This window comes from Planococcus halotolerans (assembly GCF_003289955.1).
In the GTDB taxonomy this organism is placed as follows: Bacteria; Bacillota; Bacilli; order Bacillales_A; family Planococcaceae; genus Planococcus; species Planococcus halotolerans.
Genome location: NZ_QLZR01000010.1, coordinates 1 through 57671, shown reverse-complemented (window position 1 = coordinate 57671; position 57671 = coordinate 1). Strand labels below are relative to the sequence as shown.

At 39.1% G+C, this 57671-nt stretch carries 50 protein-coding genes and 1 pseudogene; 29 read left to right on the top strand and 22 right to left on the bottom strand.

Annotated features, from left to right (window positions below; translation table 11 throughout):
* The first annotated feature begins 736 nt into the window (after window positions 1–736).
* The 3 genes from DP120_RS17310 (at window position 737) to DP120_RS18555 (ending at window position 2338) form a co-directional block, all read left to right on the top strand.
* Window positions 737–1546, top strand: a complete 810-nt coding sequence (locus DP120_RS17310; protein WP_112224887.1) for a ParA family protein — start codon at window positions 737–739, stop codon at window positions 1544–1546.
* Complete coding sequence (locus DP120_RS17305) at window positions 1539–2003, top strand: hypothetical protein (protein ID WP_112224886.1); 465 nt, start codon at window positions 1539–1541, stop codon at window positions 2001–2003. The genes DP120_RS17310 and DP120_RS17305 overlap by 8 nt, the downstream gene beginning before the upstream one ends.
* A gap of 158 nt (window positions 2004–2161) precedes the next feature.
* The gene (locus DP120_RS18555; protein WP_165843830.1) at window positions 2162–2338 is read left to right on the top strand and encodes a hypothetical protein; all 177 of its coding nucleotides are present in this window, start codon (window positions 2162–2164) and stop codon (window positions 2336–2338) included.
* A 10-nt stretch (window positions 2339–2348) separates the two neighbouring features.
* Here DP120_RS18555 and DP120_RS17300 read toward each other — a convergent pair whose 3' ends face one another.
* Window positions 2349–2612 carry a hypothetical protein gene (locus DP120_RS17300; protein WP_112224885.1) on the bottom strand — a complete coding sequence of 88 codons (264 nt, stop codon included), beginning with the start codon at window positions 2610–2612 and terminating at the stop codon, window positions 2349–2351.
* Complete coding sequence (locus DP120_RS17295; RefSeq protein ID WP_112224884.1) at window positions 2596–2829, bottom strand: hypothetical protein; 234 nt, start codon at window positions 2827–2829, stop codon at window positions 2596–2598. Before DP120_RS17295 ends, DP120_RS17300 begins: the two co-directional genes overlap by 17 nt.
* 221 nt (window positions 2830–3050) lie before the next feature.
* On the opposite strand from DP120_RS17295, the gene mobQ reads away from it, so the two are divergent.
* The 7 genes from mobQ to DP120_RS17255 all read left to right on the top strand — a co-directional run bounded on the left by mobQ (window position 3051) and on the right by DP120_RS17255 (window position 11143).
* On the top strand, window positions 3051–5111 hold the full coding sequence (gene mobQ / locus DP120_RS17290) for a MobQ family relaxase (RefSeq protein ID WP_112224883.1): 2061 nt from the start codon (window positions 3051–3053) through the stop codon (window positions 5109–5111).
* Between the two features lie 28 nt (window positions 5112–5139).
* A complete protein-coding gene (locus tag DP120_RS17285; protein WP_240612028.1) occupies window positions 5140–7125 on the top strand; it encodes a VirD4-like conjugal transfer protein, CD1115 family in 1986 nt (661 codons plus the stop codon).
* A gap of 20 nt (window positions 7126–7145) precedes the next feature.
* Window positions 7146–7370 (top strand): hypothetical protein, encoded by a 225-nt coding sequence (locus tag DP120_RS17280; protein ID WP_112224882.1) that lies wholly within the window; start codon window positions 7146–7148, stop codon window positions 7368–7370.
* Entirely contained in the window at window positions 7360–8982 is a 1623-nt protein-coding gene (locus tag DP120_RS17275; RefSeq protein ID WP_112224881.1) for an ArdC-like ssDNA-binding domain-containing protein, read from the top strand. Before DP120_RS17280 ends, DP120_RS17275 begins: the two co-directional genes overlap by 11 nt.
* 135 nt (window positions 8983–9117) lie before the next feature.
* Window positions 9118–9453 (top strand): hypothetical protein, encoded by a 336-nt coding sequence (locus DP120_RS17270; protein WP_165843829.1) that lies wholly within the window; start codon window positions 9118–9120, stop codon window positions 9451–9453.
* Window positions 9454–9989: 536 nt separating this feature from the next.
* A complete protein-coding gene (locus tag DP120_RS17260) occupies window positions 9990–10448 on the top strand; it encodes a JAB domain-containing protein (RefSeq protein ID WP_112224878.1) in 459 nt (152 codons plus the stop codon).
* Window positions 10449–10666: 218 nt separating this feature from the next.
* Window positions 10667–11143 (top strand): hypothetical protein, encoded by a 477-nt coding sequence (locus DP120_RS17255; protein WP_112224877.1) that lies wholly within the window; start codon window positions 10667–10669, stop codon window positions 11141–11143.
* A 229-nt stretch (window positions 11144–11372) separates the two neighbouring features.
* Here DP120_RS17255 and DP120_RS17250 read toward each other — a convergent pair whose 3' ends face one another.
* Window positions 11373–11630 carry a YesK family protein gene (locus DP120_RS17250; RefSeq protein ID WP_165843828.1) on the bottom strand — a complete coding sequence of 86 codons (258 nt, stop codon included), beginning with the start codon at window positions 11628–11630 and terminating at the stop codon, window positions 11373–11375.
* Window positions 11631–11961: 331 nt separating this feature from the next.
* Here DP120_RS17250 and DP120_RS17245 point away from each other — a divergent pair, with 331 nt between their 5' ends.
* From DP120_RS17245 to DP120_RS17220, 6 genes are all read left to right on the top strand, one after another.
* On the top strand, window positions 11962–12327 hold the full coding sequence (locus tag DP120_RS17245) for a DUF805 domain-containing protein (RefSeq protein WP_112224875.1): 366 nt from the start codon (window positions 11962–11964) through the stop codon (window positions 12325–12327).
* Between the two features lie 657 nt (window positions 12328–12984).
* Window positions 12985–20838, top strand: a complete 7854-nt coding sequence (locus tag DP120_RS17240; RefSeq protein WP_165843827.1) for a DNRLRE domain-containing protein — start codon at window positions 12985–12987, stop codon at window positions 20836–20838.
* Window positions 20839–20856: 18 nt separating this feature from the next.
* Entirely contained in the window at window positions 20857–21210 is a 354-nt protein-coding gene (locus DP120_RS17235; protein WP_112224873.1) for a transposase, read from the top strand.
* Between the two features lie 446 nt (window positions 21211–21656).
* Window positions 21657–21872 carry a hypothetical protein gene (locus DP120_RS17230; RefSeq protein WP_112224872.1) on the top strand — a complete coding sequence of 72 codons (216 nt, stop codon included), beginning with the start codon at window positions 21657–21659 and terminating at the stop codon, window positions 21870–21872.
* A gap of 175 nt (window positions 21873–22047) precedes the next feature.
* Complete coding sequence (locus DP120_RS17225) at window positions 22048–22428, top strand: hypothetical protein (RefSeq protein ID WP_112224871.1); 381 nt, start codon at window positions 22048–22050, stop codon at window positions 22426–22428.
* Window positions 22422–22706 carry a hypothetical protein gene (locus DP120_RS17220; RefSeq protein WP_112224870.1) on the top strand — a complete coding sequence of 95 codons (285 nt, stop codon included), beginning with the start codon at window positions 22422–22424 and terminating at the stop codon, window positions 22704–22706. Before DP120_RS17225 ends, DP120_RS17220 begins: the two co-directional genes overlap by 7 nt.
* 157 nt (window positions 22707–22863) lie before the next feature.
* Here DP120_RS17220 and DP120_RS17215 read toward each other — a convergent pair whose 3' ends face one another.
* A complete protein-coding gene (locus tag DP120_RS17215) occupies window positions 22864–23580 on the bottom strand; it encodes a DUF4261 domain-containing protein (protein ID WP_112224869.1) in 717 nt (238 codons plus the stop codon).
* 274 nt (window positions 23581–23854) lie between these two features.
* Window positions 23855–24154: pseudogene (locus DP120_RS17210) on the bottom strand (transposase); the annotation flags it as partial.
* 876 nt (window positions 24155–25030) lie between these two features.
* On the opposite strand from DP120_RS17210, the gene DP120_RS17205 reads away from it, so the two are divergent.
* The gene (locus DP120_RS17205) at window positions 25031–25474 is read left to right on the top strand and encodes an NUDIX hydrolase (RefSeq protein ID WP_476704080.1); all 444 of its coding nucleotides are present in this window, start codon (window positions 25031–25033) and stop codon (window positions 25472–25474) included.
* Between the two features lie 613 nt (window positions 25475–26087).
* Window positions 26088–27089 (top strand): IS3 family transposase, encoded by a 1002-nt coding sequence (locus DP120_RS17200; RefSeq protein WP_276310412.1) that lies wholly within the window; start codon window positions 26088–26090, stop codon window positions 27087–27089.
* A gap of 106 nt (window positions 27090–27195) precedes the next feature.
* On the opposite strand, the gene DP120_RS17195 is transcribed toward DP120_RS17200, so the two are convergent.
* Window positions 27196–28425: an MFS transporter gene (locus DP120_RS17195; RefSeq protein ID WP_112224866.1), complete on the bottom strand. Its 1230-nt coding sequence runs from the start codon at window positions 28423–28425 to the stop codon at window positions 27196–27198.
* 196 nt (window positions 28426–28621) lie between these two features.
* Between DP120_RS17195 and DP120_RS17190 the strand changes: the two genes are divergently transcribed.
* From DP120_RS17190 to DP120_RS17155, 8 genes are all read left to right on the top strand, one after another.
* On the top strand, window positions 28622–29770 hold the full coding sequence (locus tag DP120_RS17190; RefSeq protein ID WP_112224865.1) for an ATP-grasp domain-containing protein: 1149 nt from the start codon (window positions 28622–28624) through the stop codon (window positions 29768–29770).
* Window positions 29771–29814: 44 nt separating this feature from the next.
* Window positions 29815–30996 (top strand): hypothetical protein, encoded by a 1182-nt coding sequence (locus tag DP120_RS17185; protein WP_112224864.1) that lies wholly within the window; start codon window positions 29815–29817, stop codon window positions 30994–30996.
* A gap of 15 nt (window positions 30997–31011) precedes the next feature.
* On the top strand, window positions 31012–32202 hold the full coding sequence (locus DP120_RS17180; RefSeq protein ID WP_165843825.1) for a radical SAM protein: 1191 nt from the start codon (window positions 31012–31014) through the stop codon (window positions 32200–32202).
* A gap of 11 nt (window positions 32203–32213) precedes the next feature.
* Window positions 32214–32936, top strand: coding sequence for a WbqC family protein (locus tag DP120_RS17175; protein ID WP_112224862.1), 723 nt, complete (start codon window positions 32214–32216; stop codon window positions 32934–32936).
* The gene (locus DP120_RS17170) at window positions 32908–34026 is read left to right on the top strand and encodes a DegT/DnrJ/EryC1/StrS family aminotransferase (RefSeq protein WP_112224861.1); all 1119 of its coding nucleotides are present in this window, start codon (window positions 32908–32910) and stop codon (window positions 34024–34026) included. Before DP120_RS17175 ends, DP120_RS17170 begins: the two co-directional genes overlap by 29 nt.
* A 7-nt stretch (window positions 34027–34033) precedes the next feature.
* Window positions 34034–34654: a PIG-L deacetylase family protein gene (locus tag DP120_RS17165; protein ID WP_112224860.1), complete on the top strand. Its 621-nt coding sequence runs from the start codon at window positions 34034–34036 to the stop codon at window positions 34652–34654.
* A 21-nt stretch (window positions 34655–34675) separates the two neighbouring features.
* The gene (locus DP120_RS17160; RefSeq protein ID WP_112224859.1) at window positions 34676–35893 is read left to right on the top strand and encodes an ATP-grasp domain-containing protein; all 1218 of its coding nucleotides are present in this window, start codon (window positions 34676–34678) and stop codon (window positions 35891–35893) included.
* A gap of 247 nt (window positions 35894–36140) precedes the next feature.
* Complete coding sequence (locus DP120_RS17155) at window positions 36141–37475, top strand: hypothetical protein (RefSeq protein ID WP_112224858.1); 1335 nt, start codon at window positions 36141–36143, stop codon at window positions 37473–37475.
* Between the two features lie 184 nt (window positions 37476–37659).
* On the opposite strand, the gene DP120_RS17150 is transcribed toward DP120_RS17155, so the two are convergent.
* From DP120_RS17150 to DP120_RS17140, 3 genes are all read right to left on the bottom strand, one after another.
* A complete protein-coding gene (locus DP120_RS17150) occupies window positions 37660–38667 on the bottom strand; it encodes a hypothetical protein (protein ID WP_112224857.1) in 1008 nt (335 codons plus the stop codon).
* Between the two features lie 311 nt (window positions 38668–38978).
* A complete protein-coding gene (locus DP120_RS18290; RefSeq protein ID WP_133257406.1) occupies window positions 38979–39188 on the bottom strand; it encodes a hypothetical protein in 210 nt (69 codons plus the stop codon).
* Window positions 39189–39277: 89 nt separating this feature from the next.
* Window positions 39278–40402 carry a tyrosine-type recombinase/integrase gene (locus tag DP120_RS17140; protein WP_240612027.1) on the bottom strand — a complete coding sequence of 375 codons (1125 nt, stop codon included), beginning with the start codon at window positions 40400–40402 and terminating at the stop codon, window positions 39278–39280.
* Between the two features lie 630 nt (window positions 40403–41032).
* Between DP120_RS17140 and DP120_RS17135 the strand changes: the two genes are divergently transcribed.
* Entirely contained in the window at window positions 41033–41443 is a 411-nt protein-coding gene (locus tag DP120_RS17135) for a hypothetical protein (protein ID WP_112224854.1), read from the top strand.
* A complete protein-coding gene (locus DP120_RS17130; protein ID WP_112224853.1) occupies window positions 41443–42414 on the top strand; it encodes a helix-turn-helix domain-containing protein in 972 nt (323 codons plus the stop codon). Before DP120_RS17135 ends, DP120_RS17130 begins: the two co-directional genes overlap by 1 nt.
* A gap of 131 nt (window positions 42415–42545) precedes the next feature.
* Here DP120_RS17130 and DP120_RS17125 read toward each other — a convergent pair whose 3' ends face one another.
* From DP120_RS17125 to DP120_RS17095, 7 genes are all read right to left on the bottom strand, one after another.
* Window positions 42546–43331 carry a hypothetical protein gene (locus DP120_RS17125; protein ID WP_112224852.1) on the bottom strand — a complete coding sequence of 262 codons (786 nt, stop codon included), beginning with the start codon at window positions 43329–43331 and terminating at the stop codon, window positions 42546–42548.
* 544 nt (window positions 43332–43875) lie between these two features.
* Window positions 43876–44244, bottom strand: a complete 369-nt coding sequence (locus DP120_RS17120) for a hypothetical protein (protein ID WP_112224851.1) — start codon at window positions 44242–44244, stop codon at window positions 43876–43878.
* Between the two features lie 268 nt (window positions 44245–44512).
* Window positions 44513–45211 carry a class F sortase gene (locus tag DP120_RS17115; RefSeq protein ID WP_112224850.1) on the bottom strand — a complete coding sequence of 233 codons (699 nt, stop codon included), beginning with the start codon at window positions 45209–45211 and terminating at the stop codon, window positions 44513–44515.
* A gap of 238 nt (window positions 45212–45449) precedes the next feature.
* On the bottom strand, window positions 45450–46859 hold the full coding sequence (locus DP120_RS17110; protein ID WP_112224849.1) for a hypothetical protein: 1410 nt from the start codon (window positions 46857–46859) through the stop codon (window positions 45450–45452).
* A 741-nt stretch (window positions 46860–47600) separates the two neighbouring features.
* Complete coding sequence (locus DP120_RS17105) at window positions 47601–48299, bottom strand: class F sortase (protein ID WP_112224848.1); 699 nt, start codon at window positions 48297–48299, stop codon at window positions 47601–47603.
* A 60-nt stretch (window positions 48300–48359) separates the two neighbouring features.
* Complete coding sequence (locus DP120_RS17100; protein ID WP_112224847.1) at window positions 48360–49697, bottom strand: hypothetical protein; 1338 nt, start codon at window positions 49695–49697, stop codon at window positions 48360–48362.
* 565 nt (window positions 49698–50262) lie between these two features.
* Entirely contained in the window at window positions 50263–50859 is a 597-nt protein-coding gene (locus tag DP120_RS17095; RefSeq protein ID WP_112224846.1) for a CHRD domain-containing protein, read from the bottom strand.
* 199 nt (window positions 50860–51058) lie between these two features.
* Between DP120_RS17095 and DP120_RS17090 the strand changes: the two genes are divergently transcribed.
* A complete protein-coding gene (locus DP120_RS17090; RefSeq protein ID WP_112224845.1) occupies window positions 51059–51760 on the top strand; it encodes a class D sortase in 702 nt (233 codons plus the stop codon).
* Window positions 51761–52082: 322 nt separating this feature from the next.
* Here the strand turns inward: DP120_RS17090 and DP120_RS17085 are convergent, their stop codons facing one another.
* The 6 genes from DP120_RS17085 to DP120_RS17060 form a co-directional block, all read right to left on the bottom strand.
* Window positions 52083–52571, bottom strand: coding sequence for a plastocyanin/azurin family copper-binding protein (locus DP120_RS17085; protein WP_112224844.1), 489 nt, complete (start codon window positions 52569–52571; stop codon window positions 52083–52085).
* 668 nt (window positions 52572–53239) lie between these two features.
* Window positions 53240–53665 carry a GNAT family N-acetyltransferase gene (locus DP120_RS17080; protein WP_112224843.1) on the bottom strand — a complete coding sequence of 142 codons (426 nt, stop codon included), beginning with the start codon at window positions 53663–53665 and terminating at the stop codon, window positions 53240–53242.
* Between the two features lie 246 nt (window positions 53666–53911).
* Complete coding sequence (locus DP120_RS17075; RefSeq protein WP_112224842.1) at window positions 53912–54307, bottom strand: hypothetical protein; 396 nt, start codon at window positions 54305–54307, stop codon at window positions 53912–53914.
* Between the two features lie 269 nt (window positions 54308–54576).
* Window positions 54577–55515: an anti sigma factor C-terminal domain-containing protein gene (locus DP120_RS17070; protein WP_112224841.1), complete on the bottom strand. Its 939-nt coding sequence runs from the start codon at window positions 55513–55515 to the stop codon at window positions 54577–54579.
* Entirely contained in the window at window positions 55508–56011 is a 504-nt protein-coding gene (locus tag DP120_RS17065; protein WP_084245853.1) for an RNA polymerase sigma factor, read from the bottom strand. Before DP120_RS17065 ends, DP120_RS17070 begins: the two co-directional genes overlap by 8 nt.
* A gap of 339 nt (window positions 56012–56350) precedes the next feature.
* On the bottom strand, window positions 56351–57220 hold the full coding sequence (locus DP120_RS17060; RefSeq protein ID WP_112224840.1) for a DUF2785 domain-containing protein: 870 nt from the start codon (window positions 57218–57220) through the stop codon (window positions 56351–56353).
* Between the last annotated feature and the right edge of the window lie 451 nt (window positions 57221–57671).

Here is a 57671-nt window from a genome sequence, read left to right as displayed (position 1 = left end):
AAGGAAGTTCTTCCTCGCATAAGTAGATATTTCCACTTTTCTACTTTTGTTATTTTAATTCTCTTTCTCGCAGAGGTAGATATTTCTACTTTTCTACTTTTGTTAAAGTCATTATCATTCTCGCATAAGTAGATATTTCCACTTTTCCACCTTTGTTAGAATGAATATATTTCTCGCAAAAGTAGATATTTCTACTTATCTACCTGTGCAATTATAATTTTTGAATTTTAGAATTAAATTATTTACTGAAAGCTGGTTTAACAGCAGAAATCAGTACTCTTATTTTTTATTTAAATAACAAAAGTAGATATTTCTACTTTTGTTAGAATGATTTTCTTTCTCGCAAAAGTAGATATTTCTACTTTTCTACTTTTGTTGGAATGATTTACTTTCTCGCAGAGGTAGATATTTCTACTTTTCTACTTTTGTTAGAATCATTCTCTTTCTCGCAGAAGTAGATATTTCTACTTTTCTACTTTTGTTAGAATCATTCTCTTTCTCGCAAAAGTAGATATTTCCACTTTTCTACTTACGTTAGAATAATTCGCATTCTCGCACAGGTAGATATTTCTACTTTTCTACCTATGTATAGTTAAAAGACCAAATATTACAATTGTGTTACATTTTATTTATTATTCTCACAAACTTCTACTTGTGTTATTATCAGAAATATACAGAAGTAGAAGTTTGTTAGGTAGAAGTTTGTAATTAACAAAAAATTCTAGGAGGAATATTGATGGCAGCCAAAACAATTGTAGTAGGCAACTTTAAAGGCGGCGTTGGAAAAACCAAAGTCTCTGTAATGACCAGTTGGGAATATGCAAATGTACATAAGAAAAAGGTTCTCTTGGTCGATATGGACCCACAAGGGAATGCTAGCACTTTAATTGCCCGTTCCGCAGGGATAGAAGAAATAAACAAAACAATCTTTGATGGTTTCAAAGAGGGGAATCTTCAAGACGTCGTTGTGAAAGTGACAGAACATCTTGATCTTATCCCGGCCGCAGTTTCGTTTAAAAACTTTTCGAAGTTTCTCTATCAAACCTTCCAAAACGATTTGGAACAAATTACTCTTTTAAAAACTTTGCTCGAACCTTTAAAAGCAAATTATGATTATATTTTCATCGATGTACCACCAACCATAAGCGATTACTCTGACAATGCTATGATGGCTTCCGATTATGTTCTAATTATTTTGCAGGCCCAAGAACTTTCCCTTGAAGGTGCAGAAACTTACGTGTCATACCTGCAGTTTATGGCAGATGAATATGAAGCAGACATTCAAGTTCTTGGGGTTTTACCAGTTCTTTTAAGAGCTGGTGGACGTGTGGATCAGAGTACGGTCGAACGAGCAACCGAGCTTTTCGGTGAAGACAATGTCTTCAAAAATGTCATAAAGCATTTAGAGCGCTTAAAAGCGTGGGATATGACAGGGATTAAAAATGAAGATCATCACGACCGTAAAGCACATCAAACGTTCTTAGATGTAGTAGATGAAATTGAAGAAAAACTTGCAAGGTTTGAGGAGGAAAGCGTTCATGTCTGAGAGTTCAAAGAAGGGACCCTTGATTAAGAAGAAGACGAAATCAAGCACTCTTGAAAGACCTAGACCTGTAGTTATTAGCAGTCAAAACGACTTCAAATTCACCAATGAGAAACAAAACTTTTCACAGCCAGCAAACAATCCAGTAGTTAACGAAGAGAAAACTGAACCACGTGCTATATTACCAGAAAAAAAATCGACAATTCCTGTTCCCGAAACAAAAACAAAAGCACCTCGTAAAGTAAAATCCGTAGTGGGAAAAAATAATAACGTAAAGTCAATTAAAGTTCCGCATGACCTGCATATTCAAATTGGCGTACTTGGTAAGTTCATGGATGAAAATAAAACATACGCTATTATTTCTGAACTTGTTGAGTATTATACTAAGAATGAATTGACTGATCGCCAGCAAAAACAGTTTGATTATATGACTGAGTTTTTTAACGAACAGGACGAGTAGTATCGAAATTATATAACTTAACAAACATCTACCTTGCACAGGTAGATATTTCTACTTTAGTTAGGTAGATATTTGCTAAAGTAGAAAGTCAACTTTACTCTTACTTGTTTGGTTAAGCGTGACTTATTTTGTTTCTATAACGAAGTGGGAGGTAGGTTATGGCGTATCTTATCCGATCAACGAATGGTGTAGTTCTGAGTGATGAAGAACAGGAAACTGTTTTCCACACGAAAGAGGAAGCTCAAAACCAACTCGATTTTTTAACGCTGCACACGACAGAAAAGTGGAAGTTGATTCCGCTTGCTGAACACGATCATCCAAACCAAAAGGGCTGAGAATGATTTCTCAGCCCTTTTTCATATTGCCTTTTACAAATGCCGAGAAAGTCTGGAAGACTTTCTCCCGTTCGGCCACGGACAGCTGTTCCAGTCCAAAATATTTTTCGGCCAGCGCACCGGTCTCGATTAAGCGTTTGGTCCGCGCTTTTCGCTGTTCCCAGCTGGCTCTCCGTTTGGCTTCATTTTGAAGCCGGTTCTTCTTTCTTTTCATTTCTGTAATCCGCTGTTTCAGTTCCTTGGTCTGATCCAAATGATCACGACTGCTGCTCATGGTGATCCCGCGTTTCATTCCCGTCTTCTTTTCGGTTTACTTGAACCGCGAGCTTTTGAATCCATTCAATGGCTTCCTGTTCCGATTCCACATTCCATGCCTTGAGCACTTCCTGGCCGATGTTCTTGTGCATTTGCTGTTCGATCATTTTTTGCTTTTCTTTCAGTTTGGCGATCTGCTCTTCGATGCTTGTGATCTTTTCAATATTGTTTGCCATGGTCTTCACTCCTTTTTTATCTTATATTTAAATATATTAACATATATCTTAATAAATTCTAGAGAAAAGGGAAAATTTGTGCTACAATAAGTCCGAACCCAAAGGGAGAGTGCCCAGTTATACACCACTTCGTGGTGCCTGGGGAAAGCGCCTTCGGCCTTTCTTTGTCGCCTTCGGATGTTTTAAGATAAAAGAGCCTGTAAAAAAAGAGGTGAGAGAACGTGAGCTACTTCCGTCTGCAAGCCAACATTATCAGCAAGAAATCCCAATCAGCCGTGGCCAGTGCCAGTTATCGGAGTGGGGAAGACCTGTATTCCGAACGCGACGAGGAAATGAAAAGTTTCAAACGGCGCGAAGTGGCTCCGGTCTCTTTTCTCCTGAAGCCGGATCATGCGCCCGACTGGACACTCGACCGTGAAAAGCTATGGAACGAAGTCGAGAAAGTGGAAAAAGCGTGGAACGCGCAACTGGCCCGCGAGGTATTGGTTGCCCTGCCGGTTGAGCTGTCGGATAAGCAGCAGCACGAGTTGGTCCAGTCGTTCGTCCAGGAAGAATTCGTGGACGAGGGGATGGTGGCAGACGTCTCGATTCACCGCGACAAACTACATAATCCCCATGCCCATATTTTGCTGACGGTTCGTCCGTTCAATGAAGATGGCAGCTGGGGACAGAAGAAAATGCGTCAGTATGAGTACGATGAAAAGGGTGACATTCTCCGGACAGAGGACGGAAAAAAAGTGTTTCAAACCGTTCCTTCTACGGACTGGAACGAACGCGAAACCCTCGTAAAATGGCGCATGAATTACGCAGAAGCCATCAATCAATCCTTCAAGGAGCATGGCATCAACAAGGAAGTTTCCGCGCTCTCATTTGAAGAACAGGGACTGGACCGGATTGCAGAAGTTCGGCTGGACCGGAACGAATACCAATACGTCAAACGGATGGAAGCCAAGGGCCTTGAAGCGAAGACGTTCTACCACCAATTGAATCAGGAAATCCGCAAAACAAATGCAGAGATCAAGCAGCTGAACCAACAAATTTCCTTTCTTTCGGACAAGCAGAAACCGTTGGATGTCCAAGCCGTTCTGCACCGGCATACCGTCGAAGTTACCGGACAATTGGACGCCGATTACCAGAAGAGCCTGCGGTTCATGGAAGGACGCCTGAAAGAAGCACCGACCTTCCAAAACGTGCACAAACAACTGGAAGGCCTTTACCGATGGGAAGAGCGATCGCTTGAACCCAAACAGACCGAAGCAGCCGTTACCCATGCCATCTTGACGGCATCCCACCAAGCGAACGCTAAACGCGATGCCCAAGCATTAAAAGCGCAAGGATTCTCGCTGCCGACATTCCCGTCACTCTTCGGTGAACGGCTGGATCGTTTTGAAAAACTGGAACAGGAAACGGCCAAATCGGCGAAAACCAATGAAACCGTCACGGCCCATGCGGAACGCGCTTACCGGGTGCAAAGCCTAATTGTTCATAATGCATTCCAGGAACTCTATGCGGAAATCGATGATCGCTTCCAGACGAATGACCGGACGGCCGACTTTAAAGCAACTGTCTTGGAAGCAATCCGGAATGAGCAGTGGGAACACGTTCCAGGGATGGAAGACATGGATCATCACTTGCAGCTGCATGAACTTCAAAAAGCCTGTGACCATGCCGAAAAAGCGAGCGAACAAATCCGGATTCAATCGCAGATGCGCAATAAACTGGGAACTGAAAAAGAGAAGCTGCTGCACGACGGAAAAGACTTGGATACCATTTACCGGACGTCCATCAAACTCAATACCGCCCAGCAATTGATCGGCCGTTACCAGGAAAAAGCCGCACATATGGACAAGCAAATGGATGAATTGATTCGGCAGACGTTCCCGGAAGCAAAAGAGAAATTGCTGCAGCAGGTACAGGCACTGCCGCTGGAAATGAAAACGGATTTCTTGAAGCATTACACGGAAAAAGCGAAGCACCACAAAGCGCCGGCGTTGAAAGAGTGCCTGAAGCACGCGCAAACCGAACAGGACAAACGCGGGGCGGCCTTTGAGCAATATAAAAACCAGCAAAACAGCCGGTTCTATCAAGGACTGGACGACAAGCAGCAGCCACTCGTTCAGTTCCCGAACGGCCGCGCAAGTTCCGAACTGCTGGATCAATTGATGCGGCAAGCGGCCCACCCGAACAATTACCAGAAAGAGCCGCAGCAAACCACCAAGATGAACCGAAAAGGCCGGAACACGCGCATGCGGCGTTACCTGGGACTCGAAATTGACATGTAAGTAAAAAAGAATGAAAGGCGTGAGCATCATGGCGAAAAAAACGTTACGGAAAGGGGCCGGGGTGAAAATAGGGGTCACGTTCCTGCTGTCCTTAGTCGTCGGCTACACTCTGACCGGTGTGCTCCGGTTTATTGCTGAAAAGGAATCGTTGAACGGCTTGCTGCTGGATGTCAGTGGCACCACCGGTTTCCTACTGAATGAAGCAGACCGGCAGTCGCAGCTGTTGGTGGCGATCTTGTCCGTTGTCTTCTTCGGCTGGTTCCTCTCCAAAATGAACTTGTTCGAACACAAATACGAAGATGCCCATGATTTCGGTGTCCACGGTTCGGCCCGCTTTACGCAGCCGGCCGAAGTGATCGACGGCAAGCACTTCTCCAAACAGAACAAATATCACAAGGGCAATCCCGAAAAGACGCTGGGATCATTGGAAAACGGCTTGATTGTCGGCCGGGTGCCCGATAAAAAACAAGCGCTCATCATTCCGCGAACGACCGCCATCGACAACCGCAATGTCTACATCGTCGGTTCCAGCGGGAGTGGGAAAGGACAATCTTACGTTATCCCAAATCTGTTAAACAATAAGGAAGAAACGTTAATCGTCACCGACCCGAAAGGCGAATTGTTCGACCAGACCGCAGCCATCAAGCGCGATCAGGGCTACCGGGTCTACCAGATCGATTTCATCAACTTCAAACAGGATCGCTACAACTTACTGGATTACGTCCTGGATGATCAGGACGCGCAAAGCGTGTCCGTCACGATTGCGAAAAATTCCACCAAAGACGGAAAAGAAGACTTCTTTATGGAACGGGCACAGAAGATGCTTGCGGGACTCATCGTCTACTGCAAAACCGAAATTCCGAACGCCAGCATGCAGGATGTGCTGGATGCCTTCAATGAAAAAGTGGCCCCGGATGAAGACCGTTTCCGGGAATGGGTGGACGAAGAGCTCGGAACCGGCCATCCGGCTTACCAGTTGCTAAAAGGATTGACGACGCTCGGCGGCAATACGCGCGCCAGTGTGACCTCTTCCTTCGCTTCGCAGGTCAGCATTTTCACCTTGAAGAAAACCAGCGAAATGACCCGGACGAGCGATTTCAACTTCCGGGCGTTTCAGGAACAGAAAAGTGTGCTGTACGTGAAGCTGCCGATGGATGAGAACCCGTTCACCGCGCTCACGTCGGTATTCTTCGATCAATTGATCGCCCAGTTCTACAAGATGGCCGATGAAAACAAAGGCAAACTGAAGATCCCGACCATCTTTTTGCTGGATGAATTCGCGAATATCGGCAAAATTGAAAAATACGGCCGAGTATTGGCCACGTGCCGGGGTCTCGGGCTATCCATGAATACGATTGTACAGGACAATGGCCAGATCGAATCCATCTACGGCAAGGAAATGGCCCGGTCGATCCTGTCCAACCATGATACGCTGCTGTTCCTTCGCAGCAAGGACATGGAAACCATCAAGTACTTCTCCCAGCTTGCCGGTGAAACGACCGCCAAAGTGCAGACCGGCTCATCGAGCCAAAGCGGCGGCTTCCTAAGCGGCAAATCCAGTGCCAGCCAAAGTCAGTCGGAACAGTACGTCAAACGCTCCCTCATTCCGGAAGGCGACCTGTCGAGCATTTCCCGAGAGGACTGTTACCTGTTTGTCAGCGGGCTTCATCCGATGAAGCTGCAAAAAGCGTGGCAGTCGGAAGTCTTCGGGGATTATGTGGAGAAGTACCAAGCGGCGCAGCCTGAACCGGAAACGGATGCAAAACCGGCCGTTCAGTGGCCTGTTCCTGAAAACGAACCGGCTGAAGCCGAAGAACCCGTGGCCTTGGCTTCAGGGGGAACCACCACGCGCGTGATTGAAGAAGAAATCAATCAATCGGATCTGTTCGATCTGAGTTACGAGGAAGAGGAACTGGAAGACCTTCCAGATTCTGAGTCCGCGCCTGAAAATGAACCAACGATTGACGAGCGCTTGAAAGAAAAAGAAGAAATCGATCTACGGACGCTTTTATAAGCAGAAAGGGAGGAACACGGATGCTTGTGACCATCAGCGACATCATCGCAAGTGATAAGCGGATCTTGAGTTTCTATGATCCCGTGCCGTTTGAGGCGCTCACGTATGAAGGTGTGCTGGATCTTGAAGAAGATATCCAGGACTACGCCATCACCTGTTACACCCCGGTCCGGATTCCCGGACAAATGGAACCCCTGTACGAGGCCTGGTACATCAGAAAGGATGTGATTGACTATGTCGACTAAACTGGACCTGACAGAAATCAACACGCGGCTCGAAAAGAATCTGGAAGAGCTGTTCAACAATGACCGGTTCCAGGACATGCTCGATGTCATGGCCAGCGGCCACCAGTATTCCTTCAATAACGTCCTGATGATTGCCTCCCAAAAGCCGGAAGCCACGATGGTGCGCGGTTTCAAGCAATGGCAGACGCTCGGACGCCATGTCAACAAAGGGGAAAAGAGCATCGACATTCTCGTTCCATCCTTCAAGAAGGTGGAAGTGCAGAAAATCAATGAACAAACCGGCGAAGTGTTGCGCGACAAGAACGGCGACCCCGAGTCTGAAGTCAAACAGAGCATCACCGGATTCATGGTCGGGAAAGTGTTTGATGTCTCGCAGACCAACGGCAAAGAGATTCCGAATGTCCGTGATTTCATCCAAAAGGACCTGCAGTCATCGGAGTCATTGACGGAACTGTATGACCGGTTTATTGACCGGATCAACCAGAATGACCAGATTTCCCTGAACATCCAGGAAGAAGCCCATCCGATGGATACCTACGGCGGTTATTACAATCGGCAGACCGATGACATTGTCATCAATACGGCGGTTTCCACGACTGCGGAACAGAAATTCCGTGTGTTGATTCATGAATATGCCCACAGCCAGCTGCACCACCGGGAAAACGAGTTGAAAGACCTGCCAAGAGGCCACCGCGAAGCACAGGCCGAATGCACAGCGTATATCGTGTCCCAGTATTACGGGTTTGATACGGACCTTTCGTCCACCGGCTACATTGCCACGTGGGCACAGGATTTAAATTTGGCCAAACAAGCCATTCATGAAGTGCAGACCGTCTCCCGGGAAACCATTGAGCAGCTCAACTCCCTGCAGAGCGAGAAAATACAGGACTTCTATCAATCCATCGATCCGGAACAGACAAAAAAGGAAATCGAAAGCAAGCACGCCATTTCACTCGATGACCGTCCGACGTTGCAGCTGCTGGATGCCAAAAATGGACTGGTGATCTATGCTACTGCCGAACAAAATGAACGGGACAATCAATTTTTCTTCCGGACCAACACAAACCGGATTGTTTCTCTTCAGGATGTAGATGAACGGTATCGGATTTTGAATGTACTGGAGAACAAAGGCGAGCTCGTGAGGGAATACCAGAAAGCCGAAGACTTCCTGAAAGTGACGAAGATCGAGGATGGCAAATACGCCGTGACGCTGGAAGGCGGCGAAAGCACGCAGCGCATCTTCACAAAAAAGGCAGAAGGAGAGCAATTCATCCAAAAAACCGCACTTGCCCAGTCATTGAATACCGACCGGTTCCTAAGCAAGACGCAGCACAAAGACACGCAGCACCTGCAAAAACTGAACAACAAGCACTTGAACGAACGCCTCGGTTCCGTGCTCAAACAGAAGAATTTGAAAGCGGAAACCCAGCACGGCGTGACGATCGGTTGGCAATTGGTAAAAAATCCGCGGATCCAGTCGAAAGACGACCTGCAGCAGCACATTGAAGGAATGAATCCGACCCATTCCCAAACAAAAGAAGTGGCTTCGGCTTTCAAGCAGCTACAATCAGCCGAAAAATCCAAAGACAAAGAGAATGAATTGGAACGATAAATGACCGAAAGAAGCAAGAAATGAAGGGTAAACACTTCGTTTCTTGTTTTTTTATTTGAAAGAATATTCAAAACTTTTTATACTACTTTTGAATCCGTTCGGCTATACTTAGAAAAAAAGCCATATTTTGGTGGAATGGAGATTCGCATGAAACGTTTACCGACCGTCAGCAAGGCAAAAAAGGAAATCGAATTCTTACAGGAGTACGTTTTTTTAGCCGAAACTTATCAAGCTGTAAGCCTGCAGGAACAGATTATTCAGCTGTACGCCTTCACGGGAAGCATTCAGAAAGTCACGGAACAATTGAATGCGGAACGTGCACAGGAAAAATTATTGCCGATCGACGCGAAGGTTGTTACCCAAGTCATCCAAAGCAGACCCATGGATCCCTTACATAAATTGGTGAGAACCAATTACCTCAATAAAACGCGGCCCGCAAGACAACTCAGTAAAATGTACGCAAAATGGTAAACGTTTAATAAAGAAACCCCATTCGATGCCGGATGGCACGCGTTCTCCTAACAAAGCACACGACGCTTTGCCAGGATCCCTAACGTGTCGCTTCCCTCTAAAAAAGACCGATAATCAGGGGCTGTACAACTCTGTTTACAGCCCCTAGATTCCTGTTCTTTTCTTTACGAGGGAACGAGCCGGAAACCCTGAAACAGACAAGCAGAAGGCAGCCAAATGGCTGCCATTTTTATATGTTTTGCTTTTGGCCACCGGAGCGTACCATTCCCAGCCTGTCTAAGCCTGAAACAGCGGCAGATTCCTTGGCTTACGCCCTACCCCTGTTTCAGGCCAAGACAGGAGCCGACTGAAGAGCAAAACATCAGTCAAGGGGCGAAAAACTTTTTCAGATCTTGCTGCGCTGAAAAACTTTTTGCGCTGGGACCCTTGACTGGTCGGCTATGGAATGGGTCCGTCCTACTCACCAAAAGGCAAAAAATAATCCCTTTTGGGACATTGACCGCCCGGCGGACCAAAACAAAAGGAGAGCGATAAAAATGAAACTTGAAACCCTTATCGAAGTGACCCGAATCAAACAGGAAATCAAAGAAGTCGAGGAAACGTACCGGAACATGATGCCGAACCGGATTCATTCTGCTTCCGATGCCATCAATTTTACGAAAGCCCTCATCGGTGACGAAGACCGGGAAATCTTTTTAGTCCTTTGCCTGAACATCAAAAATGAAATTACAGCCGTTCACCGTTGCCATACCGGCAGTATCAACGCCAGTATTGTCCATCCGAGAGAAGTGTTCAAATCAGCCATCCTGAACAATTCCGCCAGCATCATCGTTGCCCATAACCACCCATCCGGAGATTGTCAGCACTCACCCGAAGACATCTCTGTTACAAAACGCCTTGAGGAAGCCGGCGCCATCATCGGCATTGAATTGCTTGATTCCCTTATTGTCAGCCACAAAGACGGAATTTCCTTAAGGGAAAAAGGAATCATATAAGATTAAAAGGGGGATTTCCCCCCTTTTACTTTTCGCGAAAGTCTCATCTTTAACAACTGCAGAAATTGTTTAAAAAACGCGGCCACCCGAAAGATGACTTCTTCCGGGTGGCCGAACATCCTTCAAAGCAGAAAAGGTAGTTTTTGTTGAATCATTCAACAAAACTTGATATAGTAAAGAAAATAATGTTGAATCATTCAACAACAGGAGGGAACAAGATGAAAAAAGCTACCACCAATATTTTTGACAACTTCCCAAATCTTGAAGATTATATTTTTGAAAATGAAAAAATAACTGACGCATCCAAATTAACGCAACATGAAAAGGCGATGGTCAGCCTTGCCCGATTTTTCGAATTTAATGAAGCCTTCGATCTCAATCAATTGTTTAGAGAAGTGGACCCGGAATGGATTCCGTTCGCACTTGACCAACTCCAAACCTATTTTTACGAGGATACGTATCTGACTAAAAAACAAAAACCGCTAATGATTAAGGATTCCGCAGATCTCTTAAATCAAACAGCGTTTGCCGAACTGATGAACGCTCATGGCTTTAACATGAATTCAAAAAAAATCCACATGCACCGAAAAAGAGGGAAATTGCCAAAAGAAACGCTGGTGATCAGCGGGCATCCCTATTGGCTAAAAGAAGAAGCTGAACGTTATATTGCAGCAAGTCAAAAGGCAGACGACTAATTTTTTTCGTTTGCCTTTTGGTTTAACAAATAATAACTACTAAAGAGCACCGTTCGTAAAAGTGTACTTTTACGAACGCTTTTATTTTTAAGACAAGAAAGAGACATAACTATATGTGAACTGAAAAATAAACCGACGTTAATACTTTACACCAAAAGCGTAAAAATTTTAGGACTAAAAAAGCCTGGCTATTATGAATATGCCAGACCTTTCTCTGTTTTAAAAAAGTTTAATTAATTTCTCTGAAGCTCAAAAAGGAAGTAACTACTAAAGCAATAATCGAAGCAATAAGGAAGGTAAGGCCAATAACACCCATTCCCATTCCAGACCATCTTCCGACTATGAAGCTTAGAGCGATGGTTATAATACTTAAAATAGCCACTATTAAGGGCACGGCATATTGAAATGAAGAGTTTTTCTTACTAAACATCCAAGAAATATAAATCAATATAATACTAGTGACAAGCGTAATGATAATCAAATCCATTTTATGTATCTCCTTAGAATAAAGATTTGGAATCATCATAACATATACGCGTACTCGTGAAATCAAATTACAGAAATTCTAAAATTCTCCATTTACTAGTTTACATATCAAGAGGTTATCGGAAGTCACTTAGCAATAGGTTTCTTCTTTTTTATTCATGTAAGTGTAAAGTTACAAACGGTCCAAGTACTAAAGATTTGTTTCAATAAATAATTTAGTAAAATACATCCTATGTACTAACAAATTATTACAAATGATAGCTATACATAATGAATGTATGAAGCTATACTAATTTTAGTTTTATATTCAGAAGGAAAGGAGGCGCTACAAAATGAAATGGTTTGTAACAGTAATGAAGAAAGCATTCAACTTCTCCGATCGTTCACGACGAAAAGAATATTGGATGTTCATGTTGATTGCAGCTTTGCTCAGCCTTGTATTAACGATGGTTGACGCATTCGCCGGATTGGAACTAGCTGAAGATGTTGGCATTTTAAGCACTTTATTCTCTCTTCTACTTATCGTACCGAGTCTTTCGGTTACGTTCCGGCGTTTGCATGATACAGGGAAAAGCGGCTGGTGGATACTGATTTCATTGATTCCGATTATTGGTTGGATTGTCTTATTGGTCTTTACAGTTCAAGACAGCGAAACGGGTATCAATCGTTTTGGTACAAATCCAAAGGTTGCAGTGTAGCCTTTGGCAAAAACCGAGAACAGCAACTCCCGTTTTCTCGGGAGATAAAAAATGCATTCATAGACAGACTAAGAGGGACGGTGAATCTGTCCTCTTTTTTAACGTTCAAATTCGAATGGGTACCGCTAAAAGTGTGAGCGTGGCTTTCATCTTTAAGGTATATACAAATCAGCAGTACCCTGGGCAAGAAACCACCATTAGGAGGTTTCTTTTTTTTTATCCACTTGATTTGAATAAGAGTTGAACTTCTTTCTTTCTTCGTCTGTAAAGCAATGATTTGGCAAAAAATACTTACACCCAAAAAATACGAGAGGTTGAAAAAAATCGGCTTTGTGTCTTTAATATTTTTAATAAACAGTTAATATGGCACATGTATAATTTTTAAAAATAAATAAAAATATTAAAGGGGAAAAATTCATTAATATGTAAATAATATGGGTGTTTTTTCTTACAAACATAATTTTAGGGGGATTCAACTTGTTAATTTCGAACAGTATATTTAAGAGGTTTGCAATTTTATTAATAGTTTTATTACTGATGTTTTCATCTTTTCCCTGGCAACAAGTGCAATTAACCCAGGCTCACGGAACAAACGAACACAAAGAGGAAGAAGAAATAAAACACGGAAAACCTAAAAAAATCACCTCTGATGAAGTAATGTTACATAATGTAGAAAAGGTTGAAGAAATAAAAGAGCTGCGTAAAGAAAACGAAGTTACTTTCAAAAACAGTAACATGACCTATACTTCGGAAATTTACACTGGTCCCGTTCATTACAAAGAAGATGGCAAACTCAAACCTATTAAAAACAAAATTATCGACAATAAAGACCCAGATAAGGAGCTTTTTAAATATAAAACCATAGAGAATAAGTTTAGCGTTAAATTTGCAGAAAAAATAAAGAATAAAGAAATCGTTACTATTGATTTTGGAAAGGAAAAATTAGGTTTTGTACTTGAAAACATTTCTAAAGAGGGCACCATACTAAAAGAGGAGTCGAAAATTACCTACGAAGAGATAATAAAAGATGTAGACCTGCGCTATACCATGCAACCAGAAGGTTTAAAAGAAGATATTATTTTAAAAGCACCGAATACACCTAATGAGTATTTATTTACTATTTCCGGTTCACTTACTGCTGTTCAGAAAGATCAAGCCATTTCCTTTGAAAACAAAAAGGGTGAAGAGATATGGGTTATGACACCACCGTACATGGAAGATGCGGCGGGTGTGTTTTCCGATGAACTTCATTATGAACTTATTAAAACTGATAACAATAAACAAGCTATCAAATTAATAATAGATAAGAAGTACCTTGAAGATCCTGAAAGAGTTTTCCCGATAATTGTAGATCCTACGGTTAGTCTAGGCGGAAGCCAGACTAATACACTGGATACTTATGTCATGAAAGGGTATCCAACTCTAAATTACTACAATTCTCCTGAATTAAGAACAGGCTATACCAGTTCAACCAGCACGACAAGAAGTTATATGGATTTTACACAAAGTCTGCCAAATTTAAATGGTGGATTGCTAATCAGCGCAAATCTAAAATTGTACAAGACTAGCAATGGCTATGATCCTATTAATACAAATGTATATGCTAACCGAGTGACGAGTGCTTGGAATTATAATAACTTGACTTGGAATACACAACCAAGTGCTGATGCTACGAAAGCTTATGGAAGTGTAGCTGCTAACTCAACAACAGCTGGATGGCTGGCGTTGGACTTAACTAGCTTAGTGGATCAATGGTATTCGGGTGTGGCGAATTATGGAATAATGCTGCGTTCTACTTCAGAAGGCAGCCTTGGAACATACCGAAAATTTAATTCTGCTGATGCTGCTGCTAGCAAGCCCGTTTTAGAAGTTACCTACTCCGGTCTCCCTGGAGCACCAACGGGTACAGCCTATGGCAATGGAACTGGCAGTGGATCAGGGTATGTAAATTTATCCTGGAATCAATTAGCAGGAGCTACTGGCTATAAAGTTCTCATTTTCAACGGGAAGAGTTATGAAGAAATTGATGTAGGAAATACAACTTCATGGACAACGAAGGGCAAAAAATTATGGCCAACGGCCTCCCAAGTTAATAGCGGAATTTATACATTAAGAAAAGATGGAAGCGGGGGTGAATTCTCTGATGACCCACGTCCTGTCTACCAAAAGTCTGGCGGCACTTATTCAGACCGTATGAATTATTGGTTCAGAGTTAAAGCTTATAACGCTTATGGAACGACTTCACAATCCAGTCAATTTACGCCAACCATTCCTGACCAAACACTGCCGACCAAGCCGGGAAAACCGTCTGTTACAAATTCTCACAATACGAATTTCACCTTCTCGTGGAATTCATCTTCTGACAGCATTACGGGCGTCTCAAAGTACCTCGTTTATATCGGAACGGCAGCCGGGAAGACCGATGTCGCTAACGGTGTTGAAGTCACAACCACTTCCTACAAGCATCCGACGGCACTGAATCCAAGAATCCCATACTATGTTTATGTCAAAGCTGTAGACGGAAATGGAAACGTTTCTCCGGTTTCCGATACTGCAACCGGAACTCCGCGACTGGCATTAGATGCGAGCTTAGTCACTTCTTCAATCCCTAGCCCTATGGAGGCAAACGGAACTTATAACGTTCAATTTACAGTTAAAAATGAAGGTTTGGAGACTTGGACAGCTGACAAGAATATCATGTTTGGAGCAATTGCAGAAAATGAGCGTTTTACCCAAGATACCCGCCTAGCTCTTGCACCTACTGATTCCATCGGAACCGGACAAACAAAGACATTCAACGTGAGTTTCAATGCAGGAAAGAATCTCGGGACATTCCCGACAAGCTGGCGAATGCTAAAAGTTGGAGTCGGGTTTTATGGCGATACGCTTACAAAAAGTGTCATAGTCCAGGATACGACCCCGCCCAAAGGGAACATTCTGATCAATAACGGACAAATCTTCACCAATTCACCGAATGTAGCTCTTACGCTGAACGCGACGGATAATGCAGAAGGAACACTTCAACAGAAATTGCAAAACGAAACAGCTGCTTTTTCTGCTTATGAAGCATTTACCCAAACGAAGCCGTGGACATTGTCTGCTGGAAACGGCGATAAACAAGTCTCGGTCGTCTACAAAGACGCAACAGGAAACGAGTCGGCACCAGCCACCGCGTCCATCAAACTCGATACTTCCTATCCAACAGCCGCACTGACTAAACCGGATCCACTGGAATACCTGCAGGGGACTGTTTCGGTTATTGGAACAGCGTCGGATGAAGATTTGCAGTCCTATACGGTTTCTTATGGTACTGGTTCCGCCCCAACTGAATTCACGCAGATATTCAATGGGACTACCGCAACTCAAAATGCGGAGATGGCAGCGTGGGATACTAAGGAATTGCCTACCGGCCTTTATACGCTTCAGTTGGCGGTTACCGACTTAGCTGGGAACACGACTTACGACTCCCGTAACGTCTGGGTTGATCAGCCGGACAACAGGCTAGGGATGGAAAGTTTCTGGGGGTCACAAGCGGTCACTTCTGGCTTTGGTGAAAGCAATGTGAATTACTCGAACGGAAACTTAATTTTGCAACTAGTGGATGCAAGCCTCGATGGAAGAGGCCTCGATCCGACGATTGAGCGTACCTATAATGCACAAGATAAGAACGCCAATTTATTGGGACAAGGCTGGAGATTAAGTTTTGAATCGCATGTTAAAGAAAGCGAGAATGGCGACATCCTTCTGACCGAAGGGGATGGTTCTCAGCACCTCTTTGTGAAGAAGACGGACGGGACATACCAGCATCCCGCTGGCATATATAAAAAAGTCACCAAAAACAGCACTGGTGAAGTTACCATTCTAGAACTTGATGACAGTGGTGTCTCGGAAACCTATGGGACTTCCGGAAAGCTGCTGGCTGTAGCGGATAAGAACAGCAACAAGCTGACTTATCAATACACAGGCGACAAATTGACTTCCCTTAAAGATGATGTCGGTCGTTCCATTTCGCTTGTCTACAACACAAGCGGAAACCTCGCGAACATCGAGCTTTACAGTGGCAACAAAATTGTCTATTCCTATACGAACGAGCGCCTAACAAAAGTCGAATACGTGAACAGTTCAGATGCCGTTTACCGTACGGTGCTTTATGATTACGACCAGACTGGGAAGTTAAAACAATATACCGACCCGAATGGCAACCCGATCAACTACTTTTATAACGGGGAGAGATTGGTTCAGGTTCACAGCAAGCATAGCCCAAGAATCGCTCAAAGCGGTGAACTTGCAGCACCTGTAACGGTAGTAGAAAATTTCAACTATGCATTGGACAAGGGAGAAATTCACTACAGTATCAGCGGGGAGAACTCGACACAAGAAGCTCTGGTTACCGTCAATGCGAGCGGAAACGTGACGAAGCTAGTCGAAGATGCGCAAGGGTTTGCAGTTACCCAAACCTTTGTGTATGAGAATAATTTGCTGCTCGAAAGTGTGGACGAAAAAGGCCGAAAACGCAGCTTTACGTATGATGGATTCGGCAATGTCACATCCGAAACGGATCCGGCCTTTACCACCGCCATTGACAAGCAAATCATTACGCCTAAGAAAACATATGAATACAAGCCGAACACCAGTCTGTTGGCAAAAGAAACAGACGCTTTAGGCAGACAGACGCTCTATGATTATGATACAAGAGGAAACCAGACAAAATCCACGGATAGCGACGGATTTTCTGTCCACTCAACGTATGACGCGTACGGTAACCTGTTGACTGCCACAAAAGAACGTGGTCCGCTTTATGAGCATCTTCCAAACTATAGTTTCGAAGAAGGAACTTCTACGGCGTTAGCAAGTTGGAAAACGACGGGCAGTTGGTCGGAAAATCTTACGACGAAATACAGTGGAAAAAGAGCCATCACACTGCAGGGCACCAGTTCGTTAGAAAGCGAATATCTCCCAATCAAAAAAGGACAACTTCCGATACGAGGTCTTGTGTGGGTGAAAGCCGAAGCAGCAGTAGGAACCGGCGTCACCGGCGTCCTTCACTTCTATGATGCACAAAAAAACAAAATCAGCAGCAAAGTATCGACAGCTGTCACAGGCACGAAAGATTGGGCGATTCTAAACGTTGCGAGCGATGTGCCGGCTGGTGCAGCCTACGTTTCCTGGAACATCCACACCCAGTTAAGCGGGGGCAGCGTCACCGTGGATCAAGCATGGCTGGAAGAGGCGAATGCAAAGCAATCGTTTACCTATACGCCGAATGGTCTTGACTTGCTTACGGAAGTTGACCCTTACGGGAACACCACGACGTATGAATACGATGCAGCGGGGAATCGAAAGGCTTCCATTAATGCACTCGGTCAAAGAGCCGAATTCAGGTACGATGCAGACCGTAAGTTACTTGAAGAATTGGATCGACTCGGGAAGAAGACAATTAACGCGTATGATTTTAATGGAAACCTGACATCGGTCACTAACCCGCTTGGGCAAAAAACAGAGTATGCCTATGATGAAAACAACCGAAACACGCTCATTGTCCATCCGAAAGTCACCAAAGTCAATTACGAGGGGCAGTATGCACAACCGGAAGAATTCGTCACCAAAACGGAAGTGTTCCAATACAACATGCTGGGCCAGCAAACCGCTGAAAAAGATGGAAGTGGCCACATCACAAGCAACCAATACGATTCGCTAGGCCGCTTAGAAGCTACAACGGATCCACTGAAGAACCAGCGAAAATCGTTTTACGATGCCAACTCTAATAAAACGAGAGATGAAGATTGGGCATACGATACGGTCACCAATACTTTATATAAAAAAGGGACCACCTACTACAATTACGATGAGGTAAATCAGCTGGTATCCTACACAGATGCTTCTGGAAATCAAGCCACCATCGTTCAGACCACAGAATTCGATGCCGTTGGAAATGAGAAAAAGACACTTAGCGGAACCGGCGTCACCAGCGAATACCGTTATGACAAGAACAATGAAGTCATGTATATGAAAGAGTCAGCCGACGCGCCGGTAGAAATCTGGACGCTGATTGATGGTGAAGGGAATTTAGCTGTCACATTAGACGCTTTGGGCACCAATACGGAAGTGCACGACGCCAATGGCCAATTGTTGTCTGTGACAGATGCAGAAGGCAAGAAAATCACCTATACCTATAATGCGGCCGGCGATAAAACAAAGTCGGAAGACGCAACGGGTACAGTCACCGACTGGGAATACGACCAGGAAGGGCAGCTGAAGAAAGAAACGACGGCTTCGAAAAACCAAAACAATGAAGCTGTTCTTACGGTCACACAATATACCTATGACGACTTGGGGCAAGTCACCGGGAAACTGATTACAAGCACCGAAGGCAGCAAGCCCGCACAGACGCACGAAGTCACCTTGAAATACGATGAACTTGGCCGACTTGTCAAAGAGACAGGCGTTGCCGACGGGAAAAAGACCGAAACCCGCAAGTACTATGACGAAAATGACAACGTCTTGAAGTCGTGGATCTACGACGAGACGATTGTCGTGCCGGTTCAGTACGACCCGGATGGCGACGGATTCTTTGACAGTACGACCATTTATCAATACGATGCCAACAACCGATTGATTAAGGAATCGATCTCGCACACCGGCACCGAAACGATTAACCAGTTCAATGATAAAGAGGAAACCGAGACGCTCACGAATTTCCTTGGGGATACGGTTGTCTATTACGATGCCAATGAACGGGTCAAAGAAATCACCACTCCCAACTTCGATTCGTACAAGTACGAGTACTTGGTGGATGACTCGATTTCCAAAGTGATAGCACCTGGAGTTACCACCGCTTTGACGTACAGTGGGGAATCTAAAATAAAGACCCTCAAAGCGACGAATAAGAGCAATAGCCTGATCATTGATTTGGCATACCAATACTCCGCGACGGAACAAGTGACGCAGATCACCCAAGGAACCAAAATCAAGAAGTATACGTACAATCCAATTGGGAACCTGGAAACGGTCGACGCCAACGGCAAAAAGTACAAGTACACGTACGACGGCAACTCGAACGTCACCAAAATCGAGAACCTGACGACCCAGAAAACGAAGGAAACTTATGTATATACCACGGGCAATCGCTTATTGGAGCATAAGCTCTTTAATGAGACGACGGGGGTCCTGTTCAGCACCACCAAGTTTGATTACAATGCAGCGGGTGCCTTGACGAAGAAAACAATAACCGAAGGTAGCAACACAACCGTCATCGATTATGGCTATAATAACGACGACCAGCTGATCACGGTGAAGAAGACGGTTAACGGAAAAGTCATAGAGGATCTCCTATACGAGTATGATCACGACGGCAACCGGCTATCGAAAACCAAACTGCTGGAGCATTCACATTTCCATTATCACCGGGATACGAACGGCGAAATTTTCTCCATCACGAAGGAAACCGGGGGTGTACCGCAGAGTGTATCCAACTTCTATCGAGATGGAGACGGCAATCTGTTGAGTATGCGGTATAATGAGATTGTCTATTACTATCAATTTAACGCACGTGGCGACGTGATTGCATTAACCGATTCAGCCGGAACGGTGGCTGCTGCCTACGATTACGATGAATGGGGTAATGTGATTGCCATTACTGGAAATCAGGAATTGGCGGATGCCAACCCTTATCGCTATGTCGGAAAATACGGTGTCCATTATGATAAAGACACTAATCTTTATTTAATGGGATGGCGGGATTATGATCCATCCATTGGCCGCTTTATCGTTCAGGATGAATATCTGGGAGAAGAAGATGAGCCAACATCCTTGAACCGCTACTTGTATGCCGATGCAGATCCGGTCAATAACATCGATCCGGACGGCCATGCGCCGAAATGGATGCAAAAAGGGTGGAAATCCACGAAGAAGTACGCCAAGAAAGGTTATAATTTCGCGCTCGGGGACGATATCCGGACGCTTCGTAGTCCGAAATCCAAGTGGTACCATAAGGCTAGTGCCGTAGGAATGATTGGATTGAATTTTGTTCCAGGCGGCGGAATGGCGAAGTATGGCGTAAAAGCGATTTCAAAAGGTGCGAAGGGATTAAAGCATAAGAAGTATTATGCTAAGTCTCTTAAGCAAAATCGAACCGTCAAAGTTAAGAGCAAAGTATTAAATAAAGCTAGAACACAAAAATATAGAGTGGGGGGGTATAGCCAAATTAGAGGCGCCAAGGGGTTAGATGCTCACCATGTTGGTCAAAAAGCTGTAATGAAAAAATTAGTTAAAAATTATAGTGAAAAAAATGGACCCTCTATTAATGTTCCGAAGGTGGGTCATAGAGTTAAAGGAGAGAGAGGGATAGTATCAAGAAATACTAAAGGATTCCGCAATGCACGTGATTTAATAGCAAGAGATATTAAGGAGCTTAGAAGAGTTTATCCTGATGTTCCTAATTCTCAGTTGAAGAAACTAATAGCAAAAAACAAAAAGATGTATACAGAAGTTAGAAATAAAAAGAAAAAATAAAGAAATGAGGTGAAAAGTATGAATGAAATGTTTGCAAAATCACTCTACGATTTAATTGTTAGGGAAAATCTTGAAGACTATAAAAATTTATATAAGACAGCAGTAGTGGATGCTAAAACTGATCCATATTATAAAGATGCTTTAAATCTTTATAATAGCTTACCAGAAGACAAAAGAAAAATTTTACTAAAAATAATTGAACAAACTATGGTGGATACTATTTCCTCTATATTAGGAATTATAGATGGAAGCATTCCTGTAAATGAAAAAGACTCCGTGGAGCCTAAACTGTTCTTAAATTCCATGGACACTGAAGGAGAACTTCAAGATTTGTTCTTAGAGCATGTAGAAGAACTAGAGAATAACAAATAATCCGGTATCTCTTTTAACTAGAATTTTGTAAATTTCTTTTCTTATAGAATTATTTTTGCCTCCTCAACAATATTCAAACAATAGATTAAAAGATAATAAAAGTTCTATTGCGGCTTCGGATTGTAAGTGAATTACTCAAAGCGGAAAAGCTTCTTTATCAACAGCAGATATTTTTTAAAAAAGATTTTTGTAAGAACTGAACCCCAAATGGTAGACACTCTAAAAAAGTGACCCCATTTGGGGTTTTTTGTGTTTTTAGACCCCGGTATACAAAATTTAGCTACCTTGGACGGGAAAAGGTCAAATGAGTAAAATCATATTCAATGAACCCCCAAATTCAAAATTCACGCGGTAAAGGAACACCAGACAGGCAAGGGCCCTGCTCAAATCTTTAGTGAAAGTGCGGTTGATTTAACCGTTATCGGCTCAAAAAAGCGAGCTCATCTTTGAACCGGTGGCGCACAACGTTCAGGCTTTATGGAGAAGATGCTTTCTTCGAAGAGCGTCGTGGAAAGAGTAGTACCGGACGCCCTTCTGAGAAAGAGCTCTCAGCGAAGAAAAAGCTGAAGAAAGCTGAAGCACGCATCAAATACCTTGAAGCGGAAAATGAGTTGCTAAAAAAGCTCGAGGAGCTCGAGAGGCAGGCGAGGAAACGCAGCTGACCCCGGTGGAAAAATTCGAAGCGATCAATGCGGTGGTTTGAAAATTCCAACTGAAGAATTTGGTGGAAAGCCTTTGCCGCACAGCGGGTGTCAGTCGGAGTGGCTATTACGCTTGGCTCGAGAAAGTGGAACAGCATGCCATTTGCGAAGAACAGGAGACTACTGAGATTACCTGTTGGTCAAAAGGATCTACGATGCGCATCGTAGGAAAATTGGGTATCGCACCTTTTATATGGTACTCGTTGAATTGTTGGAAACGCCGAAGAACCACAAGCGCCTCATACGTAAATTCAACCTCTTCGCCAAAGTCCGGCGAGCGAATCTCTATAAGCAAATCGACAAAGCCACACAGGAACACGCCGTCTGTCCCAACCTGTTGAACCGCAAGTTTGAACAAAATGTACCCGGTAAGGTATTCGTGATCGATATCACGTGCCAGCCCAACCACTCGGGGCAAATGGCGTATCTGTCCGCCGCAAAAGATATCGCGACCCCGGAAATCGTCGTCTATGAAGTCACGACGACACTCACGATGGAATTGTTTATCGCATGCTGAAGGAACTGAAGGCAGCGCTGGATGGCAATATTCACCCAGAAGCCATGATCCATTCCGATCAAGGTTTCCACTATACCCATCCGGAATACCACCAACGCGTGAAGGAAATGGGATTGGCCCAATCGATATCCCGTCGGGCAACTGCCTCGACAACGCCCCCATTTAATCATTTTTTGGTCACTTCAAAGATGATGTCGATAATAAACAAGCAACAGTTTGGGGAATTGCAAGGACTGGTGGATGATTACATGGAGCATTACAAAAGAACGCGGAAATAATGGAATCTAAAAAAGATGACTCCGGAACAATACCAAAGTCATCTAATGGCAACCATACTGCAGTATGGTTTTTATAAATTGCCCATTAAATGGGGCCAAGTTGAAACTTTTTTAAAACTTCCTTTATGTTAGAAGAAAAACTTGTTATACCACTTGTTTACACTGGAATAAGATTGAGTAATCCAAATGGATTAAAAAAAACATCATCTTCTGTATACCTCACATCCTCTATTTGTTTAACAACAAAACTTTGAGAAGTTAATTCAAAATCAAAAATTTCACCGTCCTTAAAATTTGGTTCTTCAATTATATTATAGAGATTAAAATTATTTAGCAGTTCAGCTGCTTCTTCAGCTGGAATCGAAGAAGGAATTGCTACATCTGGTAAACCGAATGCTTTCATTCCACATGAAAAATAAAGCTCTTCTTCTTCAGTAAGAATTACAAAATGTGAATATATTGGAAATGGCTCTTGGTTTCTAAATAGTTGAAACCATTCTTCTTTAGAGTATATTAGCCCAGCGGTTTCAACTTTAACTGCTAGACCACCAGCATTCAATAAAGCTGAACAAGCATCGATAGCTTCTTTAATTCCCTCAAGGCCATTTACATCGGCTATTAAATTCACTATAAAAGTATGTTGTTCAATCTTATTTATAAGATTCTTATCAACTATTTCACTATCATAGAAAGCTTCCTTTAAACTTGGGTCATGTTCCGAAACCTCCACTTGAAAGTCAATATCCTTTTTTGTATTAAGGAGTACAAAACCAGCCATTAAATATCCCGCGTTCTTAGAAGAGACAGCCTGAAGTAATTCCGTTCTATTTTTCCAATTTCCAGGAACACCGAGAATAACTTGAGATTTTTTCAAAAAAAAACACATCCTATTCATTCTTTTTAAAATAAGGTTTTAATTTATTCCTTTTTCAGTACTAAAATAAAAAGCACTCTAATTTAAGTTAATAAAACCAAGTTGAAAATAATTTTTGTTAGCTACTTCAAGTAATTATACCATTAAGACCAGGGATTCCTCTTCAATATAGAGTTTATAAGTCCAGAGTTAAATTGGAGTTAGTGTAGATCTAAAGAAAAGCCAGGGTTATTCGCAAGCAGGTTAGAGTGCCCCCTTAAAGTTAGAGTTTTATTTATGCAGCTAATTGGCTGGCATGTGTCCGGTATTGCACCGGGCTCATGCCGGCAAATTTTTGTTTGATGCGTTCGTTGTTGTAATAGGTTATGTATTGTTCGCTCCGCTGTTTTAATTCTTCGTATGATATCAATGCTTCTCCGTAATAGACCTTCTGCTTCAGGAGGCCGAAGAAGTTTTCCATGGCCACGTTATCGGCACAGGTCCCTTTCCGGGACATGCTTTGGAAGATCCGTTGCTTCTTCAACGCCTTCATCCAGTCCCGATGCTGGTAATGCCAACCTTGGTCGGAATGGATGGTTGTGCGGTAGACAGCCTGTTTTTCGATAATGGGCAGGGTTGGGCTCAACGATTCCAAGACGAAGTCGAGGGTCAGCCGGTAAGAAAGTATCTCTATGAGGCACTTCGCTTTTTATTAAATATTTTATCTCTAACGTTAATATGAGCTTATGTATATCTTTGTTCTATGAATACTAAAAGGTTTTGGTACTACTGGCTTCTGGAGGTGTCTAAAGATTTCAAGCTCAGGAAAAAACGAATGTAATTCATTCGCCCATTGATTGTTGTATTGATTTTCATTTATCATATAGGGGGCATCTCTTTTGTTTAATAGTGATTTTTCGATAATCTCACTATATCAAAGAACCAGGTGCTTTTCTTTCAATCCATTTACTTGTCAAAATAAAAATTTAACTATCCAAATGCATTACTGTTGCACTGATTGACTCAAGTTATATTAGTGTGAAAACTGATTTAGTAGTATAAAAAAAGTCAGTAGGTCTCTTTACTAAGAGATTATTTAAACTATAGTCATGCAGCTAAATGGGAGTCATAAAAATTAATTTACAGCGAGCACTAATATCGACTATTTTGCAAGTTTGCAAATGATACTGTTACGCTTTTTTAATTCAGTAAGGCGATAGTTCTTTAATGGAAGTATATAATCCAACTTCCCAAACTTTGAATTACGTTTTCCTTTTGTTTATAAGAAGATATTCTACGTTCATTCAAATATCTTGACTTAGCGGAATCATAAAGGAGACTTTTAGAAAAGAAGCATTTAATATAATTTCTATAAATTATTACAATTTCTCTTTATAAATTCAGTAACAATTTTTGAGTATTAATAAGTATTTTTAAAGAAAAGGGGAGTAATATGGGATATATACAAGACTTGAGAGAAGTTGTAGGAAAAAGACCCTTAATATTAGTGGGATCTGTTGCAATTATTCTTAATAAGAATAAAGAAGTGCTACTACAACATAGAAAATTCCCAAAAAATTCTTGGGGACTTCCTGGAGGGTTAATGGAGTTAGGAGAATCGACAGAAGAAGTTGCAAGAAGAGAGGTATTTGAAGAGACGGGTTTAAAAATAAATAAATTAAACTTAATCAACGTTTATTCAGGAAAACAGAATCACTTGAAAGCAGAAAATGGTGATGAGTTTTTTGTTGTTACAGTCGCCTACTATACAGAAGAATTTGAAGGAGAATTAATTATTGACGAAGCGGAGTCAATAAATTTCGAATTTTTTTCATTTGACGAGATACCAAAAGAGATTGTAGACAATCATAAAAAAGTAATTGAAGATTTCTTAACAATAACTACTTTAAATTAAGTTGACCATATGATTTACGTGGAATGTATTTTTATATCGGGATATTCAAGCTTCAGTTTTATGAAGGTAGCGGTTCTAATTACATTTAGCGTTATGACATACAAAAAGTTAGCGTTATGGAATATACCAAGTTTTTAAATGCGGAATTGACACTATTTTGTCAACTGACTAGTGAGTTTTATGAACAAACTAAAAGAAAAGCAGATATGAAGCCATGAACTGCACCTCCATTGTTAAACACAACTAACAATGGAGGTGCAGTTTTTCTATGGCGATATTTATGATTGAAAGGAAGATACGTGCTGTTCGAGAGTGTTTAGCGGGCAATGTATCGATAAGACAAGTTGCCAAGCGACATAATCTGAACCATCAAGTGCCCCATCATTGTATTGAAGGTTACCGGCATCACCCCGAAGACGGGTTGCGGAAACGGTATACAAACTACACACCCTGATTTAAAATGGACTCGCTTACTTATATGAATGATAGTGGATGTCCCCTTCGGAAGCAGCTGTTGTTTTGGATGTCCTTCTAAAATCACCGTCTCGAACTACAAGGAAACACTTGATCAAATCGGAATTGAGACCCTCATTCCAAAGAAAAAGGGGCGTCCATCGATGAAAGAGAAACCGAAGAAACCCGAAACGCTAAAAGAATCGAACGAAACACTCCAGAAAGAAGTCGAAAGGCTGCGTATATAGAACGCGTATTTATAAAAGTTGAATGCTTTAGTCAAGGAAAAGGAACAGGAACAGCGCAATTCAAAGCTCAAGTGATTTACGAGCTAAGGCATGATTTCAAGGTCGTTTATATGATCCTGGCGGCATCCATTCCTAGAAGTACCTATTATTATTGGATCAAACACCACGAGCGTCCCGACAAATACAAAGAGGTGAAAGCGAACATCGCCGAAATCTACCATGAGCACAAAGGGCGCTATGGACATTGTAATATCCAAATCGAATTAGGCAAAAGAGGCACTCACCTCGATCCGAAAACCGTTCTGAAGTTGATGAAAGCGATCGGCCACACCTGCCGGGTGGGAATGAAGAAATACCGTTCGTACCGCGGCAACGTTGGGAAGGTGGCACCAAATGTGCTGAGCCGGGATTTTATGGCCGAGAAACCGAATCAGAAGTGGGTGACCGATGTGACGGAGTTTGCCCTTTTTGGCCAGATGCTCTGTCCATCGCCTGTGCTGGATCTGTTCAATAGTGAAATTATTGCCTACACGGTACAGAGCCGACCGATGTATGACCTGGTTTCCACCATGCTTGAACACGCTTTTGAGCGTCTGGATCCCGCAGTGGAACTCGTCCTCCATTCCGACCAAGGCTGGCATTACCAGATGGAAAAATACCAGACAGCACTGGTCAACCGGAACATCACCCCAAGCATGTGCCGTAAGGGGAATTGCCTCGACAACGCCGTGATTGAAAACTTCTTTGGCATTCTCAATACTGAGCTCTTCTACCTACAGGAATTTGAAAGTGTAGACCACTTCCGCCAGCAACTGGATGACTATATGGTGTGTTACAACCAGAAACAAATGAAGAAGAAATTAAAAAACATGAGTCCGGTAGTATACCGAACTCATGTGCAACAAGCTGCTTAATTTATATGTCTAACTTTTTTCTGTCAGTTCAAGCCATAGAATATGACTTTAGTACCTTTTATTTCTCAATTAAACCTTTAATTCTGTAAAAAAGTTGAAATGTCTTTCAATTAGATTTAGTAGATACGAGAATTAACTTACTCTTAATAAGATAGATTGACCATATCGCACTAGAAATCACGAGTATTCCAATTAATAAAAAAACGAGGCGTAAAGATAAACTGTCGGCAAGCCAACTTATAAATGGTGTAATTATAACGGCCATAATAGATAAAATAAAATGTATAGAACTATGTGTTCTTCCCTGAAATTCTATTTTAACCTGTTTTTGAATTTCTGATGTAACAAAGGATTGAACTTGAACGAGATTAAAGCCAATTAAAAAGTAGATAAAAAATGGAATGATAAAGTTATTGGAAAAAGAAAAAGTGATAAAAGAAATACCAATTACGAATAAATTAAGAGGAAGAAAATTTGATTTTCCAATTTTTTTAAGAAAAAAAGAACTCGTCATTCCTCCCATAACTGAACCAATAGCAAAGGCTGTGTCTATTAGACCGTAAGCTTTTGAATCAAGATAAAGAATGGTTATTAAGAAGGGTAATAGCAAAATATTCATACTTCTAACTACTAATTCTAGTGAAGCAGAAATTGTTACAAACTGAAGAATTGATGGTTTATTCTTTAAATAAGCTATACCTTCTCGTAAAGAAGTAGAGAAGGAAGAATAACTTTCTTTAAGTTTAAAATTAATTTTTTGCTTTCTTAAAGGAAAATAATTTGAAGTGATAAATTTAATGAAAATGGCAGAAAGAAGATAACTCAGTAAATTGATTACTATAACAGCATTCATTCCCACTATTGCAATTAAAAATCCACCTAAAGCATTTCCAAATATTAGGCCGACCTGTATGGCCGAATTTTTAAAAGAGTTAGCTTTGAATAGTTCCTTTTCTTCTACTATTTCTCTTAGAAGTGCCGAACTTGCTGGGAAGAAAAACTTATCAAAACATCCGATAAGAAAAGTAACTATATAAATGATAAATAGATTTAATAAATTTAAATTGAACAGTATCAATAGAACTATTATTAAAAGTGCGCGAAAAATATCTGTAATGATCATAAGTTTTTGTCGACTCATCAGGTCAGAAATAACACCAGCAATCGGTGCTAATAAAATTCCAGGTAGCATACTAAAAATAAAAAACCATCCTATGTCCGTAACAGACGAATTCATATTATAAATTAACCATACTAAACCAATAGAATGTAATCCGTTTCCAAAAAAAGTAATAGCTAATGCCCCGATATAAAGGTAATAACTTCTTGAATTCATAATATAGTCTCCTCTAAGCTAATGTGTAGTTAAAAAATTTATTTGTTCAAATACTTTGTTTTTTAAGATTTTATTGAAAAATGGCTAAAAATAAACACATATTAATGATATAAACACAAATATATTAGCTTGTAAATTAAGAATATTAGTAATAAAATGTAAATAATTCGTTGAAAAAAATGGAAGTGGGTGTTATATGAAAATACTTTTCCTTTCTAGGGTACCTTTTGAGGCTTTTTATTTAAAAAACTATGTTGATAACGAAAACTCATTTATTCTAACCGATGAACGTTTCTTTAACGAATATACTTTAAATGAATTTGATAATACAATATGTTTTGATAATTACCCTGAAAATAAAAACGTCTTAAAAAAAGCAATTAATATAATCGAAGAACATAAAATTGATTCAATATACTCTTTAGAAGAATCAGACATAGAAAGAGCAGCATTGTTACGGAGAATTTACGGGATGAAGGGGCAGAATATTGAAAGCGCTCTGTTATATAGGGATAAGTATTTTATGAAAAAGGTTTTAGAAAGTATAGTATCTTTACCACACTTTGAAGCAGTAGATAATAAAATAAACTTCTTGAATTTTTTGAAAATACACGATTTCCCAGTTGTTTTAAAGCCAAGAAAAGGATGGTCTTCCAATAAAACTTATAAAATAAGTTCACTAGAAGATGTAGAAGAAATACAAAACTTTTCTAATTGTATAGTAGAAAAATGGGTAACGAACGCCACCATGTACACTGTTGACGGAATACAAGAAAATGGCTTACTTAAATGGTTTGCAATACATGAGTATGATCAAAATATTTTAGAATCCTTGAGTAATGGTTCTGGCGGTTACAGTATGATGACTAGTGAGAAAATGCAAGATAAAGAATATGTTAGAAAAGTAAAAGAATACACAGAGAAAATAATAAAAAAATTGAACAATGGTGAGAGTTTTACTTCTTCTTTTCATTTAGAGTTTTTCGAAAATGATAAAGGAGAATTTATTTTCTGTGAAATAGCCAGTAGAGTAGGTGGGGGAAAAACAATAGAATTAATAAAACTAGCCTATGGAGTAGATTTGGCTCAAATACTATACGATTTGACCATAGAAAAACCTGTGAACTTCCATGCACTAAATAATGTGCCCAAGAAATATGCAGCGTGCGTAAAAAAATATAAAACAAACAAGATGCAGACACTAAAAAATAGTTGGATAATTTCTGCTAAAGAAACACTTAGGACAAATAATAGTAAACCAGTTAATACTAATGACACTGAAGGTGTTTACGTAATAGAATCAGAAAATTTTGAAGATTGCAAAGAAAAAGTTAGGTACTTTTAAAGTAGTCAAAATCAAACTGTTTTTTTAAAAAAAGGATGAAGTATATGATTTATTTAAGAGAAGAAATAGAAAAGTTTTTTTGCGAAAAAAATTTTGAGTACTTGGAAGAAAAAAAAATTACCGATACGCATGGAAAGCATGATTATAATACTTCTCTTTTAGTGGCACATGTGAATGAAATATTAAATGATCAAAAGAATTCGTATTCTATCCAGCGAGTCTATTATCCAGTTGGAAATAATGAAGCAATGAGATATCCTTTATTTTCATATTTTCAAGTCATGAGCAATTTCTATTACAAAAATGTTAAAGATATTAGTAAACCACTTCTTATAGCTATTGAATTTCTAGAAAAAGTAATAGAGGTAAATAGAAACAGTTTGAAAGTATTGATTTATAAAGAAACCTATAATTTATATAAAGAAACAATTTCTACTTATTTCAAAGAAAATCAAATTATTATTCAAGATCAAAAAAGTAGTTACGAATTTAATCACTCTGGGAAAAATGTGACTGGAGAGTATATAAAATTCTTATACTCAGATTCAAACAATAAATTCTTTCCGATTTATGACTTTGTACTTATGAGTTATGAAAACTCCTTAACTATAGAAGCAGGAGGAATTTTAGATAGATTCTTATTTATTAAAGAAAAAAAATATAATATTTATCAAACAAAAATGTACTCTGATTATTTAGTTTTTGCAAAAAATGATTTAGGAAAAGAATTTTTTGAACCTAATAAAGATTACATTGGTTACTATGCCATTCAAATGTTAAGATCTATTACCATAGCCATGCTGGATGGTGTAAAGCCTTCTAATAAAAATCCACAAGCAAAAAACCTTAGATATTGGATAAAATATTTAATGATTAGATTAACGATGTATAATATATCTCCTTTTTGGATTATAAAATCCTTAAATCATGTTTTTGAAAATTTAAAACTTTGTGGTTATTCTTATACTGAAAAAAATTATAAAAGGGTAACAATGATTTGGGAGTCTGAAATAAGCAATTTATTTAAAGACTATTACAAAGAAATGATGAATATTTATAAAGAAGACTGGGATGAGTTAAGTACAGTATATCTGGATGTTTTAAACCTATTGTCTAAAAAGAATCAGAAAGAAGCTATTATGCATCAGCAAAGGCTATCCCATGGGTATCCCTTTGAAGATGAGCTTCAGGAGTTTAAAAATTTAACACCATTGCTCATAAAATAGAAAGGGATGAAATTTATGGAAGAAAAAAAAGGCATGACGCCTTTATCAGTATTAGATCAACCAAAGGTAGAGTTTGAAGAAGATAAAGTACTATATACTAACAGAATCCAAAAATTTAGTGACTTAGGATATACAGAGATAACGAAAGAAAATTTCCTTGAAATCTCACCAGCTCCTTGGAGTGTTGATTTTCAGTTCACAGCAGTTTGTAATCAGCATTGTTCCTTTTGTTCTTATGAAGATAGAAACAAACACTTAAAGAAAAATAGTTATGGGTTAGTTAAACGTGTACATAAAGATTTAATAGAGATGGGAACAAGAGGACTAATTTATACGGGAGGTGGGGAGCCTTTATCATGGAGAGATGAAGGAAAGACTATTAAAGACATAGTTTTAGAACAAAATTATGGAATACAAACAAAGCCTAGCTTAGTAACTAATGGGGTAATGTTAAATACATTAATCTCTCCCGAAATTATTAGTAAGTTCCACTTTATATCAATTAGTGTCTATGGCCACAACGAAGAAGTTTTTAAAGATGTGGTAAAAGTAAATACTTTTAAGCTACAAACTAAAAATTTTAAAAATATAATGAAGTTAAAAAAAGATTATAATTTAAAATATCCAGAAATACAGGCAAAAATATTAATTACTCGAGAGAATTATAAATATCTTGCTGAAATTTATAACTTTTATAAGAATGAAATTAAGCCAGATCACATTAGTATGAGATGTGTAAATAATTTCGAAGAAGGTCAAGACGTTGAGCTATTACCAAGTCAAAAAGAAGAACTGAAAGAAATTGTAAAACAAAAATTAGATATCAATGAAGCTTATGTAGAAGATTTTTTAAATAGTTTATTACCACCGCCAAATTTAATACCGGCAACAAATTGCTGGACAATTAAATTAGGGCATAATTTATTAATTTCTACACTTGGCGAAGTATATATTGAGATTCCCTATGGTGCAACTAAGGAGTATTGCATCGGTAATCTTAATGAGAAATCTATAAAGGAAATATGGGGTTCTGAAAAACATTTAGAAGTAATTAATATGCTAAATAACAGAATGACATCTTTGGGATGTGATCTAAGAATGTGTAGACATCATAAATACAACAAAGTAATGGATGATTACTTGGAAAATAAAACTCTTACTCCTGCTTCAAGTGATTTTGATTTGAAACATGGATATTATTTATAAGCAGGTGAATTATGAGTTATATTGCTATACATCAACCAAATTTTATTCCTTGGATTGGATATTTTCATAAAATTAGCTTATCAGATACTTTTGTTTTTTTAGATGATGTTCAGTATTCAAAGGGTGATTTTCATAACCGAAATTCTATTGATTCTAAAAATGGAAAGATTTATTTAACTGTTCCCATACGTTCAAATAATAGCTATGAAAGAATTAATAAAAAGCAAATTTGTTATATGAGAGATTGGAAATCTAGGCATTTAAAAACTCTTTTCTATAATTACAATCAAGCTCCTAACTTTCCCGAGGTATATCAATTAATTTGTTCAGTATACAATCAAGATCATGAGTTTTTATATGAGTTAAACATTGATTTAATAAAAAAGTTACTAATATATTTAAAAATAGATACACAACTCATCTCTTCATCAGAATTAAATATTGATAGTAACCGAACAGACAAGCTTGTCGATATATGTAAAATTTTAGAGGGTAAATATTACATTTTCGGTAGTGGTTCTTCTTATTTAGAAACAGCTAAATTTACAGAAAATAAATTAAATTTAATTCCACAAAATTTCGTTGAACCTATTTATCAAAGAGTCAATCATTTAGGCAGCAAAAATTTATCTATATTAGATTATGTGTTTAATACAGATAAATATTTAATTAAAGAGTCTTTTCTTGAAGATAGGATGAGAATACGTGAAAAACAATTGGAATTCATCACCTAAATTTAGTGAAGAAGATATTGAAAAGTATACAAATAGTGTTTCGCAGATTCTATATTCCGGGAAATTGATTCTTGGTGAATATACAGATAAATTAGAATATTTATTTTCGAAATTTTCTACTAAAAAATATGCGGTTGCTGTTTCTTCAGCTACCGCAGCTTTAGAAATTATTTTAAAGCATATAAATGTACGCGGTAAAAAAGTTGTTATTCCGGCTAACACATTTATTTCCACTTTATATGCTATTAAAAATGCAGGAGGCATACCAGTAATAGTTGATATTGACTACGATTCTTTATCAATTTCTATAGATGATCTATGCGAAAATATTGATGAAAATACATGTGCGGTAATTGTCACTCACATAGCAGGAATAATGTGCGATTCGCTACCACTTCTAAAAAGTGTTTGTAATAAAAGAGGTTTATATCTAATTGAAGATTGCTCCCATTCAGTAGGAGCGTATTTAGAGAACAAACCAGCTGGCTCCTTTGGATACGCTTCTATTTATTCACTGTACCCTACAAAGATTGTTACAGCTGGAACTGGAGGGGTGATTGTAACCGATGAGAACTCTTTATATAAAAAAGCCAATTTAATGCGGACACATGGTGTGAATAGTGTAGGGAATTGTGAAGAATTGAGTTCAGATTGGATAATTAGTGAATTTAATGCTTTAGCAGCCGTAATTCAAATGGAAAAATTAAAAAAGATTATTGAAAAGCGAAACTTTTTGGCTAAACTATATGTTCAATATCTTAAAGAGTTTAATGTTCCAGGTAAATTTCAAGATGAATATTCAAGCTCCTCTAAAACTAGCAGTTTCTATAAATTTATTTTAAAATTCGAATCTACGAATATGACTAATTTAATAACAAATGCACTATCTAAAGAACATGTTGGTGTAGGAAAGTGTTATCCATTTTTATTAAGTGAACATCACTGTGTAAAAAATGAATTTAAAAATAGATCCTTCCCATTAGCAAAAAAGTTTATTGATAATCATATTGCATTACCGCTTAATGTAGATATGACCGACACAGACATAAAAAATATAGTAAGTCATATAAATAAAATAATTATAAGGTGAGACTAAAATGAAAACTGTCTTGATTATTACTGCCCATCCTGACGATGCCGAAATCGGAATGGGAGGCACGGCTTTGAAAAACGTAAAGTCTGGTAATAGAGTAATAAATATTATTTCTTGCCTACCACATCCAGGAAATATAAGGAGAAAAGAAGCAATTGAGTCTGCAAATTTATTGGGTATAGAATGTGTATTTCTCGACGAAAATATGAATGAAGCTGTAGAACATTATGAATATATTGAGTTAGTTACTCTTTTTGATAATTTAATTGAGAAGTACAAACCAGATATTATTTATACCCATTGGGATGAAGACAGTCATCAAGATCATAGAATTATATCGAATTCTGTGCAGTCTTGTTTAAGAAAAAATCTATTTTCCTTATATTTTTTTGAACAAATTAATCAAAAAAACCCTTTAAAAGGATCCGCGTTTACACCTAATGTATTTGTAGATATAACTGATTATTATTATTATAAATACAATGCTTTTTTATTACATAAATCTCAAAACAGTGGTAATACCGCGCATTATGCAAAGGATATGGAAAAATTGGCTAGCTGGCGCGGAAATCAAATTGGGGTAGAAAAAGCAGAAGCTTTCAAACTAGTATTTTCTGTTCAATAAACTTGAAAAGGAGAAAATAGAATGAACATACTTGTCTTAAATTCATCAAATTACTATTTCACTCCGTTAAACGTTTGGCTAAAAGATTTCACAGGCAATGTTATATGTCTTACGCCAAAAGGTCACTTAAATTCTTATCAAGAAAATATTAAAGAAAAGAACTATAAGTTCATATCAATAGAAAATTGGCATGATTATTGGGAAGTAGAGAATTTAGCATGCGCATTACATAAGAAGTATAAATTCGACAAAATTCTGTCATTTAGAGAATTTGACTTGAAAAGAGCCGGTGATTTAAGAGATTTATTAAACATTGCTGGTCAATCAAAGCATAGCGCTCAATGTTTTAGGGATAAGGACGTAATGAAAGAAACTGTTCGGAAGCAAGGTATTAAAACTCCTGATTTTCAGTTATTGGAATCATATTCAGATTTATACTCTTTTATAGAAAATATTGGTTTCCCCATAATAATTAAACCTAATGATGGTGCTGGTTCAGTAAATACGAATAAAGTATCAAATCTTCAAGAGCTTGAGACTTTAATAAAACAAAACAATATTTTAAATTATATTGCAGAAGAATTTATCGATGGTGAAATGTATCATGTGGATGGAATGGTTCTAAATAAAGAAATTCAATTAGCTATTCCTTCAAAATATATAAATGGCTGTATGGAATTTAAGAAGGGTGTTTCCACTGCTAGTATGTGGCTTCAAAAAAGCGATATTCTTTATCAAAAATTAATAGAATATACCGAAGAAGTGATTAAAAGTATGCCTAAACCCGACAATTTTACATTTCACTTAGAGGTTTTCGTTAAAAATAATGAGCTAATTTTCTGTGAGATTGCAAGTAGAACAGGTGGCGGGAGAATTCCAGAAGCAATTGAGAAAAAGTATGGAATTCATATAACCAAAGAAGTTGCTAGAGTTGAGGCAGGTTTGTCGAGTTTAAATAATTATGATCAATTAATTTCAGCTTCAAAAAACAATGAATTGTTAGGTTGGGTACTAAGTTGTCCGAAAGTTGGTATTTTAAAAAGTATGCCTGAAAAAATTCCTTATGAATGGGTAGTTGACTATCATCAGTTTGCGAAAATAGGGTCGCAATTTACTGGTTCTAATTCAAGTGTTTTTTCTACGGCTGCGTTTATCTGTGTAGCAGATAATCCAAAAGTTTTAGTTGAAAGAATTGAATTAGTGGATGAGTGGTTCAAAGAGATATGTGAATACGAGTAATCATTTATTCATTCAAGATAGATATATTTTTTTAAGGGATGTCTTCCTTTTTTTTTATATGTTATTATTAATTTATAAAATATCGTGCGTGACGGCGGGTCAGCCGATAAAAAGGTTGGCTGTATAGTCGGAAGGGGTGCTCTTTGAGCACCCCTTTTCTTATTTGTAATTACTTTTCAATTCTTATTTTTAAGCAATTCATTAATGTAAAATAGACAGATGAAGTAATGCAAAGGGGAAGAACATAGTGGATTATATTTATATCGATGAAAAAGGAACACAAGAAACTATAAAAGCATTGGGAAACTCAAAAACTCCTTACAACGATCAACAAAAGATAGAGCTAGGAACAGATATGATGAAAGATTTTATTGCCACCGCTGTTAGGGTTCCTGAAAATTATTTAGCGCATCTGGATACTAGTTATTTTGTTCTTGAAAAAGAATATAAGGCTACTAGTCAAAAATTCAAAGGTAAGGATACCGAATTGAAAGGTAGTTATATTTTAAAGAAAAACTTTAAATACGGTGCTGTCAGTTTAAAGAAAAACGGAGTGGATTTCTATAGCGATTTAATTGATATTTTATTAGAAAATGAAGTTGATTACCATGTGTTCGTCGTAAATAAAATAACCTTAGTTGTAGATAAAAGATTCAAAGGATGGATTTTGAAATTAGCAAGTAGAGGTTTTATACCTAATGCTAACAGAATTATATATAATTTTATAAAATATGCAGAGAATGAGGCAAGCCAAGAAGTTATACAAGCATTATTTAATGAAAGCTTTTCAAATAACAAAGTAATTAAATTAATATTAAAGGACTTAAAATCCTTCACTAAAGAACATGGAGGTTTTCGATTCAAAGATAAATTAAAGGTTCAACTAGAAATCTATAATGAGTTAATTTATATAATTAACCTTTACCAAACTTATTTAGTAGATGATTTTTTTGAAAGTGAACGTTTTATTACATTAAACTGGGAAAAAGCTGTATTTAGTTTGGATTTGTGGTTAATAAAGTTAAAAGTAGTTCCAGATGAAATCGAGCTAATGCTTGATGATGGGATAAAAAGTCATCCCTTTAAGAAGCTACTTTTCTCCGAAGTTCATGAAGGATTGGATTCTGGAAAATATGTAGGCTTAAGAATTGCTGACGTTTTAGTAGCATTTATAGGAAATTATATATCTAAATTAACACTAGATTTGAAGTCTGATAAAAATGAATCGTATAAACGTAAGCTATTATCTAGTGAATTTTTCAATCTAAACAATGATCAATTCAATTTAATAAAAAAGTTTCACAAATATCTTTTTGGTACTAGTAATCAGTATAGTTTTACGAATGATTTATATTTTGATAGCACACTAGTTTTTGAATCGTTTTTAGCGTATGTAGATCAATATACCATTTTTGAAGAATATAAAAAAACCAATTCTACATCTCATACAGAAAATTATATGAAAATCTTTAAAGTAAAATATGATTTAAAGATACATAGTATGATTGCGGATGAACTACAAGCAAAAATGATTTATGGCAGTCTTGCTAAAGCAATATCCGAAGGTATAGTGCGTCCTTAAAATATTTTGAATAAGATTTTTTATAAAACCTATGCTACACCAAAGTCAAACCCACACCTTTCGCTTAATTTTTTCTGGAAAGGTGTGGGTTTCTTCTATGAACTTTCAAAGTGTTTAGTATCCATTTTTTATATTAGGTTAGATAAAGTAATGACATGAAAAGTAAATGGAACGAGCAAGTTCTTTATTTTTTAAGTAATTTCGGTATCAGGTTACTTGTCCTTTTGATAAAAGATTTGACTTCTAGTCTTTCTTCAAGAGATGGTGGCCACTGACTTTCCATATCTCTTATAAATCCTTTTCCTGCTAATAATACTTTTTCGTGCTTATGGACCCTTTCACTAAACACTTTAGCGAAGGGAATGAGATGCTCATTCATATATGTATCGAAATAATCTTTATGAACAACGTCTAGTGCATATAGTTTCTGATTATTATAAGCTTCATTGTTTTCAAAAGACTCATGTTTTAGAACTCTTACCCATGGTAAAGGAAATAACTCATTACCTTTTTCCAATACTCTAACACCAAACATAGGTGCATCAACAATACCTAAGGGGATTGTTAAATGTGCGTCATGATACACAGCTGAAGATTTAGATTTCTGACTACTTTCAAAATATTGAGTAGCTTTTATTAAAGGAAGAACTAAGCCATTATAGGCATCGCTTCCAGACAGCTCAATATTTTTACCTCTACGTGAGCACTTTGAAAATGTTGAACAAAATTCAGGTGTTTCCCGAAAGAAAGCTTCCGCTTCAAGACCCAGAGTGGCATATACTGGGTTGATATATGTTGAAATAGTATCATTTGATGATATCGTTATCTCTTCATGAGGAACACCTGCTATTATAGGAAATTCATATCTAATAGGTTTCGTATTATTAAGAAAGAAAATATAAGGAAGATTTGATTGTTTACATTCTATTAATAGATTTAGTTCCGGACGAATCCTAGGCTGATATTTTTCGAGATTCCATAACATTTTCTGTGCAACAATGTCCATCGTTCTTAAGGAATTTGATTGACTATCTACATAGCTCCACTCATCCTGAATCATAAAATCTTTATCTAGGAGTTTTTGAGCGATGATCGTTTGTAATGGATAACCTGAAGAATCAACTGCTAGTTTAATATCATTGATTTCGATTCCTTGTGGTAGTTGATTAGTTTCCGGGTTTTGTATCTTCATCTTTTACCTCTCCTTAATATCTATAAGATGTTATAAGTTTAACTTAAAATATATTTTTTAAAGAATTAAACCCTAATCGGTATGTATTCTGAAGGAATTTCTTTTAGTAAATTTTGAAAATGCTTTATTTCTTCGGCTATTCCTTTCAGATCTGCTAGATAAATATCTATATCGTTAAAGAAGCTTCTCCTATCAAATGAACTAGCAGTGTTTTGAGCATTTGTTTCGCTATTTAGATGTAAATACATTTTCTTTACCAAAAAGTTATCTTCATTTAACATAGGCATTATTTTATCGAAGTAGTTTTCAATTTATAAATAGCTTCTAGAATAATTGTCAGTAAATACTTTATTCTGTCCTCTTCCCATTTCATCAATTTGAAGTTTTGCTATATAAAATGCTACGATACCACCGGCTATCCCACCAATATACCCTCCACAAAATCCTACCCAAGCATCTTCTGAGCCAATAGTATATTTGCCTATAGGAATGTTTAAAATTAGACTGATTAAGGATGGCAAAAAAATTATTAATAAACCAAACGAAATTACTTTTATACCAGTGATTTTAATCGCAGATAAAAAAGCCTTTTTTATACCGATCCCCCTTGTTATAAAATTTCATCCAATGCGTCTTCAGCCCATTGGTTAATCGCATGCCCCTCCCGCGCAAAGACCTTCTCCAAGTAAATCTGTGTCGTCTCCAATTTCTCGTGTCCCAGTGACCGCATGATATCATAAGCATCCGCCTTATTAAGTCTGGACGTAATCGCAAACGCATGCCGGAACACATGCGGCGTCAGCTTCACATCGATGCCTTCCAGTTCCCGTTCAATTTTCTTGAATTCCTTCGTCATGTAGCTGATCAAATAGGATGGCGAAAAAGCGGTCCCCCGGTTGGTTGTAAACAGCGGTGCTGCCGGATCGGCTTCCGCAAGCACCGGTAAGCCTCGTGCCTGCCGGAACAGCCGGATGCTCTCGAGCACTTTTTCTTTCAACGGAATCTGCCGTTTCTTATTCCCTTTGCCAGTCACCACTAGATAATGGCCACCCAGGATCCGGTCACTTTTGACGTCGCCCACTTTCAATTTGCAGAACTCCTCGTTCCGCAGCCCAGTGGTCGACAACACCAGGACAATGCCGAACATTACGTGGTGCTCCATGTTACGGAAGGCCCGCAACGCTTTGACGACATCCCCCGGTCCCAGGTCGCGATCCGGTCGGTCGTCTTTCCGTACCGTCGCGATGCGCAAACCGCTGGCCACATCCGTCCGGATGTACAGCCCCCGGTACAGGTACTGAAAGAACGATTTCAAAATCGTCGTTTTCCGGGCGATCGTGGCCGGACTGTAGACCTTCCCTTTTTGGACATAGGGACTGCTGGAAACCAGCCATTCCTGGTACCGGCGCAAATGCCGAGGCTCGAGCGACTTGAATAAGGAGCCTTCTTTAATGTGCTCGATATCCACCCCGATTTCGTTTCCATGCTGCAGAAGGTGTTCGATGAACAGCCGCAGCTCGTTTTCGTATTCCCGACGTGTCCTGTCCGATCGATCGTTTTTGGCATCGGCATGTTTTTGTTCGTGGATGTACCACATGAGGATTTCCACGTCGTTAAATTCACTGAACGGATTCTGCTTCCCCTTTTCCGCGGCATCGATTTTCTGCTGCAGCTCCCCCATCGACAATTCCGAAAGCTGCAATTCCCCAAAACTTCCAGTTATGATCAATTCCATGATTTTTATCCTCTTTTCTTCCATTCCATTTTCTTCCTCTATTTTTCTAAGGAAAGAATATCTTTTTCCTTTATTTTAACTTATTTAGTATTGTAATGAAACAAATGGTCCCTTTGTTTAGGTTTATTTTAAATAATTATTATCATTTTATTTTATAATTGATTAAAATTAATTTGTATTTATAGTTTATATAGTATAATGATTATAGATAATTTATCATTCAATTCACTTCACCCCATTTCGTTTTTCCTTCTGAAGATCCGAAAAACTGAAAGCCGTCCAAAAAAGACAGATTTTCAAAAAGGAAACAAAAGGAGATACTCACCCGAAATCGATGAAGGAAAATTCAACGGAAGAACAAATGGAAAGTAGAGTTATTGAACATCTCACTTGTCTTTTCATCATGAGGATCCACCCAGCGAAAACCTGTATTAGCAATTCGGACAACTGCCTATTGGCTGAAAAAACATTTCACGGCTAGTAGCAAAACAAGAACCCGATTCGTTTGAACTAACCCGCAGCACCAGCAGGAAATCGCTCGCTGAATACAGGTCGAAAAATGGGTCTGTCAGAAACGCACTATATAATAGAAGAAACTCAAAAATAAATCCTAAGAAAAGAGGAAAATTCTTGTCCCATTCGCAATCAGATTGCAGCGGCAAACACCCGGAAAAACCGGTACTGTCCCCGCAGTTTCTATCCGCCTCCCACCGGTCGTTGTTCTTTCAACGGCTGAATGACTTGACGCGTTACCAGCAAACCAGTCCCGAGTACCAGGCGGTTCTTTTCGTTCTAACCAGCGACGATGAACTGTATGAAAAAATGGGACCTTACTTCAGCAGCGACGGATTCCGTTCGTTCGACCTGTTCGATGAGGTCGATTTCAGCGGCGGCTATGCGAAGATCGCACGAGCCGCAGCGGACCTGTTCGGCCAGAACTACGAAACGTCCCTTTCCGACTTGGTCGGCTCGTTGGATCATGATTTGTTTCATACGTTCCTGCAGGCGCTGATCATTCGGAAGTACGGGGTGAATGGGTGATGCAGCCGTCTTACAGCGCCGCAGAAGTGGCCCGTGTATTGGGCTGTAGTGTCCCGACCGTCTATGGCTACGCAAACAAGGGGTGGATCCGGAAAGTGGACGATCCGCATAAACTGTCCGGATCCAGTCGCTTTGTCCGAGAGGATGTCGATCAACTGAAGGCTAAACAAGACCAGTTGAATGCGGCAGGTCGCTCCATTACCGAAGTGGCCAAATCGTTCGGCGTCTATCCGCAAAAAGTGAAGGAAGCCATATCAGCGCTGGATCTGGACATCCAATCGGTGCCCCTGACCGTTCAGTCGGCGAAGCAGCGCTATGCCGTCACCCCCGAACAGGAACAGGCCATCGGCAACTACTTGAAGCAACAGAAATCGACTCGCTCCAAGCGGAACCACCTCTACGTACCCGCTGCCGACGTGGCGCTTTACCAGTCCTTCCTGTTGGCCGGGGAACAGCCAGTCCGCCTGAAATATAACGACCAGAGGGAATTGGGCTTTTTCCTGGACGACCATGAATTTCTGCCTTATCTGGAAGCCCTGCGGTCCCATGACCTGGAACCGCGCTATGCGATTCACCGACAAAAGCAAGAAGCGCAGCAGGGGTTCACCGACCTGTTCGTGCCGACCGGCAAAAAAGCGTTTTACCGGATCCTGGATGCGTTGTATGCCGTCTGTGGGGTGGAAAATTTCAATGCGGAAATCCGGAACGGCCAACTGGTCGCCTCTATTCGGAACGGGCAATATCCGCTGAATGAATTTGTAGCAAAAGATGCGATACGAATTTTGCGGAACTACATTCAGTCTGGAAAAGTGGCGAGTGAAGAGGACAAATGGATATTCAGTCGCAGTGACCGGACGGTCCAATTGATATTTGAAGAAGAAGTTTATGAAGAGTTATTGGGGCTTGCTTCAACAAGAGGTTTGTCGCTTCAAGAGTGGGCACAGCAAATACTGAAGGAAAAGCGCGAATAACGGAAAACTTTAAGAAATTTTGCTATTAATTTTATAATAAGACTAATAAAAGAGCCGGGATTGAATTGAACCCCAAATGGAGGAAACTTTATAAAAGTTTCCTCCATTTGGGGTTCAATTCATATATAAGTTTATGTATTTTTCTTTTTATCTTTTATTCCCATATAGAATGCCGTAGAAAGCAAAATAATAAACAAGCTTAAAGGAATCCACGAATATTTTTCAGGACTAAATACTGTTATTAGCGACAAGACCGAACTTGATCCAAAAATTGTTGAAATAAGCTTTATTCTTTTTCCATCTTTAATTAAATCAATAGTAAAGACTAATAAAACACCACTCAAAGTAAAACAAGCCGGTTTTACAACTGCCCAAAATTGGCTTTCTAAAGGAAAGGCAATCATCCAAAGTAGTATTGCGAAGATTAATACACAAAAAGATAAGATTGCAGGTCTAATTACATTCCAAATCCTAAAAAACATCTTTTCTACATCCTCAAATAAATACATTGAATTAGAAAACACTTTGTTATTTGGAGTGAGAATAAGTATTTTGTTATGAACAAGTTCAGTTAAATTCAAGATTCTTTGCTCTTCCGGTGTTTCTTCTTGATTGATTCCGGAAAGAAGTTCTCTTGCAAACCTATAATCTATAAATGGCAGAGCTGCGTAAATGGCACTGAAAAAATTTTCTTTATCCCTATGAGATCTATATTTCTCCCCTTCAGATAAAATTCGACATAATACTTCTAAAGAAGTTTTCACCTCAGTTTCTTGATCATTTCTTTCTTTATCAAGCTGAATACGAATTTCTTTGGTTAACCATATAAATATCCATGAAAAAATTAGTATAAACAAAATTACAACCGGGTTAGTTTCAAAAACAGAGATAATCAATTCGATAATTCTATCACTCAACAAAAAGTCACTCCTTTTAATGTATTGTAAAATCTTATAAGATCCTCTCATTTTCCGGATTATTCTTACTTATCTTCATTTATAACACCAATATAATTATACCAAATAAAACCATAAATTTAAAATATATTACATATTTTACTTTTTATCTATATTTATCAGTTTCTTCTCAATAGATATCCAGTATTTCTAACTATTTATAAAAGTATTCTTTTATAGAGAAATAAGAAAGGTAAATTTATTTTAATGGGACTGAACCCTGAATGGCAGGCACCTTAAAAATTGATCCTCATTTGGGGTTCAGTTCATTGTTGAACTTCTCTGCTTCTTATGTTTATAAACTCCGCTTGTATAACAAAACAACTACCGATAATTCGGGATATGTAAACTGGATATTGGAAAATATTTTTTTAATCTAATCACACCAATCACTTAACGTTCTCTTGCAGAAGGCTAGAAAATATATAGTTGAACTTCCATATATCTCTTACTTCAAATATACATTAATTGAACATCGACATTTAGATGGCGATTAGGACCACCCTTAGCACAAATCAAAGTTTTGCCGGTAGAAATTATGATGAAGAGGTGTAATAAGAAGCAAGTCTTTCGTTTGGTTTTTCGCGAGATCATGCAATCCATTAAAGACTTTCTCTGAAACATAATATTGTCGCATACAATTAGGCAGTTTTTTCACTTCATTAGGTGCATGTTCTTGCCGTATGTCTTCCATCTCAGCCCAAACCGTTTCAATTTCGATGTTCCATTTTCCAGAAATCAATAGTCTGTGTTCTCTACTCAACCTGACAAACAGCGTAATGTAAGATACCTCGTTTTCGATGTACACATTTTTAGATATCATAAAAAGGTAAAGAACGGATTGATTCAACATCATGCGATAGTTTTGTTTCAAGTTCTTCTCTCCTTTGATAGTCCTATGAAAGTTCTTGGTTCCCAGTTCATTTCCTCACCCTTACTTAATAGGCGAAATCAACAGGTGGGACTTACCCACTTAGAACTAGACTACCTATGCTTTTATTTAGATGGACACTTTATATTCTCTTTAATTTTGTCTCCTGACTTAGTTAAGTGAGCCAAACTATTCCTTCTAAAATTATAAAGAATATACCAGTGAAATTAAATTTCTTCATACCTATACTTTTTGGGTCTATTCTCTATTACTAACTCTCCACCAATTCTGTATAAACCACCAATCGTTCCTCGTAATGACCACTGTCAGTATCAAAAGTTCCGGTGCATGTAATCAGATTTAACTTCGGTTTTGAGCTGGCTCCAAAAATTTCATTCAACGGAGCATCTTCCGGTGTATAGGATTGCTTATCCAGTACGATAAAAGTCAATACTTTGCCGTCTTCTCCTATGACATGGATTTCGTCTCCAGGCTCCAGCTTTTTCAGATTATAAAAGCTCCCAGGGCTGTTATAACCGTCTACATGACCGGCCAGCACTGCGTTGCCCTTCTGGCCAGGTTTCACTCCTGGTTCATACCACCCAATCGTATGGATGTCGGCAGGCGCTGCCATATTCCCGTCCGGCGTTTGGCCGACTTCTATGATTTCCGCTTTTTCATCAATTGCTGGGATTTCAATCTGAACCGGCGTCACGCCGACTTGTTTTTCTTCTAGGCTTGTATCTTCACCAGCGAAAGTTGAACTCAAGGAAGAGACTTTTTCCAAAACTTCTTCTTTCACCGAATTTTCCTGCACCGCAATTTCCTGTTTGAAGCGTTGTTCTATCTGTTTAAACTCAAGATCTGTTGCCGTTTGTGAAGAGTTGGTTGCTTGGATTGGGTTTCCACTGAACGTTGTAAAAAGAAACAGAATATAAATAAGGCCGACTTTTTTGATAACTGAATTCACAATTTTCACTCCTTATCTAAAAAAATACATACAGCATATCTGCTAAAAGTACAATTCTCTCTATGCGAAAAGAACTTTTTACTGAAGCACGAATAGAAATACTAATAAAGTATGCCTATTCCAAATTCAGTTCATTTTCAATTCAGAGTTAATGACAAAATTTTTCTGCTTATGAAAGTCCAGGATCATTATAAAATTGATAAAAAAGGGGAGAATAGATCTCCCCTTTTTTATTTGTTTATTCTTGTAATGCTTTTCTTCTTGTGAATACAAGAGCTCCTGCAAGTGCCAATAATGGGAATGTGAACAAGATCCAGTTCATATTTCCTGAATCCGCCATGCCGCCCATGCCTGTTTCCGGCATTCCTGGTGCAGCTGCGAATTTCTCAGGATTCTGATTAACAATTGCTCCTGATAATGCTTGACCGATTGTGAACATCAATGCATGACCTTCAGTAAACGTGTTATAAACCGTTTCGTAATCGCCTTCTGCATAGCTGTTTAAGATGTCAATCGTGCTCTGTTCATGTTGCTGAAGAACACTGATTGCTGTTTCTTTTGGCAGTTCTCCGCCAGTTGCTTCGCTCAGTAAAGTACCTAAGTCAACAGCGAAAGTATTCAGCAACATATCGGTAATTTCGTTTACTTTCTCCGTATCGCCATTGGCAATTGCTTCTCCAAGTGCTTCACTGTCTTCATACTGTGTAGAGAAGATTTCGCTGAATGCGTCAGCAGCTTCCTGGCCGTAAAGTGATTTCACTGCCGCTTTCATCTGTTCAGCATTCGCTTCCTGCATTTCGCTAACAGCTTCAAATGCTTCTCCGCCTTCGCCTTTAGCAGCTTCATACGCCTCTACTGATGTAGCTGTTTGATAATAGAAGTGAGCACCAAGCAATTGGCTGAAAGTGGCTCTTAAATCTGATGCTGGTGTTACCGCTTTCGTGTTTTCAAACTTCTCTGGCATTTGTGTCACAATTGCACTTGATAATGCTGTGCCGACTGTGAACATCCGCTCATAGCCTTCATTGAATTCTGCGTAAGCTGCTTCGAAATCGCCTGCAATGGAGTGATCAAGAAATTGCATAACATCTTTTTCATGTTCCTGAAGAACTGAAATCGCTGTATCCTTCGGCAGGTTTCCACCTGTAGCCTGGCTTAAAAGAGTCCCGAGGTCTGTCGGGAATACTGTCAACAAATCTTCTTTGACTTGTGCAATTTCTTCTTCGTTTCCGTTTGCAACAGCCGTACCGTATCCTGCACTGTCTTCATATTGCGTATCGAAGATTTTATCAAATGCATCAGCTGCTTCTTGTCCGTATACGGATTTCACTGCTGCCGTAAGTTGTTCACCGTTCACCTCAAGCTGTGCCTGCGCTTGCTCAAGTCCGTCACCAGTCGGCCCGCCTTCTTCAGCTTTATGATAAGCCTGCAATGCCACTTCTGATTGATAGATGAAGTGCGTGGATAATAGCTGGCTTAAATCCGCTCTCAATTGTGCGGCTGGTGTTTCAACTGTCGGTGCTGCCATTTTCTCGGGTACATCAGCGTTGTTCCCGCCAGATGCACTAACTGCTCCAGCTCCTGTAGCCAGTAATGCCGCGCTCAATGGGACCGCAATCACTGTTCTCTTCGCATTTTTCCAATTCATAATAAAATTCCTCCTAAGTTTTGTTTGTTCCTGCTTTTTTCCGATCGTTCTACTACAACTACGTAAGCGAGATAAGTTTAGATCACATTTTGGACATATTTTTTAAATTAGTAAAATACACCCTTGGAAATCCCGGTTATAACTGTAACAAATCTCATATTAATGTAGCGCAATTGTAATAATCCTGCCTTCTTTCACTTTCCCTGACACTTTTATCCTAAACATATTAATTATTTTATTTGAATGTTCATACTAAATTTTACTCAGTTTTTTTGTCTCGCAACCTATTCATAGCGCACTATACATGCCTCATACAGTAATTAAAACAATATAAAAAATTCCTAATAATATTGACAATTTATAGTCGTTCATTAGTAAAACCCTAAAATTTCAGTGGAAAATATGATCACAATTATGCTTGCCTGTCTCCATATGTAATGTTTGTGACCTTTATATTCATTTATCTTTTTTGCATTTTCTCTATTTAGTTAAGAAAAGTGAAAGCGTTCGTAAAAGTACACTTTTCCAAACAAAACTATAGAGAAGGTCTATCCAGCCTATTAAGTAGCAAAGAGTATTATAGATATAAGAGGAAAAGCAGTGCTGAGTTGCACTGCTTTTCCTCTTTTGTATTTTGCTCTTGTATAACTACTATTTTGATAAGGAGGTATCTATATAGATGAATTTTCCAGACTAATATTGTTTTTCAGTGCCTCCAGACTCTATTGAAGTCTGCTAGCTCTAACTTTCAATCAAATCCGTATAAATGACCAACCGTTCCTCATAATCACCAGTACTATTATTATAATCGCCGGTACAAGTAATTAGGTTTAAATGCGATTCCGAACTGCCGCCGAATATCTCTTGGATCGGTGCATCTTCAGGCGAATAGGATTTCTTATCCCGGACTATAAAGACAAGTTTTGTCCCATCTGTTCCAGTAATGTGAATTTCATTTCCCGGTTCTAATTTTTTTAGATTATAAAAAGTTCCAGGCGCGGAAAGGCCGTCTACATGGCCGGCCAAAACGGCATTGCCAGTATCTCCAGGTTTTATCCCAGGTTCATACCACGCAATTTCATAGATGCTTTGCGGTGCTTCCATGTGGCCATCTGCCGTCTGGCCAACAGGAATCACTTTTGCCTGTGCATCGATTGCCGGTATTTCAATCAAAGCAGGGGTCACGCCGAATTGCTTTTCTTCCGTGCTTTTTTCCTCAGCAGGGGGAGGCGAACTGATGGAAGAGGTTTTTTTCAAAATCTCTTCTTCAAGTGTATCTTCCTCCTGAACAATTTCTTGGGAGAACCGTTCTTTTATCTCCCAAAACTCAAGGTCATTTGCCGTTTGCGAAGAATCGGTCGCCTGAATCGGGCTGCCGCTGAGGGTTGTAAAAAGAAAGAGAATATATATGAGGAAAGCTTTTTTAATAAATGAGTTCATTGCAATCGCTCCTTTCATAAAAAATTAAAGGAAGAATTTCTTCTCCCTTTAATCATGATCTTATTCTTGCAACGCTTTTCTTCTAGTGAATACTAGAGCTCCTGCAAGCGCCAGTAATGGGAAAGTGTACAAAATCCAGTTCATATTTCCTGAATCCGCCATTCCGCCCATACCTGTTTCCGGCATTCCTGGTGTGGCAGCAAATTTATCCGGCATTTGTGTAACAATGGCACCGGCTAAAGCTGTGCCGACTACATTGATATTGTCTTCGGCTGTATTAAATCTTTCATAAGCAGTATCAAAGTCGCCTTCAGTGTAGCTCATGAAGATATCAATGACATCTTGTTCATGCGCGCGAATCGCTTCTTCTGCAACATCAGCAGGAAGAGCGCCCCCAGTTGCTGTGCTTAGAAAACCACCCAATTCAGCAGGGAATTCCTGAAGTAAGACTTGTTTCGTTGCTTCTATTTGCGCCTCATCTCCACTTTTCACAGCAAGAGCAAATCCTTCAGTGTCTTCATATTGTCCAGCAAAAATAGCGTCAAATTGCTGTGCCGCTTCTTCTCCATAAATAGATCCGACCGCAGCAGCAACCTCTTCCGCGTTTTGGTTAAGTTGCTTTTCTACAGCTTCAGCATCTTCAGCGCCTTCAAATTGCTTGATGGCTGTCAGCACTTGATAGTCCAGGTGAAGTCCCAGAAGCTGGTTAAGTGTTGCTTCTAAATCAGAAGCCGGTGTAATTGCTTCTGTATGTTCAAATTTGTCGGGCATTTGTGTAACGATGGCTTGTGCCAATGCAGCACCAACCGCATACATTTGCTTGTAGCCTTCATTGAAAGACTCATAAGCAGCATCGAAATCTCCATCCGTATAGCTGAAAAATACATCAAGTACATATTGTTCATGCGCGCGAAGCACTTCTTCTGCAGCTTCCGCTGGCAAAGCACCACCTGTAGCCGTGCTTAGAAAACCGCCCAATTCAGCAGGGAATTCTTCAAGCAATTGTTTTTTGATTTCTTCTATTTGTGCTTCATCTCCGCTTTTCACAGCTTCAGCTAATCCTGCAGTATTATCATATTGAGAAGAAAAGATTTCAGCAAATTGTTGTGCGCCTTCTTCTCCGTATACAGATCCGACTGCATCAGCAAGTGCTGCTGCATTTTGATCAAGTTGTTTTTCTACCGCTTCAGCGTCTTCAGCGCCTTCGAATTCTTTTATTGCGACCAATGTCTGGAACTCAAAGTGACTGGCTAACAGCTGGCTGAGTGTCGCTCTTAATTCAGCGGCTGGTGTGGAAATGGAAGGTCCTTCTTTCGGTGCATGGCTATCAGCTAATGCAAAAGACGGAACTAATAGCAATAACACCATACATAAAGCAAAGATTCGTTTCAAATTCATATTTCCCAACACTCCTTTTAATTTTAGTAAAAGACTGAAGAAACAATAGATTAATGTGCTCTATTTCTTTTTTGAAAAGGAGCTTAGCTGAACTCAACAAGGAAAGTTCAATTAGAAAATGTTTACCTGAAATCTATTAATTCCCCAAAATCCTTGCATATCCTTACTTTTATTGCACCTCCATTTATTAGATTTAAGTATTTACCTGGTTCACTATGTGAAATAGGCACCTTGTTTTTAAGCAAAAAAATGATACACACCCCCTTTTCCCTATCATAATTTAAGTAAACCTTAAAAGTCTAAATTATCAAAATATTTAGACATTATTAACCTGTACACTAGAAGAAATTTCAGGTAATTAAATTTCGTGACTATTTTAATCAGTTGAAAGGATAACTAATACAAGTAGATAAAACAATTTGTAAAGACTTTTAACATATACTCTCCTTAACTAAAACCTAAAAAGATAGTAGTCCCTTTTTGTTATGTAAGTTTTCAAACAAAATAAAAAAGCTGAACTACTGTTATCAGTCGTAACAGGACTTCAGCTTTTTGGAGAGGCTTTTTAAATTGTGGTTCCCTTGCGGCGTCCAATAAGCATTACTCCGCCCATCAGCACTGCGAGCAAACCGATCATGGTGTAAATCGGACCATTTGAAGCGGTGTCTGCCATTTCATCGCCCTCTGCAGCATCTGCCATCAGCTGACCCCGAAGTTCACCATCCGGATATTCTTCCGTATGCAGATTCACATAAATTTCACCGGCTACAAGCGCCATCGAAAACTCCTGCCACGTCATATCTCCGACCAGATCATCTGCCGTTAACGTTCCTGACGCTATTTCTCCGTTGTAATCCATTGGTTCTTCGTTCTCAAACAAAAACAACTCCACCGGACCGTTTTCACCAGCTGCGCCGCTATGAAGATGTCCAGCCAATGTAGCATACAGTTCGTTAGCACTGACTGTGTAATCGATTGACTCTCCGTCTTCACTGACCATGAAATGTGCTTCACCCGTTGCTTCACTGGTGACTGCAGGGACTTCCTGATCCGAACTCAAACTCACATGGAATTCCAATCCTTCATGAGCGGCGGAAACGGCGGCAGCAAATCCTGCGGCTGCCAGCAGCGAGGCCAGCAGTAAAACCAAGAACTTTTTCATTTGTTCCTCTCCTTTTACCCTATTTCACCAAACAGGTGATACCTTCCAACTACCCTGCCTCCATATATGTTAGACATATTTATCTGAATATTGAATATATTTAACCATAAAGAATACCAGCCTCCTCTTTCAACGGTTAGAAAACGGCTAAAACGGGAATGGGCATCTATACTACGGGTTTCTGAAGGAGTGGCAGATCATGCGAAGAAAGATGGCTTCGATACTGATCCTAACGGGATTACTTTTCGCCGTCTGGAACGGCTATTTGTGGATGTCCGGTATTTTTTTCAGTCAGGAAGCCATCGGGAAAAATGATATTATTGCAAATGTCGAAAACGAAAAGACGGGTCAGAAAACCACCGAGGCGCTTACACAACCCGGCAACGGCAACGAACCGGCATTAACTTCTTCCCAAGAGGTAATTCCATCGTCCACAGCTGCTAAAAAGATGGAAGAACCGATTCCACGTGATTATGCAGAATATGAAAAGGGAGCTGAGATCGGCTGGTTGCTGATTCCGGACCTGGATATGAAATACCCCGTCTATTGGGGAACGGACGAGGAAACACTTATGCAAGGGGTGGGGTATCATCCTGGAAACTTCACCACTCCACCAGATGGCCTAAGGCACACGGTGCTATCCGGTCACCGGGACACGGTATTCCGGGGGCTCGGGGAATTGGAACAGGGCGCCCGCATGTATGTCCAATTTGAAAACATCCAGTACGAATATGAAATCAAGAAAACCTGGATAACAGATGCGGAGGATCGCTCCGTAATCGTCGAGAAAACGCAACCGACACTGACGCTCACAACGTGCTACCCCTTCAACTTCATCGGTTCAGCACCTGATCGCTACATTATAGAAGCAGCATTGATTGACACGACATCAATGAATTGAGAAATGTTTTTGGTCGGTCCCACACATTTCCAACCTTCTGCCATTCTTTAGAAAGAGCGAAACACCGGCTCTTTCTTTTTTTCGTCAAAAACGTAAGCTCAACTAGAAAGGAAGGCGTTTTGGAATTTCATCACCAATAGACGCAACTTCTTTCACAAAGTGGTGCATACTTGAGAACAAAACTATAAACCCCGAATGTAACACTGGCAAAAGTGGCCATCATTCGAGGTTAAGATTGCGCTGTCCGCTTGACGTTGGCTGACTGGCTGTATTCGTTTTAACTTTTACCGGATTAACGCCCAGTACGCTAGAAAGTAATCTTCTATTTAAAAGCCACATTGTGTTGAGCCCCGTCTAGATTGGTCCAGGTAATAATCGTACCCGGTGCAACGACGATTGTCTCTTCACTAAATTCATAATCGGCAATATCCAGTTCCACTTCTCCGGACAGTTCAGCTCCTTCTTCCACCACGACAGTCATTTTCATGACCGGGTGGGGTTCACAAAAGATGGAAAACTCTCCTATTTGATTGAACACAAAGCTGGTCTTTTCACCTTTTGACAAAAGTTCAGAAGCTTTTCCGCTTATGGCTTCAGGTGCTTCTCCCTCCTTCTGCGTTTCGCTACTCTCTTCTGTTTCTTCTGTTTCCGCTTCTTCACTGGCTGCTTGTTCGTTGCTCTTCTCTTGTTCTACAACTTCTGTTTCTTCGGCAACGTCATTTTGTTCTTCACTTGTTTGCATTCCATCGTCTCCACAAGCTGCTAAAATCAATGCAGCCCCTGCCAGTAATAAACCTACTTTTTTATTCATGACGCGTTCCCCTTCCATTCGTTCTTTTCAACTAAACGTAAGAAGGAGCCATTTAGATCATTCATAGCGGTAAGAGGGGAACTTTCGGAAATGATGTGGCCAATATTTTTAACTTCTAAAGTTCTGCAAAATCACCATATAAATTTAAAATTGATTTATTTGTTATCTAAACTTTAATGTAAATAGTTTCCTCTACTTTAGAGCATTTGTAAAATATAACTTTGTGAAGAGAATAGAAGTTTAGGAATTCAAAAAGACCAATCACTATAATGAGTCTCCATCCTTCTCATTCTATCTAGGTAGTGCGCCGATATAGCTTTACACTCTTCACTCAAGTATTAATCACCTTTTTCTCTTCTATATTTGAAAAGCTTCTGATAATCACTCATATGTAAACATGTTTAATATCTTACAGTTTATTTTTATCCATTCCTTGTTGTAAAATGCAGTTTCCCTACCCCAAAAATGAAATTAATGGATAAATTATTAGTGTTCTCTTAACAGCCCTATAAGATAATACTTCTTTTAATTTTGCCTTTAGTAATCACATTAGTCACTTTCCCAGGAAATTAAATTCAAGCAGTTATAAAAGTTCACCTAAAAAAGAACCAATCTGGCTCCTTCTTTCTTACTTCTCGTATTCCAGTTTGTTTTCGTGCTTTCAAAATTCATATTTCTTTTCGAAACGAAAAACAAAATTTGTCAAAATTCAACTTCTCTTCGTAGAATCGATGAGCTTCTATGCGTTGAATTCCTGATTCTAACGCGATATAATTTGCTTCACCTTCAATAGCTAACTTTTCAACGTAAGACAATAGGGTTTCTCCGTAGCCTTTGGATCTTTCCTCTTTTGCGGTAACAAGATCGTATACATAGATGTGTCGCTTATTATAAAAATTTATACGCCAACTAAACCCTATAACGGCTACTATTTTTTCATTATTATACATAGCGTACATTTCATATCCGTCACTTTGCATTTCAGTTAATATCGACAAGTAACTCTCTTCCGTTAAGTCTGTACGCAGCTCTTTTAAAACATTAAACGCAGAAAACCAATCAGCTTCCGTTACTAACTTTTTTATCTGTTCCAAAACCTCATCCTCCAGTGTCTAATTAAAAGCCAAATTACCTCGCGTTTGCTTTGATGAACTTATATTATCAGATTCCAAATTCCACCATTATCAATATACCATATTTTTCTATTTTTTATTAATTAGAATTTCATTACGAAATTACCTACAGATAGAAAATCAGAAAAAAAAGTAGTGGTTTCTCGTTCCTATATTCCGATAACCTCAAGATAGGTAAGCTTATTAAATATACTAAACCTTTCCCGTTCAAGAGATGTTTTCCTTTCTTGTTGTAAAGTGCAGGGTTACTACCAGGAGTAATGCACTTAATGGGAAAACTGCCAGTATTCTTGTAACAGCATCGTCCTGCATCCCTTCAGCCGAAAGCACCACTACCAAATGAACAAGAACGAATAAAACGGAGAATAAAGCAGCGCTCATTAAAATTGCATAACCCGTTGAACGATTACTTCGTCCTATCAGCGCTTTCAAGACAAAAGGAACTGCACATAATAAAGCTAAAACTCCGTAATTTAGGTTCGCCAACCCACCTTCCAACATATATCCGCCAAAAAGCAGATGGAACAAAAATGCTGTTCCATATACAAGAATAAATACTCCTATAATACTACCAACTACCATTCCAACTTTTGTCTTTACCATTATTTCCACCCTTTCTACTTCTGGTTATGTTAAAACTCAAAGAAATTTCCGATGAATAACCCAATGAAAAATTAGACTCGTACCTAACGAAACTACAATGCTTTTTAAAAGAGCTCTTTGTTTTGCTCGCTTAATCAAACTATTAAATCGATCACGTTGGATAGGAAAATCGGTTTCTCTCTCCATTTTTAACCTCCTTTCTTCTTTAAACGCCTCAGCTTTAAAAAAGTAAACAAAAAAAGAGCTGAACATTCAGCTCTTTTCAGAATTTAATATTCATCTGCAGTAACTCCGAGAACAGCAACTCGTATCATCTGTGTATCATTGAATCGTTTTAATTCTTCTGGAGTTCCAGTAACAACAACTCCAATTATCTCTAAGTTTTCCGGTTCCAGATCGGTTTGTCCGTTTTTAGTCATCGTTTCATAAAAGTGATTGGCTTCCTCCTGAAAATCCCCTTGTTCTTCCTGCAGCCACTTGATTTGTTGAATAAACCTATTTGCTGACTCTACAGAATCTTGATTTGTAAGGAAACCGTGGGCATTATTTCCGAAAATCGGCTCTAGCTCTTCGGTTTGCAATTCTGTAAAGCCTGTATCCACCCAGTACCAGTTTAACTGATTAGAAAATCTGTTCTCCACTTCCTCTATACTGTATGCAGCATCAAAAGAAAACGCCATTTCGACCACTTTATTTTCGTTGATTTTATTTAACAGGGATCTATCATCTGGAAGAAATTCGTAGTTTCCATTTGGAGTATAAAATTCAATCACCCGTTCTCCTTGAAAGTAAACAGGGATTCTTTCGTCCTCAATACTTCCTGTTCCAGTAACAAAATTAGATTGAATGTTCCGCGAAGATCCAAAAACAGAAAAAACTTTTTCGTGGTTTTCCCAAGGAACAGGTACACCTGATATGAATTTTTTGGTTTCAGTCGTGACAGAAGCTGTAAATGGCGTGTAGTTATACAACGACCCCATGTTCTGTACGTTAGCCCCTTGTATAGATTGGATTGCATAATCATAGCTGATCTCTTTGTCCATTTTCTTATACATCAAAAAAGTCCCCAGCCAAAAAAGACCGGCAAACAATAGCAAGCTGACAAAAAGGGAAATCACGATATTCTTGATGAGCGATCTCCTTCGTGCCTTTTTCACCAGTTTGGAAAAATCATTGTCCCTTGTGAACAAATCATTATTTTCACTCATACCCTTGCCTCCTGTACTCTTGAACAAATTCCTTGCGTGCCCGGTATAATGTCGTTTTCACCGAGTCTTCCTTCATCTCATAAAGCTCTGCAATATCTCGGATGGCCAGGTCTAAACTGTATTTTAGCAGCAGCAGTTGCTGATGCTTCGGTTTCAGCTTCTTCAAGACCATGTCCACATCTTCCTTTCGTTCATTCTGCAAAACAGCTTCTTCGGGAGTAAATTCCTCAAACAATTGCTGGAAATTGAATTTTAAGGCAATCGCCTGTCTTCTCGATCGCTTCCGGTACAAATCATAATATCCATTAACTGCTACACGAAATAACCAGCCTTCTACGTTTTTGTGGCTGATAGAATCAATGTAGAGAATGAATTTATAGGCGGTGTCCTGAACGATATCTTCAGCATCTTCTTTGGAGGCCCCCATCTTCATCAAATAATTCTTGACGATTTTTAAGTAGTCATATAATTTTTGGTCCATCAATGTATCGCCCATTCACCGACCTCCCCTCTTTAAAACGTTCTTCCTAAGGAAAGGTGAACAAAAAATAGATTTTTTTGCTTATGTATCAAATATATTCGAATCTTTGTGAAACAACACACTAACCCTAATCTTATCATAAGCAAAACATCGCACTTTTACTTTAGATAACTGGATTTCGGCAAAGATATGCTCATGAAAAAAGAGTCAGCTCTTGTAAGCGACTCTTCCATTCATTTTACTTCCGATAACCTCTTGATATGTAAACTAAAATCTTTAAGAAAATTGCATATTAAATAATAGCTAAATCCTTTGCTATACCAATCTTAAATAGATCCTAAAATAAAACCCTAGTTAATCTGTTGCGCTTGTATACACTTTGTCATGCCAGATTTTTAGATTATCTTCAATACAGCCTCTTACATGAGAGCCACTATTTTTGAATCCTAAACGAAAGTATAAGGTTTTCATAAAATTAGTTATGTTTGTTTTTCGTTGAAAAAAGAGTAAGGAATATTCTTCATTCTGAAAAATGATTTCTAGTTTACCGAAAATATGTAGAATCCATATCTTTAAATCTGTTTCCGCTAATTTTTTATCAAGAAGAGCATCGATGACAAAAATCAGCCTTTCATCCTCGTCATCAGTATAGATTCCCTTTTTGAATAAACATTTCTCTACGGAGTTTAAGGCGACTTTCGATTCTTCGATTGTGAAAATCGGATGTCTCACTACTGATGTCAGCATATCTGCACCATGGGCTATACTGTGAGCCCATCCTTTTCCTTCTACATAGCCCCTTGTATCTTGTTCAGAATTTAAGTAATCCTGAATCTTCTCGAAGACCCCGTTAAGTGTGCTTTTTGAAAGATACCTTTTATTTTTGTCGTTCTCCAATATAGCTGCAATCACTAAAGAAGAAAAAGAGCGCGTAAACACGGAATCTGATGCTATTTCTCCGACTCGATAAAACAGATGGTTGTTGTCCAAGCAAGTCTCAAGAATGGATTGTAGAGTCAGAGGGTTTAACATGTTTTCCGCAATCAACCTGATAAACATACTGTAAATTAATTGGTCTCTAAGTTCTGGGTCCGTTGTTCCAATATGCTTCAAAAGAGATGAAATTAACCGGGTTTCAGATTGGCTCACTTCAAACTTCAACTCTTCATTGTTCATAACTTTCAACCGCAATAGTGTTTCTTTTAATGTTTGTTCAATTTCCACGTTATTATCACTTCCTATTTTTCTAAGTGAATGTAACTAACTGTACTTAAGGCACACTCAATTTTTCGTCTTTCCCAAATAAAACTCTTAAATTAAATATACTTAGAATTTAAAATAATAGCTAGATAATTCTGGAAATAAAAGCGTTCGTAAAAGTACACTTTTACGAACGCTTTGAAAAAGACTAAAAATGGCCGAAAAGAGCGTTCGTAAATGTATCAAATGACTTTACGAACGTTCGCGAAATTGCACACACTTTTACGAACGGTTTTCAGGTATAATGAGAGAAAACAATCGTTTATAGAGGTGAATTATGGAACATCGCAAATTTGGCTACATACGCGTCAGCAGCAAAGATCAAAATGAAGGCCGGCTGAGTATTGCGGAATGAAAAAGCCACTTGTGTGGAGTTTTGAGCCACGAGTTGCGGAGAATCAGGCCAGTGAATGCA

Excerpts from the sequence above, each read along its gene's own strand:
- DP120_RS17110 (WP_112224849.1), bottom strand. The coding sequence starts at position 46,859 with ATGAATTGGAAAAATGCGAAGAGAACAGTGATTGCGGTCCCATTGAGC.
- DP120_RS17220 (WP_112224870.1), top strand. The coding sequence starts at position 22,422 with ATGCTGAAGGAACTGAAGGCAGCGCTGGATGGCAATATTCACCCAGAA.
- DP120_RS17175 (WP_112224862.1), top strand. The coding sequence starts at position 32,214 with ATGAGTTATATTGCTATACATCAACCAAATTTTATTCCTTGGATTGGA.
- DP120_RS17130 (WP_112224853.1), top strand. The coding sequence starts at position 41,443 with ATGCAGCCGTCTTACAGCGCCGCAGAAGTGGCCCGTGTATTGGGCTGT.
- DP120_RS17295 (WP_112224884.1), bottom strand. The coding sequence starts at position 2,829 with ATGGCAAACAATATTGAAAAGATCACAAGCATCGAAGAGCAGATCGCC.
- DP120_RS17245 (WP_112224875.1), top strand. The coding sequence starts at position 11,962 with ATGAAATGGTTTGTAACAGTAATGAAGAAAGCATTCAACTTCTCCGAT.
- DP120_RS17090 (WP_112224845.1), top strand. The coding sequence starts at position 51,059 with ATGCGAAGAAAGATGGCTTCGATACTGATCCTAACGGGATTACTTTTC.
- DP120_RS18555 (WP_165843830.1), top strand. The coding sequence starts at position 2,162 with ATGGCGTATCTTATCCGATCAACGAATGGTGTAGTTCTGAGTGATGAA.
- DP120_RS17240 (WP_165843827.1), top strand. The coding sequence starts at position 12,985 with ATGTTACATAATGTAGAAAAGGTTGAAGAAATAAAAGAGCTGCGTAAA.
- DP120_RS17305 (WP_112224886.1), top strand. The coding sequence starts at position 1,539 with ATGTCTGAGAGTTCAAAGAAGGGACCCTTGATTAAGAAGAAGACGAAA.
- DP120_RS17105 (WP_112224848.1), bottom strand. The coding sequence starts at position 48,299 with ATGAACTCATTTATTAAAAAAGCTTTCCTCATATATATTCTCTTTCTT.
- DP120_RS17075 (WP_112224842.1), bottom strand. The coding sequence starts at position 54,307 with ATGGTAAAGACAAAAGTTGGAATGGTAGTTGGTAGTATTATAGGAGTA.
- DP120_RS17065 (WP_084245853.1), bottom strand. The coding sequence starts at position 56,011 with ATGGGCGATACATTGATGGACCAAAAATTATATGACTACTTAAAAATC.
- DP120_RS17070 (WP_112224841.1), bottom strand. The coding sequence starts at position 55,515 with ATGAGTGAAAATAATGATTTGTTCACAAGGGACAATGATTTTTCCAAA.
- DP120_RS17275 (WP_112224881.1), top strand. The coding sequence starts at position 7,360 with ATGTCGACTAAACTGGACCTGACAGAAATCAACACGCGGCTCGAAAAG.
- DP120_RS17165 (WP_112224860.1), top strand. The coding sequence starts at position 34,034 with ATGAAAACTGTCTTGATTATTACTGCCCATCCTGACGATGCCGAAATC.
- DP120_RS17190 (WP_112224865.1), top strand. The coding sequence starts at position 28,622 with ATGAAAATACTTTTCCTTTCTAGGGTACCTTTTGAGGCTTTTTATTTA.
- DP120_RS17255 (WP_112224877.1), top strand. The coding sequence starts at position 10,667 with ATGAAAAAAGCTACCACCAATATTTTTGACAACTTCCCAAATCTTGAA.
- DP120_RS17250 (WP_165843828.1), bottom strand. The coding sequence starts at position 11,630 with ATGGATTTGATTATCATTACGCTTGTCACTAGTATTATATTGATTTAT.
- DP120_RS17095 (WP_112224846.1), bottom strand. The coding sequence starts at position 50,859 with ATGAAAAAGTTCTTGGTTTTACTGCTGGCCTCGCTGCTGGCAGCCGCA.
- DP120_RS17085 (WP_112224844.1), bottom strand. The coding sequence starts at position 52,571 with ATGAATAAAAAAGTAGGTTTATTACTGGCAGGGGCTGCATTGATTTTA.
- DP120_RS17150 (WP_112224857.1), bottom strand. The coding sequence starts at position 38,667 with ATGAAGATACAAAACCCGGAAACTAATCAACTACCACAAGGAATCGAA.
- DP120_RS17140 (WP_240612027.1), bottom strand. The coding sequence starts at position 40,402 with ATGGAATTGATCATAACTGGAAGTTTTGGGGAATTGCAGCTTTCGGAA.
- DP120_RS17100 (WP_112224847.1), bottom strand. The coding sequence starts at position 49,697 with ATGAATTTGAAACGAATCTTTGCTTTATGTATGGTGTTATTGCTATTA.
- DP120_RS17280 (WP_112224882.1), top strand. The coding sequence starts at position 7,146 with ATGCTTGTGACCATCAGCGACATCATCGCAAGTGATAAGCGGATCTTG.
- DP120_RS17195 (WP_112224866.1), bottom strand. The coding sequence starts at position 28,425 with ATGAATTCAAGAAGTTATTACCTTTATATCGGGGCATTAGCTATTACT.
- DP120_RS17180 (WP_165843825.1), top strand. The coding sequence starts at position 31,012 with ATGGAAGAAAAAAAAGGCATGACGCCTTTATCAGTATTAGATCAACCA.
- DP120_RS17270 (WP_165843829.1), top strand. The coding sequence starts at position 9,118 with ATGGAGATTCGCATGAAACGTTTACCGACCGTCAGCAAGGCAAAAAAG.
- DP120_RS17260 (WP_112224878.1), top strand. The coding sequence starts at position 9,990 with ATGAAACTTGAAACCCTTATCGAAGTGACCCGAATCAAACAGGAAATC.
- DP120_RS17185 (WP_112224864.1), top strand. The coding sequence starts at position 29,815 with ATGATTTATTTAAGAGAAGAAATAGAAAAGTTTTTTTGCGAAAAAAAT.
- DP120_RS17300 (WP_112224885.1), bottom strand. The coding sequence starts at position 2,612 with ATGAGCAGCAGTCGTGATCATTTGGATCAGACCAAGGAACTGAAACAG.
- DP120_RS17285 (WP_240612028.1), top strand. The coding sequence starts at position 5,140 with ATGGCGAAAAAAACGTTACGGAAAGGGGCCGGGGTGAAAATAGGGGTC.
- DP120_RS17235 (WP_112224873.1), top strand. The coding sequence starts at position 20,857 with ATGAATGAAATGTTTGCAAAATCACTCTACGATTTAATTGTTAGGGAA.
- DP120_RS17310 (WP_112224887.1), top strand. The coding sequence starts at position 737 with ATGGCAGCCAAAACAATTGTAGTAGGCAACTTTAAAGGCGGCGTTGGA.
- DP120_RS17160 (WP_112224859.1), top strand. The coding sequence starts at position 34,676 with ATGAACATACTTGTCTTAAATTCATCAAATTACTATTTCACTCCGTTA.